Genomic DNA, 56,488 nt, shown 5'->3' on the forward strand with positions numbered 1-56,488 from the left:
CCGTTCCGCGACCCTGGGTAGGGCGATACCGCGCGGTGCGCGAGAACGGTGCACCACCACTGACCATTGGACGAATCCCGCGAAGAAGCGACTGTCCAAAGGGGGTAGTTGCCCCAGTGGCGGTTGACATCATGGGTCGGCGGTCATAGCTGAGTTGCAATCCACACCCGCGGCCGGCCGATTCGTTTTCTCGGAAGCGACGCCATCCGGTGTCCTGAGCGGCGCCGGGCGGAGCGGACACCCAGAGTTTGTGCAGTATCGAAGGGGAAGTGCCATGAAACGACGTGGCCGGGAAAAGAAGGAAGGCCTGAACGATGTCGATGTCTTCGTCGGCCAGCGCCTGCGGGAATTGCGCATGCTGGCCGGTCTGAGCCAGAGTGACGTCGCGTCGGCGCTGGGCCTGACCTTCCAGCAATTGCAAAAGTACGAGCGTGGCTTCAACCGTGTCTCGTCCAGCCGGCTGTTCAAGCTTGGCCAGTTCTTCCGGGTTCCGGTGTCCGTCTTCTTCGAAGGCCTGGAGAACCGCCAGCCCGCCGTCGAGGGCGAGGCGCCGGCCGCCGGGGCCGAGGAGACGGAGAACACGCTGCAGTCGCGCGAGGCGCTGATGCTGGCGCGCTATTTCCAGAGCATCCGCGACCCGCATGTGCGCGCCGCCATCCGCGAGCTGGCCGAACGCTGCGCCGAGCAGGCGCCGGCCCCCGCCGACTCCGCGCCGGCCGCCGCCAAGCGTGGCCGTGGCCGCCGCAGCGGCGTCGCCGAGCAGGGCGGGCACGCCTGAGGCCAAGCGTCAGGACGTTGGCCGCAGCCGCTGATAGTGGGCGAGGAAGTCGGCCAGCGCCTCTTCCGGACCCAGCGGCTGGATGGTGGCCTCGTCGGGCGCCGGCAGGTCGCGCCAGTTGACGCGGTGCGGCGCGCAGAGGTCGCGCAGCTCGGTCGCCAGCGCCCGCTGGTCGGCCAGCTTGACCGCCTTCGGCTCCGGGTGGCGGAAGCCGAAGCGTTCGGCCAGCGCGCGCTTGATCGGCTCCACCGCCTGGCGGATCACCTCGCGGCCGATGCGCGCCTTCCACGGCGTCGGCCAGTCGCCGGTGAAGGCCTCCTCGCTGTCGTGCATCAGCGCGTCGTAGGCGTAGCCCTCGGGCGCGAGGCGGCTGGCCAGGACGCAGTGCTGGGCGACGCTGAAGAAGGTCCGCGTGTTGCCGACGAATCGGCATTGGTAGGCCAGCGGGCGGGCGATGTCCTCGATGTCGAACGGGGCGAAGTCCGGCTCCTCCAGATCCACGGTGCGGCCGGAGTAGGTGATCATGACCGCCGTCGGCTCGGGCACGTCGAGCAGGTCGAACTGGTCGGGGTGCGAAACACGGGGCGACGCGCTGCGCCGCCGTGGCGTGGGTTTCGGCGTGGCTTTCTTCAACATCGGCATCCTGTAGCAAATTCGCCGGCCCGCCCTCAATGGCCGGCCCTCAACCCTCTCCGGCCGTGGGTTCGCACACCAGGCGGTTGGTGGCGGCGACCGTGGTTTCCAGCAGCGGCAGCAGGGCGGCGACCTTGTCGGTGTCGGCCGGCTGGTCGTTGATGGCGCGGGCGATGGCGGCCATGCGCGGCGCCCCGAAATTGGCGGCCAGCCCGACCAGCGTGTGGGCCGCCTGCTTCAACTCCTGCGGCCGGCCGGCCTGGAGCGCCGAGCGGATGGCCGTCAGCTCGCGCAATGCCGTTTCCGGCAGGAGCTGCAGCATGCCGTCCACCGCCTCGCCGCCCAGCGCCAGCCGCAGTTCCGCCTGCTTCACCCGGTCGATCAACGGCAGGCCGGCGAAGCGGTTGCCGTCGGGGACCGGCCGGGTCGGCATCGGCACCACGCGCCCCTCGCTCGGCCGGGTCGCCAGGTCGACCAGCACGGCGTTCAACTGCTCCCAGTCGATCGGCTTGGTCAGGTAGGCGTCGAGCCCGGCGGCCATGTGGCCGTCGCGGTGTTCGGGCAGGGCGTCGGCGGACAGGCCGACGATGGGGATGCGCGCCACCGGCCCGGTCATCCGCCGCAGCGCCCGCGCGGTCGACCGCCCGTCCATCACCGGCATCTCCATGTCGAGCAGCAGCGCGTCGTAGTCGGCCGTCTGCACGGCGTCCAGCACCGCCCGGCCGTCGTTCACCGCGTCGATGCGGTGGCCGATGCGCGTCATCATGGCGGTGATCAGCATGCGGTTGATGTCGTTGTCCTCCGCCAGCAGCAGGCGCAGGGCCACCGGCGTGGTCACCGGCTCGCCGCCGGAGGCGGGCAGCGCCGACTGCGCCGCCAGATCGCCCAACGGCGCCGCGTCGGCCGTCCGCGACCGGATCGAGAAGCGGAAGGTCGTGCCGCGGCCGGGCGTGCTCGACACGGTGATCTCGCCCCCCATCGCCTCCACCAGCCGCTTGCAGATCGCCAGCCCCAGCCCGGTCCCGCCGTATTTCCGGCTGGTCGAGACGTCGGCCTGGACGAAGGCGTCGAACAGCCGCGTCCGCTGGGACGGCGTCAGGCCGATGCCGCTGTCCTGCACCTCGAAGCGCAGCGTGATCGGCGCCGGCCGCGCCGCGCCCTCCGCCGCCCCGACGCCGGGCGGGCCGGCGGGATCGGGAGCAGGGCAATCGGGGGGCGGATCGGGCGACCACACCGCGATCTCGATGGCGCCGCGGTCGGTGAACTTGATGGCGTTGGACACCAGGTTGAACAGCACCTGCCGCAGCCGGGTGGGATCGCCGCGGATGTGGCGCGGCGTGTCGTCGGCGATGGAGGCGGACAGCGTCAGCCCCTTGGCCGCGGCGCGCACCAGGAACAGCTGGACCACGTCCTCGACCAGCCGGGGCAGCGAAAAATCGATCTCCTCCAGCGTCAGTTGCCCGGCCTCGATCTTCGAGAAGTCGAGCACGTCGTTCAGGATGGTCATCAGCGTGTCGGCCGACGAGCGCAGCGTCCGCACGAAGGCCTTCTGCTGGTCGGTCAGCCCGCTGCCCATCAGCAGGTCGCCCATGCCGATCACCGCGGTCATCGGCGTGCGCAGCTCGTGGCTCATCATCGCCAGGAAGCGCGACTTGGCGCGGCTGGCGTTCTCGGCGGCGATGCGGGCCTCCTCCGCCTCCTCGCGGGCGCGGTCCAGATCCTCGGCCAGGGCGAAGGTCTCCGCCGCCAGCCGGGTCAACTGGTCCCGGGCGTCGCGCAGCTCCTGCTCCGACCGGTGGCTGCGGGTGACGTCGGTGTTGGACCCGACGATCCAGCGCGGGCGGCCGTCGGGGCCGGGGAGCGGGCGCAGCGTCAGCGCGTTCCAGAAGCTGGAGCCGTCCTTGCGGTAGTTCAGCACCTCGACCGAAATCGCGCGCCCGTCGTCCAGGGCGGCGCGGATGTCGGCGACGGTGGCGGGATCGGTGTCGGGCCCCTGGAGGAACGACGGGTTGCGGCCGATCACCTCCGCGGCCTCGTACCCCACCATGTCGAGGAAGGCCCGGTTGCAATGGACCACCGGATGATCGGGCCGCGTCGCGTCGGTCACCACCAGCCCGGCGCCGCTGGCCTCCATCACGGCGGCCAGCATCGTGGCGTCCGGCGGTACGCCGGAACCGGAAGGCTGGGCGCCGGGGGCGGCGGGCGGCGGTGCGGTCACGGAACGGGCCGTCCTTTTGCGTGGGTGGGCGATCCGGGGTGGACCGTCTTCACGTCAGGATAGGACGTTGCCGGGCCGATTGCCACGCCGCCGCGGGCGTTGGGGCCGGGCGAAAGAGGTGGGACTACCGTTCGTGCAGGCGTTTTTATAGAGTCTGAACCGCGGGCGTGTTGTTTTGTTAACGACTGTGCAAGGATGCATTGCCAAGACTGTGGCATCCGATGGAAGGACGATCGTCGGGCGAACTCAGCCAGAGTGGAGAGCGTCATGGTGGCCGAGACTGGCACTGGAACCCGTCGCATCCGGACCATTCACGACCTGGGCGTGCTGCTTATCGAGGACGACGACTTCACGCGCAAGCTGATCGCGCGGCTCCTGCAGGACATCCGGGTGCGGGTGGTGTTCGAGGCGGCGGACGGCGTGCAGGCGCTCGACATCCTGCGCAAGAACGGCGACGACGTCGATCTGGCGATCTGCGACCTGGAAATGCCGCGGATGAGCGGGCTCGACCTGCTGCACGCGCTGCGCACCGCCACCGGCAACCCGCTGGCCGACCTGCCGGTCGTGGTGCTGACCGGCCACCGCGAGGCCGACATGGTGAAGCGGGCCATCGCCTACGGCATCTCCGGCTATCTGGTGAAGCCGGTGTCCAAGGCCGACCTGATGAAGCGCCTGACCTTCGCCATGCAGAAACGGCAATAGGACGGGGTCGGGGCAGGCCGGGGTTCCCCCCGCATGCGCCCTTCAACCCGCGCTGGCGCTCGGGCCGCCCTTCCTGTAGAAGGGAGATCACCGCCGTTGCGCTGCGAAAGGTCCATGGGTTTCAGCCATCCTTCGCCCGGCCCGCTCCGATCCCGTTTCCGGCATCGGGGAGAGCCGTGAGCAAAGATCGACCTCCCGGGTCGTCCGACGCCCCTCCTTCCGGTGCGGACCGGTCCTGCGCGCGCGTTTCGGACCTGCTGGACGACTTCCTGCTGCGTGGCCCTGGCGCCGGCGACCGCATTTCCCTGGCCGAGGTGATGGACGCGCTGGGCGACCGTGCCTTCGGCGCCCTGCTGCTGATCCTGTCGATTCCCAACGTCCTGCCGGTGCCCGGCCTGTCCACCGCGACCGGCGTGCCGATGATCCTGATCGGGGCCCAGATGGCGCTGGGCCGGCACGGCCCCTGGCTGCCGCGCCGCATCCTCGCCACCAGCTTCGACCGCGGCGCCTTCCTGGGGGTGATCCGCCGGGCCAAACCCTGGGCCGACCGGGTGGAACGCCATCTGCGCCCGCGCCTGCCGGCGCTGGCCGGGCCGTCGGCCGAACGGGTCCTCGGGGTGGCGGTGATGGTTCTGGCCATCGTGCTGTCCCTGCCCATCGTCTTCGGCAACCAGCCGCCGGCCCTGGCGATCGCGCTGATCGCGCTGGGGCTGATGGAATCGGACGGTGCCTTCGTGGCCGCCGGCCTGGTCGCCGGCGTGCTGTCCATCGCCATCGTCGCCGCCGTCCTGCTCGGTCTCGGGCAGGCGGCGGTCGCCGTGGCGCAACAATTGATCGGTTGAGGGAGCGCCCGCGCGGGCATATCGCCATGGTTTGGGAACTGTTGGTCATCGTCCTGCTGATCCTGCTCAACGCCTTTTTCGCAATGTCGGAAATGGCGCTGGTGTCGGCGCGACGCGCCCGGCTTCAGCAGATGGCCGAGGAAAAGGGCGGCGACGGCGCCCGCATCGCGCTGGAGCTGTCGGAGGACCCGAGCCGCTTCCTGTCGACCGTCCAGGTCGGCATCAGCGTGACCGGCATCGTCGCCGGCGCCTATGGCGGCTCCACCCTGGCGGAGCGGCTGGGCGAGGTGCTGGACCGCGACGTCGCCTGGATCGCCCCCTACGGCCACACCGTCGCCTTCGTGCTGGTGGTGGCCGCCATCACCTACTTCTCGCTGATCATCGGCGAGCTGGTGCCCAAGCGGATGGCGCTGGTGTCGGCGGAACGCATCGCCACGCTGGTGGCGGGGCCGATGCGCACCGTGTCGCGGCTGGCCGCCCCGGTGGTCTGGCTGCTCGGCGCGTCGAGCGACGCGGTGCTGAAGCTGCTGCGCCTGCCGACCTCGCGCGAGCAGACGGTGACGGAAGAGGAGGTCAAGACCCTGATCGCCGAAGGCACGCAGAGCGGCGTCTTCGAGCCGGCCGAACGCCAGATGATCGAGGGGGTGCTGCACCTGTCGGACCGCACCGTGCGGTCGATCATGACGCCGCGGCCGGACCTGATCTGGCTGGACATCAACGACCCGCCGGAGATCGTCGGGCGCGAGATCTGCGACAGCGGCTATTCCCGCTTCCCGGTCTGCCACGGCGACGTCGACGAGGTGCAGGGCATCGTCTCGGCCAAGGCGCTGCTCGACCAGTCGCTGAACGGCATCGCCTTCGACCTGAAGGCGGCGATGACCCGGCCGCTGGTGGTCCATGACGGCACGCCGGTGCTGCGGCTGCTCGACCTGTTCAAGCAAGCCAGCATCCACATGGCGGTGGTGGTCGACGAATACGGCAGTGTCGAGGGCATCGCCACCATGACCGACATCCTGGAGGCCATCGCCGGCGACCTGCCCGAGGACGGGCAGGAGGGCGACGCCGCCGCCGTCCAGCGCGAGGACGGCAGCTGGCTGGTCGACGGCATGACCCCGGTCGAGGAGATCGAGGCGCTGGTCGGCGTCAAGAACATGAAGGGTGAGGGCGATTTCCACACCATCGCCGGCTTCCTGCTCGACCGCTTCGGCCACGTCCCGACCGCCGCCGAGCATTTCCACTGGAACGGCATCCGCTTCGAGGTGGTCGACATGGACGGCCGCCGCATCGACAAGGTGCTGATCCAGCTGAACCCCGAGGTGTCGGAGGGCTGACGCCGGCCGCGCGGGGACGCCAACGAAGCAAAACAGGGAGAGAGACGATGCCCGGCCGCCATTTCGAGGATTTCCGCGTCGGCGACGTGATCCTGTCGGAGGGGGCGACCCTGACCGAGAGCCAGATCCTGGATTTCGCCCTGCGCTACGACCCGCAACCCTTCCACATCGACGTGGTGGCGGCGGCCGACGGGCCGTTCCAGGGGTTGATCGCCAGCGGTTTCCACACCCTGTCGCTGACCTTCCGCCTGCTGCGCGACACCGGCATCATCACCGGCACCAGCCTGGGCGGCTCCGGCCTGGACGAGCTGCGCTGGCTGAAGCCGGTCCGCCCCGGCGACACCATCCGCGTCCAGGTCGAGGTGGCGGAGACCAAGCCGTCGCGCCGCGGCGACCGCGGCACGGTGCGTCTGGCCTACACCACGCTGAACCAGCACGGCGAGACGGTGATGACCTGCTTCATGACCCACATCATCGCAACCCGGTCGGTTGCGGTCTGACACTCCCCGTCGACCGGACCGGGCGCCCCGGCTATGATGGCGCCCTCAGGATGCGGGGAAACCGGGATGCTGCCGAACGCGAACGTCGTCGACACGGAGATCGGCCGCTTCCTGCTGTTCGATTCGGTGGATTCGATCTCCCAGCACCTGCGCCGGCGCGGCACGTGGGAGCCGGTGACGCTGATGATCGCCAAGGCCCTGGTGGCGATGGGCGGGCGGAACGGGACCGTCATCGACGGCGGCGCCAATGTCGGCGCCTTCACCATTCCCATCGCCAGCGCGTTCCGCGACCGCTGCCGCGTCGTCAGTTTCGAGGTGCAGCGACCGGTCTACCACCTGCTCTGCGGGGCGATCGCGCTGAACGGGCTGGACAATGTGCTGGCCCACAATCTGGCGCTGGGCAGCGCGATGGGGCTGGTCGACATCCCCGTTCCCGATTACCGCACCGACGCCAACCTGGGCGCGCTCAGCCTCGACCCGGCGGTGCGCCGCATCCGCCGCGAGGCCGGGCAGGGCTGCCACACCGACACCGAGGGCGTGCGGGTGGAGCAGGCCAGCATGGTGCGGATCGACGATTTCGCCATCGACGACCTCTGCCTGCTCAAGCTCGACGTCGAGGGCATGGAGCTGGCCGTCCTGCAGGGCGCCGGCGAGACGCTGCGGCGCTGCGGCTACCCGCCGCTGCTGCTGGAGCTGTGGGATCCGGACATGATGCCGGCGATCCGCGACTCCCAGCAGGCGCTGCTGTCGCACCTCGGCAGCCTCGGCTACAACCTGACCGCCATCGGCGAAACCGCCGTCGCCCAGCACATCGGCCAGCGCTCCGTCCTGACCTTCCATGTGGAGGACGACGGCCACCGCATCGCCATCCGCGAGGTCGTGCGCTGACGCTCAGGCCCGCGCCGCCGCCTAAGCCCGCGCTGCCAGCGTGCGGATCGCCAGCGCCGCCGCCGAGGCGCGGTTCTCGACGCCCAGCTTGGCGAAGACCTGCTCCAAGTGCTTGTTCACCGTGCGCGGGCTGATCCCCAGGATCTCGCCGATGTCGCGGTTCGGCTTGCCGTTGGCGGTCCACAGCAGCACCTCCGCCTCGCGCGCGGTCAGGCCCAGCGCGTCGCGCAGGATCGCTTCCTGCCGGCCGGCGGTCGGCTCGCTCAGCCGGAACAGATACTCGTCCGGGTTGGCCGGGCTGAGGTAGGTGAATTCCAGCCGCCGCACCGCATCGCCGTCCGGCAGCTCCAGCGCGAAGGGCTCGGCGGACCCGGCCGGGGCCTGGCGCAGCCGGGTCAGTCCCTGCGCCAGCGTCGCGGCCAGCGGCGGGCGGCAGCCGTCCGCGCCGGGCATCAGGCCGGCCAGCAGCCGCTCGGCCTGCGGCGTGCACCACAGCAGCCGGCCCTCGCCGTCGGTCGCCAGCAGGAAGCGGCCGGTGGCGTCCAGCGCGGCGCGGGCGCCGTAGGCGACGCGGGCGTTGGTCAGGTGGACGCGGATGCGGGCGATCAGCTCGTCGACGACGATCGGCTTGGTGACGTAATCGACGCCGCCGGCCTCCAGCCCCTTCACCACATGCTCGGTTTCGCTGAGGCCGGTCATGAAGATCACCGGCAGGTGCGACAGATGCGGGATCTGCTTCAGCCGCCGGCAGGTCTCGAAGCCGTCCAGGCCGGGCATCACCGCGTCCATCAGGATCAGGTCGGGGGTGATCTGGTCGAGCAGCTCCAGCGCGCTTTCGCCGTCGATGGCGACCAGCACGGTCAGGTCGGCCTGTTCGATGGCCTCCGTCAGGAATCCCAGCGTGTCGGGGGTGTCGTCCACCACCAGGATCATGTCGCGGCGTTTCATCGTGTCACGGTCCTGTCCCTTGCCCCGTTTGCGGCACCGTTGGCCGGGCCGCCGTCTGATCCAGCGCCCGCATGTAGCCCTTCAGGTCGAAGGCGCGCACCAGGGCGCGCAGCCGCTCGACGAAGAGCAGGGCGCCGGCGTCTTCCGCCTCGATCTCGCGCAGCTTGGCCTCGATCCCGCGAATGTAACCGATCCGGCCGAGCTGGCGCAGGTCGTCGATGTGACGCAGCGCCGATTCCGGCGGATGGCACTCCGGTCGATGATCAGCGGACGCACCGGCATCCGCCACCGCGCCCCCGGTTTTTTCCGCCGGGCGGTCGCCGTCCACCGCCATCACCGGCTGGGCCGCCGGCTCCGGCGCCGGCTCGACCGCGTGGATCCATTCCAGCCCGGTCAGCGCCTGGATGCGGTCGAGCAGGGCGTGGATCTCGATCGGCTTGGCGACGAAGGCGTCGTGCGGCGCCCGGCCGTCGCCCGGCCCCTGCATTTCATAGGCGTTGGCCGACACCATGATGATGCGGATGGCGTCGGCGCAGCGCCGGCGCAGCGCCTCGGCGATGTCCCAGCCGCTTTCCCCGGGCATCGAGATGTCGAGCATGGCGAGGTCCGGCTTGCACTGCGCCGCCAGCTCCAGGCAGCCCGCCGCGTCCGAGGCGATGAACAGCACGAAGCCCAGCGGCCGCAGGATGTCGGTCATCAGCGCCAGATGGTCGCGGTCGTCGTCGGCCAGCAGCACCTTGATCGGCGGCCCGGCATAGCCGGTGATGGCGCGGCGCTCCACCTCCTCGCCCGGCTTGTGCATCGCCTCCGACAGCAGCAGGCGCACGGTGAAGACGCTGCCCTCGCCCGGCCGGCTGCGCAGCGCGATGTCGCCGCCCATGATCCGGGTCAGCACCCGCGTGATGGTCAGCCCCAGCCCGGTGCCGGCCACCGCCCGCACCGCGGCACCCCGCCCGCGCTCGAACGGTTCGAACACGCGGTCCTGATCCTCCTCGCGGATGCCGATGCCGGTGTCGACGATCTCGAACTCGGCGATCTGGCTGCGGTAGCGGACGTTCAGCGCGACATGGCCGGATTCGGTGTATTTCACCGCGTTGGACAGCAGGTTGATCAGGATCTGGCGCAGGATCTTGCTGTCGGTGTGGACGTAGGCCGGCAGGTGCGGCACCCGGGCGTAGCGGAACTCCAGCCCCTTGGCGCTGGCCTGGATGCGGAACATGTCGGCCAACTGGTCGAGGAACTCGATCAGCTTGACCTTGTCGCGGCTGAGCCGGCGCAGCCCCGATTCGATCTTGGAGATGTCCAGCAGCCCGTCGATCAGGTTCGACAGATGGTCGGCGCTGCGGCGGATGACGCGCACCGCGTCCTGCGGCCGTTCGGTCCGGTTGCTCTCCAGCAGCTGGGCATAGCCGGAAATCGCGTTCAGCGGCGCCCGGATCTCGTGGCTGACGCCGATGATGTAGCGGCTCTTGGCGGCGTTCGCGGCCTCCGCCACCTCCTTGGCCTTCTGCAGGGCGGCGTCGGTGCGCTCGTGCGCGGCGATCTCGTCCATCAGCATGGCGGTCTGGCGGGCGGTCTCCTGCTCCGCCTTGTGGCGGCTCTCATGGGCCAGCACCAGCAGCCAGGCGGCGACGCCGGACAGGATGAACAGGCAGACGAAGACGGCGAACAGCGCGGTGTGGATGGCGGCGCGCTCGGCGGCGTCGGCGTTGGTGTACTGGAAGCCGATCACCAGCAGCACGCCGCCGATCACCAGCGAGAACAGCGTCATCACGCCGACGAAATGACCGGCGCGGGTGTGGACGCCGACCGCCATCCGTTTCGGCAGCACCCCTTGCAGGAAGCGGGCGATCTGGTCGGCGAAGCGGCTGTCGGTCTTGCACAGATCGTGGCAGCGCGCCTCCAGCGTGCAGCACAGCGAGCAGATCGGCCCGTCATAGGCCGGGCAGAAGGCCATGTCCGGACGCTCGAACCGGTTCTCGCAGATCGAGCAGCGGATCTCGGCGGCGTCCGCCGGCAGGCCCGGCGACTGGCGGGCGAGGTAATAGCGCCCCCCGGTCTTCCAGGCGATCAGCGGCGCCGCGGTGAAGGCGACCACCAGCCCGACGAAGGGCGCCAGCGCCTGGGCCACCGGCCCGAGCAGCCCGAAGAAGGCGGAGGTGGAGCACAGCACCGACAGCCCCATCGCCCCGACGCCGACCGGGTTGATGTCGTAGAGGTGGGCGCGCTTGAACTCGATCGGCCGCGGGCTGAGCCCCAGCGGCTTGTTGATGGCGAGGTCGGCGGCAACCGCCCCCAGCCAGCCGACCGCGACGTTGGCGTAGAGGCCGAGGATGCTCTCGATGACACCGAGGATGCCGATCTCCATCAGCAGCAGCGCCAGCAGCACGTTGAACACCAGCCAGACGACGCGGCCGGGGTGGCTGCGGGTCAGGCGCGAGAAGAAGTTCGACCAGGCGATCGAGCCGGCGTAGGCGTTGGTGACGTTGATCTTGATCTGGCAGACCACGACGAAGACGCCGGTCAGCGCCAGCGCCACCCCCGGCGAGCCGAAGACGTCGAGGAAGGCCATGTGGTACATCCGCGTCGGCTCCGCCGCCTCCGCCGCCGACAGCCCGTGCTTGATGGCGAGAAAGGCGAGCAGCGAGCCGGCGACCAGCTTCAGGCTGCCGATCAGCACCCAGCCCGGCCCGCCCGCCAGCATTGCCGCCCACCAGCGCGTCCGGCCGATGCGGGCCGCCGGCGGCAGGAAGCGCAGATAGTCGACCTGCTCGCCGATCTGCGGCAACAGCGACAGCAGCACCGACGCCGCCATGCCGAAGGGCAGCAGCGCCAGTCCGCCGCCGGAGTTTCCATAGGCGCCCGGCAGCGCCATCCACTCCGCCACCGTCCCGCCGTCGAGCAGCCAGAGATAGGCCAGCGGCACGCACTGCAGCAGGATCCACACCGGCTGGGTCGCCCACTGCATGCGGCTGATGACGCGGATGCCGTAGACCGCGATCGGGATCACCGCCAGCGAGCTGACGACATGGGCGAGCCAGGCCGGGATGCCCAGCACCATGGTCAGCCCGGCCGACATGATGCTGGCCTCGATCGAGAACAGGATGAAGGTGAAGGAGGCGTAGACCAGCGAGGTGATGGTGGACCCGAGATAGCCGAAGCCGGCGCCGCGGGCGAGCAGGTCGATGTCCACCCCGGCCTTGGCCGCGTGGTAGGTGATCGGCAGCCCGACCAGGATGCTGAGCACCGCCACCGCCAGGATCGCCGCCATGGCGTTCTCGAAGCCGTAGGCCAGCGTCACCGCCGCGCCGATCGCCTCGCAGGCCAGGAAGGAGATGGCGCCGAGCGCCGTGTTGGCGACCCGCCACGCCGTCCAGCGCCGCGCCCGCTCGGCGGTGTAGCGCAGCGCGTAGTCCTCCAGCGTCTGGTTGGCGGCGAGCTGGTTGTACTGCCGGCGTTCACGGACGATCCGTTGCCTCGCGCTCATCCCCGTCCGCCACTCCGACCCATCGTCATTCCCCCGTCACCGCCACCGCCCCGCATCGTCGGAAGTTTGCCCGCCCTTGGCAAGCCGCATCCCCCGGAAAAGGCGCCGGTTGACAGCACCCCGCCCCGCCGTTAGCTCTCCGGCGGGCCGGCCCGTCGCCGTCCACGCCTCCTGATCGTTGCGAAAGCGGTTCCATGCCCACCGACCATGACTCCGTCGAGCTTGTCGTCTGCGAAACCTGCCGCCGTCCCGACGATCCGCCCGACGCCGTCCGGCCGGGTGCGGAGCTGCTGGCGCTGATGGAGCGGGCGTTGGCGGCCGACCCGGCGCTGGCGCGGTCGGTGCGGCTGCGGCCGATGCGCTGCCTGATGAGCTGCCGCCGCCCCTGCGCCGTCGCGGTGCGCTCGGCCCGGCGGATGAGCTATGTCCTGGGCGACCTGCCGCCGGACGACGACGGGGTGGAAACGCTGGCCGCCTATCTGCGCGCCTACGCGGCGACGCCGGATGGGATCGTTCCGTTCAAGCAATGGCCGCAGGGCGTCAAGGGTCGTTTCGTTTCCCGCATGCCGCCGCTCGACGTGCCGGCCGCCGAGGACGGCGCCGTCTGACCGCCCCCCTCTGAGAGCGCTGCCCTCAGCGATCGCGCGTCTGCATCCACGCCGCTTCGCGCCGGAACAGCCGCCGCGTGTCCTCGCGCAGGCTTTCCCAGGCCAGACCGTGCCAGCGCGGCGACTGCCGGCTGTATTGGGTGAACAACGACTGCGCCGCCCGTTCCAGGGCGCTGTCCGCCGGTTCCGAAGATCTGTCGCTCCTGGCCATCGCTGCTCCCAAACCGAACGCTTGTCATGCTGCGACGCAACGACTTTGAGCGCGGGCGTCTTTCCAAATGGTTACTTTTTCATGACGTGTGAAACTCTGCGCTTCACTGCGTGAGGTTGCGCGATCGTTGCGGTTCCACGCCCGATCGGCCGGGGAATCGCCGGCATAGAGCCTAGGGCGTAGGACTTTGGCGTAGTTCGCATTCCGGCGGCGATGGGGCATGTTCCCGGTCGGACTCCACACCATTGACGGACGGATGTCGCCCCAACCCACGCCTGCCTCTTCCCCGCCCCATCGCTGCGTCGTGTTTTCGGTTGCCGCTCAAGCGCTGGCGCTGCCGGTCGAAGCCGTGCGGCGCTTCTTGCCGTTGCCGCGGCTGGACCGCCTGCCGACCGCGCCACAGCCGATCGAGGGGGTGTTCCGCTACCAGGGGGAAATCGTGCCGGTCCTGCGGCTGGGCATGCTGCTCGACCTGCCGACGGCGCCGGCGGGGCTCTACACGCCGCTGATCCTGATCACCTGGCAGGGGCGGCCGACGGCGCTGCTGGTCGACCGGGTGCATGGCGACGTCGCGGTCGCGCCGGACGAACGGGTGCCGTCCGAACCGGGGCTGTCGTTCAACGGCTGCGCCATGGGCGGCTTTCCCGACCGCGTCACCGGGCGCGGCGGCACCGTGACGCTGCTCGACCCCCGCCGGCTGCTGAGCGAGGCCGAATCGCGGCTGCTCGACGCCTTTCACGCGGCGGAGGAGCGGCGGCTCGCCCAGTGGCAGGAGGCCGCGCCATGATGATCGCCTCCACCGCCGCGATCGAGGCGATCCGCCGCGACCCGTCCTTCCCGCGCCTGAAGGCGATGGTGATCGACGCCACCGGGCTGGCCTATTACGCCGACAAGGACGCCGCCTTCGCCGAGCGCATCCACCGCCGCCTGCCCTTCGGCGCGGTGACGACGGTCGGCGCCTACCTCGCGGCGCTGGAGGCGCAGGGGCCGGGCGGTGCCGAATACCAGGGGCTGATCAACGAGCTGACGGTCGGCGAGACCTTCTTCTTCCGCTACATCGAGCAGTTCGACGCGCTGCGCGCCGTCGCCATCCCGGAATGCCTGCGCCGCAACCAGGCGACGCGCCTGCTGCGGATCTGGAGCGCCGGCTGTTCCATCGGGCCCGAGGCCTACACGATGGAAATCCTGCTGAAGCAGCATTTCGCCAGCCAGCTCGACGGCTGGCAGGTCCACATCGTCGGCACCGACATCAACGCCGCCTTCCTGGAACAGGCGCGGCGCGGCGTCTATGGCGAGTGGGCGGTGCGCGGCCTGTCGCCGGACACGCTGGACGCCTGCTTCGACCGCCAGGACAAGCTGTGGTCGGTCAAGCCGATGTACCGGCAATGGACCAGCTTCATGCCGTTCAACCTGGTGGACGGGGCGATCCCGTCCTACCCCCACGGCATCGGGCATTTCGACATCATCCTGTGCCGCAACGTCATGATCTATTTCGACGAGGCGACGCGGCACCGGCTGCTGCAGAACCTGCACGACGCGCTGGCCGACGGTGGCTGGCTGGTGGTCGGCCATGCGGAGGCCGGGCCGCAGATGAACGAGCTGTTCATCCCGGTGTCGGTGCCCGGCGCCACCCTCTACCGCCGGCAGCTCGAACGGCCGGCACCGGCCGCCCCGCCGGTTGCCCTGCCGGTTTTCGCGCCGGTCCGGCCGGCGGCGCCGGTCCGCCCAAGGCGCCCGGCCGCCGCGCCGCAACCCGCCGCCGCTCCGGCGGCCCCGCCGGCGGTGTCGGGCCCGCCGGATTCGGCGGACACCAACGACCGCTCCGCCGTGCTGGAAAACTGCCTCGCCCGTGTCGAGGCCAACCGGCTCGACCCCGGCGTCCATTACCAGCTCGGGCTGGTGGAGGAGGAGCTGGGCGTCGGCGACCCGGTGGCCGCCTTCAAGCGGGCGCTGTACCTGGACCCCCGCTTCGTGCTCGCCGACTACCATCTGGCGCTGGCCTACTGGCGGCGCGGCCGGCTGGTCCCGGCGCAACGCCACTTCCGCAACGCGCGGGAAGCGCTGGAGGGCCGCCCCGACGACGAGGCGGTGACCGACGGCGGCGGCCTGACCGTGCAGGAGCTGCGCGGCATGCTCGACCTCTGGCTGTCGGGTGAGGAGGGGTGATGGACGAGACGCCGCCGACCAGGCCCGACGGCCGCATCCGCGCCCGCGCCCCCGCGCGCCGCGCCACCGTCGACTGGGACACGGTGCACGGGCAGTTGGCCGACCGCAACGCGGCGCTGGCGGAAACCTTCGCCGGGCGCGGCCCGTGGGCCGACGCCGTGCTGGGCCGTCGCGCCGAGGAGCTGGCCGCCCCGCCGGTCGGCTTCGACCCCGACCGCGCCGGCGTGCCGATGCTGGTCGCCCGCGGGGCGGCGACGCTCTACGGGCTGGAGCTGCGCCATCTCGGCCAGATCGTGCCGATGCCGCGGCTGGCCCGCGTGCCCGGCGCCCCGCCGGCGATGCTGGGGGTGATCGCCGTCGCCGGCCGGGTGCTGCGGCTGTTCGACCTCGACCGGCTGTGCGGCGGCGCCGTGGGGCTCGGCACGGGGGAGGGCGGGGACGCCGGCTACGCGGTGGTCCTGCGCACCGGCAGCGGCCGGCCGGCGGCGCTGCGGCTGGATTCGGTCGACCACGTCGTCGCCATCGACCCGCCGCGGGCGTCCGCCCCGGCGGAGGCCGGTCAATTCGTCAAGGCCATCACCGCGGACCGCATGGCGGTGCTCGACATGGCCGCCCTGCTCGATTTCCTGAAGACCTGACACCCGGACAGCCGGGGCTGGAGTCCAAGAATGAACATCAAAGTCGCGCACAAGCTGGTCCTGGGATTCGGGGTGGTCTGTGTCCTGACGGCGCTGCTGGCGCTGTACCAGATGGCCCGCTTCTCCGACGCGCTGACGGTGATCATGGCGGTGTCCAGCTACGACACCGAGGCGGCCGACATGGTGACGGAGGTCGGCAACCTCCAGGCGGAGCTGCGCAGCACGCGGGAGAACGCGCTGAACGCGGTGTCGATCGCCAACGTCGAAGGGCGGGTGGCCGACATCCCGACCCTGCTGCTGCCGGTGCACCGCCATTACGACGAGGTCGGCGTCAAGCTGCGCGACACGCTGGGCCGCCTGCGGGCGATGGTGGCGGAGCGGTCGTCCTCCAGCGTGACCGACGGCCGCCGCAAGGGCTGGGTCGAGCTGGACACCGCGGTCAACGAGATGTCGCGCGCCATCACCATGGTCGGCGACGAGGCGCGGACGATCTACACCATGCTGGAGAGCAACCAGATCGCCGACGCCCTGCAGCGCCGCGACCGGGTGGACGAGCTGCGCAAGAACATGGAGGCGCGCATCGCCGCCGCCCAGACGGCGATCGACCATCTGACCGAGACCGGCCGGACCGACATCCGGGCGATCTACAATTCGGCGATCCAGTCGTCGCTGATCGCGCTGGTCGCCGTGTTCCTGATCGCCGTCGCGGTCGCCTACCTGATCGGCAGCTCGATCACCAGGCGGCTGGGCCGCGCCATCGACTTCGTCACCCGGGTCGGCCACGGCGACCTGACGCAGGAGATCGCCATCTCCGGCAGGGATGAGCTGGCCATCCTGGGCGAGCACCTGAACGAGATGGCCGGGCGGCTGAAGCTGATGGCGACCACCACCCGCGAGACGGCCGAGAGCGTCCACGCCGCCACCGCCCAGATCCGCGCCTCCACCCAGCAGCAGTCGGCCAGCGTCACCGAACAGCTGGCGGCGGTGGAGCAGACCACGGCGACCCTGTCGGAGATCACCGAGTCCGGCGCCCAGATCAACCGCCGCGCCCAGGACGTCGCCCACGGCGCCCAGACGGTGGCGTCCTCCAGCCATTCCGGCATGAAGGCGGTCGACGACACCATCCAGGCGATGGACGCCATCCGCGAGCAGGCGGAGGCGGTGGCCGAGAACATCGTCATGCTGTCCGAGCGCACCCAGGCGATCGGCGAGATCATCGTGACGGTGAACGACATCGCCGAGCGCTGCCACCTGCTGGCACTGAACGCCGCGATCGAGGCGGCGGCGGCGGGCGAGCATGGCCGCACCTTCTCGATCGTCGCCGGCGAGATCAAGAGCCTCGCCGACCAGTCGAAGGAGGCGACCGCCCAGGTCCGCTCCAACCTGTCGGAGATCCAGCACGGCATCAACGCCTCGGTCATGCTGACGGAGGAGGCGGTGAAGCGCGTCGCCGCCGGCAAGCGCCAGACCGACGCCACCCAGTCGACCATCCGCACCATGGCGGAGAACATCCAGGAGAGCGTGCTGGCCTTCCAGCAGATCGTCGCCGGCACCAACCAGCAGCAGATCGGCCTGGAGCAGGTGATCCAGGCGTTGCAGAACATCCGCGAAGCCAGCAGCCAGACCGCCGCCGGCACCCGCCAGCTGGAAGGCGCCGCCGCCAACCTGAACAACCTGGGCCAGGGCCTGGTCGAAGCGGTGCGGAACTACCGGGTGTGACGATGCCTTGCCGAAACCAGCCTGGATCCCCCTCTCCCCGGGGGGAGAGGGGACCAAGTATCGCCACGGTGGAGCGTCGCTGATGGACATCCGCCAACGCCTGCTCGCCGCCTTCGAGATCGAGCACAAGGACCATCTCTCGGCGATCCGCGCCGCCCTGCGCGGCGTGGAGGCCAGCGGGGAGGCGCCCGACCTCGTCGACGTGCATCGGCGCGCCCACAGCCTGAAGGGGGCCGCCCGCGCCGTCGACCTGCCGGAGGTCGAGGCGATCTCGCACCGGCTGGAGGCCGCCTTCATCGCGGTGCAGCGCGGCGAGGCGGTGCTGGACGGCGCGTCGATCTCGGTGGTCCGCCGCGCGCTCGACGCGATCGAGGATGTGGTCGCCTGGTCGTTGCAGGGCGGCGGCGAGGTGGAGATCGCCGGCGTGCTCGCCGACCTCGACCGGTTGGCCGGCGACCGCGCCGCCGCGACCGCCCCGCCGCCCCGTCCGGCGCCCCGTCCTCCGGCCGACGCGCGCCCCCCGGTGCCCGGCCCGTCCACCGCCACCCCCACCGCCACCCGCGCCGACCCGCGCCCGGCCCGCGGGCGGCCGGTCGACGCCGACACCGCCTCGCTGGTCCGCATCGCGGCGCAGGGGCTGGAGCGCCTGTCGGAAACCGCCTCCGCCCTGCTGCCGGAGGTGGAGGCGCAGGCCGGGCTCGGCGAGCAGTTGCGGGCGATGCGCCAGGAATGGCGCGCGCTCGACCGGGCGTGGCGGCACCTGCGGCTCCAGGTCGGCCGGGGCACCGGGCGGGGCGGGGTGGCGGAGAGTGTGGAGGGACGTGGCCCGCTGCCGGCGGTCCTGGCGTTCGAGCGGCGGTTCCGCGCGCTGGGCGGGGCGCTCGATTCGGCGCACCGCAGCCACGACCGCCTGCTGTGGTCGATGCGGCGCTGGGGCGGCGGCTTCCAACAGGACATGCGCCGCCTGCGCATGCTGCCGGCGGAGAACCAGTTGAGCGGTCTCGGCCGCATGGTCCGCGACATCAGCCGGAGCGAGGGCAAGGAGGTCGAGGTCGACGTCCGCGGCCTGGAGGTGGAGGCCGACCGCAACGTCCTGCAACGGCTGAAGGATCCCATCCTGCACATCGCCCGCAACGCGATCAGCCACGGCATCGAGCTGCCGGCCGAGCGGCTGGCGCTGGGCAAGCCGCCGGCGGCGCGGGTCGTCATCGCTGCGTCGGTGCATGGTGCCCGGCTGCGGCTGCGCGTCGAGGATGACGGGCGCGGGCTGGACCGCGCGGCGATCCGCCGCCAGGCGCTGGACCGCGGCCTGCTCGACCCGGCGGAGGCCGACGACGTCCCGCTCGAACGGTTGACCGAGTTCCTGTTCCATCCCGGCTTCTCCACCGCGTCGCGCACCACCGAGCTGGCCGGGCGCGGCATGGGCCTCGCCATCGCCCGGGCCGAGGTGGAGCGGCTGCAGGGCAACCTGACCATCGCCGAGCGGGAGGGCGGCGGCACCACCGTCACCATCGACGTGCCGCTCAGCCTGCTCAGCCAGCGGCTGGTCTTCGTCGCGGTGCAGGACCAGACGCTGGCGATCCCGTCGGCCGACGTGGTCCGGCTGCGCACCACCGCCGCCGACAGCCTGTTCTCCGGCGTCGGCACGCCGATGATCCGCATCGACGAGGAGGAGACCCCCGTCACCGCGCTGGCCGCGCTGCTCGGCATGGAGGCGCCGGTGCTCTCCGCCGCCGAGCGGTCGCTGGCGCTGGTGGTGGTGCGGGCGGCGGACCGGCGGCTGGCGCTGGTGGTCGACCGCTTCGTCGCAACGCGCGAGGCGGTGGTGACGGCGGCCGAGGAAACCGGGCTCGACCCCGGGCGCTACCTCGGCACCGTGCTGCTCGACGATGGCGGGCCGGCGCTGGTGCTGAACATCGCCGGGCTGATGCCGCTGCCCGGCAGCGTCCTGCCGCCCCCCGCCCGCCCGGCGGAGGAGGCGCCGCCGGTCCGCGCCCACATCCTGGTCGTCGACGACAGCATCACCACCCGCACGCTGGAAAAGAGCATCCTCGAAGCCCATGGTTATCGGGTGACGCTGTGCGTGGACGGGCGCGAGGCCCTGGAGCGCCTGTCGGAAGGGATGGAGGTTGGCCTGATCATCAGCGACGTCGAAATGCCCCGGATGGACGGGTTCGCCCTGCTCCAGGCGGTGAAGGCCGACCCGCGGACGGCGGAAACCCCGGTGATCCTCGTCACCTCGCGCGCCAGCGACGAGGACCGGGAACGCGGCCTGCGGCTCGGCGCCGACGCCTACATCGTCAAGACCCGCTTCGACCAGAACGAGCTTCTGGCCGGCATCCGGCGCCTGCTGTGACGCCGCCCCGCCGCATCCGCGTGCTGGTGGTCGAGGACAGCCCGGTCATCCAGCAGCTTCTCAGCCACGTCATCGGCTCCGACCCGCGGCTGGAGGTGGCCGGCGTCGCCTCGTCCGGGGAACAGGCGCTGCGGATGATCGAACGGTCGCCGCCCGACGTGGTGTCGCTCGACATCCGGCTGCCGGGCATCGACGGCTTCGAGGTGACCAGCCGCATCATGCGCCACCACCCGCTGCCGATCGTCGTGGTGGCGTCGGGCGTGCGCGACCTCGACATTCCCATGCGGGCGCTGCAGGCCGGCGCGCTGGCGGTGGTGGAAAAGCCGGGCAGCGTGGCGCGCGCCGACTACCAGACGGTGGCGCACCATCTCTGCACCCAGCTCGTCATCATGAGCCAGGTCAAGGTGATCCGGCACCGCATCGGCACGCGCGCCAGCCGGCCGGATCCCAAGCCTGACGGCAAGACCGAATCCCGGCCCGATCCCAAGCCCGATCCCCGCCCCGCCGACGCCCGGCTGCCCGACGAGGCGGTGACGGCGGACGGGCGCCGGCGGCGCTTCCGGGCGCTCGGCATCGTCACCTCGACCGGCGGCCCTGCGGCGCTGGCCAAGCTGCTGAAGGAACTGCCGGCCGGCCTGCCCCTGCCGGTCTTCGTCGTCCAGCACATGGGGGCGCCCTTCATGGCCGGCTTCGCCGACTGGCTGGGCACCGTCTGCCCGCTGCCGGTGCGGCTCGGCGAACACGGCCTCGCCCCGCGTCCCGGCACCGTCTATGTGGCGCCCGGCGACCGCCACATGCGGGTGGATGCCGGCACCATCCAGCTGACCGACGACCCGATGGTCTGCGGCCAGCGGCCGTCCGGCGAGGTGCTGTTCCAGTCGATGGCGCGCGGCTACGGCGCCGCGGCGATCGGCGTCCTGCTGACCGGCATGGGCGAGGACGGCGCGCGCGGGCTGGTCGAGATGCGCCAGGCCGGCGCCTACACCATCGCCGAGCACGCCTCGACCGCGGTGATCCACAGCATGCCGGGAACCGCGGTGCGGCTGGGCGGCGTGGTGGAGGAACTGCCTCTGGATCGGGTGGCCGGCCGGCTGCTGCAACTGACCTCCGACGATAAGATGCTGTCATGAACGGACTCCGCGCGCTCGTTGTCATGTCCTCCCAGACCCAGGGGCTTCTGCTGAAGCTCCTGCTGGAGGAGCGCGGCGTCGAGACCGCCTGCGTGGACGGTGTCGGGCCGGCGCTGGCCGAGATCGAACGGGCGCCGCATGACCTGCTGATCGTCGAGGGCGACCTTGCCGGGGCGGACGGGCTGGCGCTGCTGCGCGCGCGGACCAACGCCGCCGTCATGGTCCTCGGGCACGGCCCCGGCGAGCATGACGCGTCGGAGCCGCAGCGGGTGGTGGACGACGCCGCGGCGCTGATGGAACGGCGCAACGCCGGGCCCAGCCCGGCCGACATCTTCCACCGCGCCCACATCCTGATCGTCGACGACAGCGCCACCTACCGCGAGTTCCTGCGCGCCGAGCTGGAGCAGGAGGGCTGCACCGTCACCGCCGCCCGCAACGCCGACGAGGCGGTCGCCGCCCTGTCCGGCGGTGGGCTGGACTGCGTCATCCTCGATCTGGTGATGCCCGGCACCAGCGGCACCCAGCTCTGCCAGCGCTTCGACCGCTTCCGCCGCCGCCGCGGGCTGTTCTTCCAGATCGTCATCCTGACCAGCCAGGACGACGAGGAGCAATTGATGATCAGCCTGAATGCCGGCGCCGACGACTTTGTTGGAAAAGCGCAGACGATGGATGTACTGAAGGTCCGTTTGATGGCGCTGCTGCGTCGGAAATACTTCGTCGAGGACCATCTGATGGGGTTGCCGCGGCCTGCACCTTCCGCATAGGAGGGAGTAGAGCCATCGTGCGATTTCGCAAGCCCGGGGGTCCGTTTATTCTCTGGGGACATTCAGGACCGTCCGACGCTTGACCCGGTGCCATGGCGATCAGCCTCCAGCCCATCCACGAGCCCCCGATCCCAAGAGACACCGCCGCGATGCCCCGATCTTCGGTTTCCCCGACGTCCCCGACCGATCTGCATTACCGCGAGTGTCTCGACAACGCCCGGCGGGTCTGTGCCGCCGGTACCGTGCCGATGATGCTGGTGGTCGGCGCGCCGGAGATCGCCGCCGTCCGCTGCAACGAGGCGCTGGCCCTGCTGCTCGACCGTCCGCGCGCCGCCAGCCGCGATGAAAGCGGCCAAGTCCTGCTGCCGGACCACTGGCCGGCGGTGGCCGAGGCGCTGCGGCCGCTCTACGCCGACAGCGCCGCCGACGGAACCGGCGGCGACCGGCCGGAGAGCGCCGTGCTGACCCTGCCGCTGACCCCGCCGCTGACGCTGCGGGCCGCCCCGCTGCTGGTCGACGGGCGGGTGGTGGCGGTGCTGGCGACGGCGACGCTCGACCACGCCATCGCCCACATGACCGAGACCATGCGGGCGGAGGTGGCGCGCACCACCGCGGCGCGCTCGCGCTTCCTGGCCTCGGCCAGCCACGATCTGCGCCAGCCCTTCCAGGCGATGCGGCTGTTCCTCGACGCGCTGACCACCCAGGTCGACGGCAACGCGCGGGCGACGCGCACCGCCGGCATGCTGGCCAACGCGATGACGGCGGGCGAGCGGCTGCTGAACGCCCTGCTCGACATCTCGACGCTGGACGCCGGCACGGTGGCCGCCGACCTGCAGACGGTGTCGCTCGACGGGCTGCTGCACTCGCTGGCCGACGAGTTCCGCCCCCAGGCGGAGGAGAAGGGGCTGCGCCTGCGCGTCCGGGTGCCGGCCGACGCGGTGACGCGCAGCGACCCGGTGCTGCTGGGCCGCATCGTGCGCAACCTGCTGTCCAACGCCATCCGCTACACCCAGCGCGGCGGCATCCTGCTGGGCCTGCGCCATCGCGACGGCCATTGGCGGATCGAGGTGTGGGACACCGGATTCGGCATTCCGCGCGACAAGCTGGACGTCATCTTCGACGAGTTCCACCAGTTGACCAACCCCAGCCGCGACCCGACGCGCGGCCTCGGCCTCGGCCTTGCCATCGTGCGGCGGCTGTCGGTGTTGCTGAACGCGCCGATCGACGTGCAGTCGCGCACCGGCCGCGGCTCCGTCTTCGCCCTGACGGTGGAGCGGCTGGAGGGGGAGGCGGCGGTGGAGCCGCCGCCGCCGCCGCCGTCCGCCGGCACCATCGGCGTGCCGCTCGACGGCATGCGGGTGCTGGTGGTCGACGACGACAGCATGGTGCTGTCCGGCCTGCTGCTGACCCTGGAATCCTGGGGCTGCGCCTTCGTCTCGGCCTCCAACATGCGCGAGGTGTTCGCCGCGGTCGACGGGCTGGAGGGGCCGCCCGACGCGATCCTGACCGACCTGCGCCTGCCGGGAAAGGTGTCCGGCTTCGACGTCATCGACCGCGTGCGCAAGCTGTTCAAGGCCGACATCCCGGCGGTGGTGCTGACCGGCGAGACGGCGCCCGAATCCCTGCTGGAGGGCCAGCGCCGCGGCTGCGCCTTCCTGCACAAGCCGCTGCACCCCGGCGACCTCCGCCGCGTCCTGGAAGAGGTGCGCCGCGGATCGGCACCGCCGCCGGCCTAATTTTGTCTCATCGCCGGCCTCCGGCGCGGTAGCATGATGCCGTCGGGGGAGCCATCCGTCTTCCGAGGGAGCGGTGATGAACGCAACCCTGTCGCGTGCCGTCTTGAACCGGCTGTCGTTCGGCCCCCGCCCCGGCGATGCCGAGGCGCTGCAGCGGGAGGGGCTGGCGCGCTGGCTCGACCGGCAGCTCGCCCCCGACGACCATCAGGACGAGGCGGCGGCCCGGGCGCTCGACGCCTGCCGGCTGTCGATCAAGTATGACGGCGGCCAGGACTGGAGCGCCGTCGACGAGGAGCGCCCGCTGGCCGCGCTCGACCAGCCGGTCGAGGCGCTGTGGCCGCTGGCCGACGGCAAGCGCAGCCTGCCCGGGCCGGAGCGGCAGTTCCCCCGCCAGCAGACCGTCGCTGCCACCCTGGTCCGCGCCGTGCACAGCCGCTGGCAGTTGCGCGAGGTGCTGGCCGATTTCTGGCACAACCACTTCAACGTCTTCGCCGGCGAGCAGTCGGTGGCGGTGGCGCTGCCGTCCTACGACCGCGACGTGATCCGCCGCCACGCGCTCGGCAACTTCCGGGAGTTCCTGGAGGCGGTGGCGACCAGCACCGCCATGCTGGTCTATCTGAACAACCGCTCGTCCCGCGCCGGCAGCGCCAACGAGAACTACGCCCGCGAGCTGTTCGAACTGCACAGCCTGGGCCGCGACGCCTACCTGAACGCGCTCTACGACAAATGGCGCGCGGTGCCGGGGGCGGCGCAGGGGGCGCCGCGCGGCTACATCGACCAGGACGTCTACGAGGCGGCCCGCGCCTTCACCGGCTGGACGATCGAGGACGGCGCCGGGCTCGGCGGTGGCCAGCGCCTGCCGGAAACCGGGCGCTTCACCTTCGTCGAGGGCTGGCACGACGGCTATCAGAAACGGGTGCTGGCGCAGGAGTTCGACCCCTTCCAGGCGCCGATGGCCGACGGCCGGCGGGTGCTCGATCTGGTCGCCGACCATCCGGCGACGGCGCTGCACCTCGGCCGCAAGCTGTGCGTCCGGCTGGTGGCCGACCGGCCGCCGGACCGGCTGGTGGCGATGGCGGCGGCGGTGTGGCACGACAACCGCCGCAAGCCCGACCAGATCGCCCGCGTCGTCCGCGCCATCGCCCTGTCGCCCGACTTCGCCGCCCCCGGCAGCGGCAAGATCAAGCGCCCGCTGGAACTGGCGGCCTCCTTACTGCGGGCCGGCGGCGTCGGCTTCACCGCGACCAGCGCGATGATCCGCGACCTCGACGCCAGCGGGCAGCGGCTGTTCGGGGCGCCGGCCCCGACCGGCCATCCCGACCAGGACGAGCATTGGCTCGGCAGTTCGGCGCTGCGCCGGCGCTGGGATCTGGTGCTCGCCCTGGCGGAGAATCGCTGGAAGACCGGCGCCCTCGACCTCGCCGGGCTGTTCCCCGAACCGGTGCCAGCGGCGGCGGCGGTCGAGCGCTGGCAGCAGCGCCTGACCGGGCTCGACGCGGAGCCGGCGACGACCCGGGCGATCCTCGACGGCATGGGGCTGAAGCCCGACCGGCCGCTGGCGCCGGGCAAGGACGGCGACGCGCCGCTGAAGCGGATCGCCGCCTACGTGGCGATGGCGCCGCGCTTTCAGACGCGCTGACCGGCACTGGGACGGGCATTGGGAGGTTTCGCGATGGATGGGCACGCACTTCACCTCTCGCGGCGCCGGCTTCTGCGCGGCGGGTTGGCCACCGGGTTGGCGGTGGGATTTGGCGGCGGGCTGTGCGGGGTTCCCGGCCAGCCGAACGTCGCCTGGGCCGCCGGCGATCCGGTGGCGGGCATGCGGACCGGGACGCTGGTGGTGGTCTTCCTGCGCGGCGGGGCCGACACGCTCAGCCTGATGGCGCCGGCCGACGATCCCGACTACCGCGCCGCCCGCGCGCCGGAGCTGCGGGTGCAGACCGACGGCGAGGCCGCCGGCCTGCCGCTGGCGCAGACGCTGGCCGCCGGCATCGACTTCCGCCTGCACCCGGAGGCGGCGCCGCTGGCCGAGCTGTACCGCGACCGCAGCCTCGCCATCGTCCACGCCGCCGGCCTGACCGACGGCACCCGCAGCCATTTCGTGGCGCAGGACCTGATCGAGCGCGGCGTCGGCGACGAGGCGGCGTTGACCCGGACCGGCGCCGGCTGGGCCGCCCGCTGGCTCGGCGACGGCGCCGCTGACGGGATGGCCGGCGACAGGATGACGCTGTCGGCGATGGCGGCCGGCACCGGCGTCCCGGCGGCGCTGGCCGGGCATGGCGGCACGCTGGCGGTGGGCGATCTCGACCGCGGGCTGGCGCCGCCGGGCGGCAAGGCGACGGCGGCGGTGCTCGACGGGCTGTTCCGCGGCGACGACGGACCCTACGCCCGCGCCGGCCGCGACGCGCTGGCCGGTCTGGCCGGCATCGACGCCCGGCTGCCGCGCGGGGCCGACGGCAAGATCGCCCCCTACGCCGCCGAGGGCGGCGCGGCCTATGAGACCGGCGAGGCGGCGCGCGGGCTGCAGACCGTGGCCCGCCTGGTGAAGATGGAGATCGGCCTTCGTCTGGCCTGGGTCGATGTCGGCGGCTGGGACACCCACGAGAACCAGCCCGGCCGCTTCGCCAACGCCGTCCGCGGGCTGTCGCGCGCCCTGGCGGCCTTCCACGCCGACACCAACCGCTTCCACGACCGCGTCACCCTGGTGGTGCTGAGCGAGTTCGGCCGCCGCCTGCGCAGCAACCGCAGCCAGGGCACCGACCACGGCCATGGCGGCGCCATGCTGGCGCTGGGCGGCCGGGTCGCCGGCGGCCGGATGCTGGGCCGATGGCCGGGTCTGGCGAGCCACCAGTTGGACCGCGGCGTCGATCTGGCGGTGACCACCGACTACCGGGCGGTGCTGGCCGGGCTGGTCGGCCCGGCGGTGTTCCCCGGCTATGCCGGGCCGGGGCTCGGGCTGCTCACAGCTTGAAGAAGCCGCGCAGCCGGGCCAGCAGGTCCTGCGACGCCACCGGCGGCGGGGCGGCGCCGGCACGCCCCTGGCGGACGCGTTCCTCCTCGTTGCGGGTCTGGCGCTGGGCCATCAGCTCGGCCAGCAGCCGGGCCAGTTCGGGCCGGCGGCGCAGCACCGGGTCGACATGGTCCTTGTCCAGCTCGTAGACGACGGCGTCGGTGCCGGCGATGACCGAGGCGCTGCGCGGCTGGCCGGTCAGCAGCGACATTTCGCCGAACAGGTCGCCGGGGCTCAGCCGGTTCAGCCGCACCGGCACGGCGCCCTGGTCGAGCTGCACGTCGAAGACGCCCTCGGCGATGACGAACAGCGACTGGCCGGGCTCGCCCTGGCGCACCGCGGCGGTGCCGGCGGGGATGCGGCGCTTGCGCAGCGCCAGCGCCAGTTCGGCGATTTCCGCCTCGTCGAAGGCGGCGAACAGGTCGAGCTGCTGCAGCAGGCGGCGGCGCAGCGTGCCCGGCGGGTTGGTGGCGCTGCGGCGCGGCCGGAACTCCCGCTTCTGGTGGGCCAGCTCGATCCCGGCGCGGGCGAGGTTGCCGAGGATGGCGGTCAGCACGCCGTCGCGCACGATCGCCACGCGGGCGCCGTCCTCCATCCAGAAGCGGGCCTGATAGGCGACGCCGTTGGCGGTCGCCTCCACCACCACCACGTCGGGCCGGGGGCTGGCGAGCACGCCGTCGGCGCACATCAACCCGGACAGCAGGACGCGCTTGGCCCGCTCCACCGGCACCTCCTGGTCGAGCAGGACCGGCACCGCGACCCGGAAGGCCGGGGTGGGGCGGCTGACGTTGGTGAAGCGGCTGCCGGCGACGATGCCGTTCGGCACGATGATGGCGGTGCCCTCGGTGGTGATCAGGCGGGTGGCGCGCCAGTTGATCTCGTCCACCCGCCCGGCGACGCCGGGCGACAGCTCGATCCAGTCGCCGATGCGGTAGGGGTGTTCGATGTTCAGCGCGATGCCGGCGAAGATGTCGGCGATCATGTTGCGCAGCGCGAAGCCCAGCACGGCGATGGCGACGCCGGAGGTCGCCAGCAGCCCGGTCACCGGCTGGTCCAGCACAAAGGCCAGGATCGCCAGCACGGCGAAGCCGTACAGGAAGAAGCGCAGCAGGTCGCTGAGCAGCCGGGGGATGCGCGCCGGCCGCTCCGCCGTGCCGGTCGCCAGCGCGTCGACGATTCGCGACCCGCCCCAGGCGGCGACCAGCCACGCCGCCGACGCGACGACGGTGTCGAAGCCGTCGCTCAGCACCGGGCCGACGACGTGGAGCAGATGCGCGTGCAGCCACGGCTTGTACGCGACGGCGGTGGCCAGCAGCGCCAGCGCGGCGGCGGGAGGGAAAAGACGCCGCAAGGCGCTCATCGGGCAACGGTCTCCTCGGCATCCGGCCACCGCGGCCGGGCGAGGTGCGACCATGGCACGGACGCGCGCGCCGTCAAGCCGGCAATGAGGGCTGCGGCAACGGCGCCCAGCCCGTCATCACTCGCCCGTCGCCCGGCCCGTCAGACGCCGCCCATCATGAAATCGCCGATCACCGGGTTGGTGACGGCGACCTTGCGGGCGAAGGCGTAGGCGCGGGTCAGCACGGCCAGCGCGGTGTCGGCGTCGGCGATGCCGCGTCGGAACGCGGCGGCGTCGCGCAGCGGCTCCAGGCTGCCGGACAGCAGGGACGGGTTGTCGAGCGGCCCGACATTCATCGCCCAGAAGCCGAACAGCCGGCCCGGCCCGCCGACCTTGCGGTCGATGACGGTGACGTTGCAATGGCGCGGGTCGACGGCGATGCGGGCGAACAGCGGCTCCACCACGCCCGCCTCGCCTTCCAGCACCTGAAGGAAGACCCCGTCACGCTCCACCAGGAAACCGGTGATGCCCAGCCGCCGGTTGGCCCGGGCGCTCGTGACGCAGATGTCCGCCAATGCCGAGAAAGGCAGCAGGGCGACCGCGTCGCTGCGATACAGAAGAGTCATCATCGGCGATCTCCCTCATCTTTCCAAAAATGAGGTAGGGACCGGGCCAAAGTAACCCTTTCTTTCGTATGGCCCGCGCCGCGGCCACCGGATATATCCCGGAAGGCGGTCCGGCCGGCCACCTTTTCAACTCTTTCATACAGGCCGTCAGATTATTTCACGGGCGCGATCTTTGAAGACGGTCGCCGCAATTTTCAGTGCGTCCGGGGTGCCGCGGGCCAGCGCTTCGGCGAAATGGGCGGCCTGCTTGGCCTTGACCTTCGGCGGCATCGGCGGCTCGTTGGCGTCGACCAGGCAATCGACCAGCACCGGGCCGGGATGGGCGAGCGCGGCGTCGAGGATCGCCCCGCACTCCTTGGGATCGCGGATGGTGAAGCCCTTGCCGCCGCAGGCCTCCGCCACCTTGGCGAAGTCGATCGGGTGCAGGTCGCAAACATACTCGGGGTTGCCGAGCATCACCATCTGCTCCCACTTGATCTGGCCGAGCGAGCTGTTGTTGTTGATGATGACCTTGATCGGCAGCCCGTACTTCACCGCCGTGACGAAATCGGCCATCAGCATCGAAAAGCCGCCGTCGCCGACATAGGCGACCACCTGCCGGTCCGGGTGGGCGATCTGCGCGGCGATGGCGTAGGGCAGGCCGGGCGCCATGCTGGCGAGGTTGCCGGACAGCGTGTGCAACTGCCCGCGCTTCACCGGGATCTGCCGCGCCCACCACGTCGCGATGGTGCCGCTGTCGCAGGCGACGATGGCGGTGTCGGACAGCCGCTTGCCCAGCTCCCACGCCGCGACCTGCGGCTTCATCGGCGTGTCGGTGCGGCTGCCGCGCTCTTCCATCAGCCGCATCCAGTCGGCCTTGCCGCGTTGCGCCTCCTCCAGGAAGCGGCGGTCGTCGTGGCGCCGCACCCGCTCGATCAGGATGTCGAGCGCGATGCGGCAGTCGCCGACCAGCCCGGCCTCCACCGGATAGCGCAGGCCGATGCGGGCGGCGTCGATGTCGATCTGGATGCCGCGCGCCTGCTCCGGCTTCGGGTAATACTCGATGTAGGGGAAGGTGGAGCCGGCGATCAGCAGCGTGTCGCAGCCCTCCAGCGCGGTCTGCGACGGCTCGGTCCCCAAGAGCCCGATCTGGCCGGTGGTGTAGGGGCTGTCGTCCGGCACCGCCGCCTTGCCCAGCAGCGCCTTGACGATCACCGCCCCGGTCTTCTCGGCCAGCCGCTCCAGTTGGTCGGTGGCGGCCAGCGCCCCCTGGCCGGCCATGATGACGATGCGCTGGCCGGCGTCGAGGATGTCCACCGCCCGCCGCATCTCCGATTCCGCCGGGACCGGCAGCTCGGGCGCGAACAGCGCGGTGTTGTGGCCCTTGACGTTGCGGGGCGCCCGCAGGTCGTCGCCGGCCGGCTGGTCCTGCAAATCGACCGGGATGGTGACGTGGGCGACGCCGCGGTGGGCCAGCGCGGTGCGGCAGGCCAGCGTCGCGATGTTGCGGACATGCGCCGCGCCCATGATGCGCTGGTTGTAGACGGCGACGTCCTGGAACACCTTGTCCAGCTCGACGTCCTGCTGGGTGTGGGTGCCGACGAGGTCGTGGTATTGCAGCCCGGTGATCGCCAGCACCGGCTGGTGGTCCAGCTTGGCGTCGTACAGCCCGTTCAGCAGGTGCAGCCCGCCGGGACCGGAGGTGGCGATGCAGACGCCCAGCCGGCCGGTGAACTTGGCGTAGCCGCAGGCGGCGAAGGCGGCGGCCTCCTCATGGCGGACCTGGATGAAGCGGATCTCGTCCTTGCGGCGGCGCAGCGCCTCGATGATGCCGTTGATGCCGTCGCCGGGGATGCCGAAGATGGTGTCCACCCCCCAGTCCACCAGGACGTCGACCAGGATGTCGGCTGCCGTGCGTGCCATCGATGCTCTCCATGCCGCTTTGCGAAGGACCGGAACGCCTTTGCTGCGTCGCCGTTCTAACGCCAAGCAACAGGACGCCCGCGGGCCGGTTCCGTCACCGCCGGGGATGGGAGCCCCGCCTCCGCCGCCGGCTCAGCGGTCGAGCAGCCCGTGGCGGCGGTGCCAGTCCTCCAGCGATTCGTCGGGGTAGCCGGGGAAATGCCGGTCGTTCGGCCCGGCCGGCACCTCCACCCACGGCGCCTTGAAGTCCAGCATGATGTGGACCCGCTCCGGCGGGACCGGCAGGGCGGTGTCGATGGCGGAGGCGAAGGGGTGCACCAGCTCCGGCCAGGCCGGGTCCTCCGCCCACAGCGCGGTGCCGCAGTGCTTGCAGAAATGCCGGTGCGACGGGCCGGGGTGGGTCTGGCCGGGATGGTCGGGATCGTCGATCGGCGCGCGCCAGGTCGCCACCGCCTCGCGGCCCTCGACCTCCAGCGTGTCGGCGTCGCCGCCCAGGTTGATGGCGTAGCCGCCGCCCCCGGCGCTCTTGCGGCAGATCGTGCAGTAGCAGCGCATGTAGGGGACCGGCGTCGGCGAGTTCAGCGTGAACCGCACGGCGCCGCAGCGGCAGGAACCGGAAAGCTTCATGGCAGGGTCTCCGATCAGGTCGGCGTGAACCACGCCCCGCATCAGATGGGGCCGCGTCCCGGAACCGCCAGGGCTCAGGACAGGCCGATCAGGCGGATCAGGCCCAGGCTGATTCCGCCGAGCACCAGCAGCGACAGCACGACGGCGGCGGTGACCCGCCCGCCGGCGCGGGCGACGGTGCGGACGTCGACGCCCAGCCCCAGGGCGGCCATCGACACCACCGTCAGCAGCGTCGCCGCCTGCTCCATCGGCGCCAGCGCGGCCTGGGGGATCAGGTCGAACGACCGCAGCGCGATCATGGCGAGGAAGCCCTGGATGAACCAGGGAACGAGCTGGTGGAGCGGCGGATGGCCCGGACGGGGGCGGTCGCCGGCGGTGATGTGCGGCGGCTGTTCGTCCGTCTCCTCGCGCAGGTGCCGGGCCAGCACCGACAGCAGCAGGCACACCGGCCCCAGCATGAGGACGCGGACCAGCTTGACCAGCGTGCCGACCTGCACGGCGGTGGCACCGAGCGGCGCCGTCGCGGCGATGACCTGGGGCACGGCATAGACCGTCATCCCGGCCAGCGCGCCATACTGCACGCCGCTCAGATGCAGGCCAAGGCCGAGCAGCGGCAGGCCGAGCACGACGACGACGCCCAGCACCGCGGTGAAGGCGATCGATGCCGCCACGTCGTCGCCATCGGCGCCGATCACCGGGGCCACCGCGGCGATGGCCGAATTGCCGCAGATCGCGTTGCCGCAGGCGACCAGCGTCGCCATCCGCGCCGGCAGCCCCAGCAGCCGCCCGATGCCGTAGCCCGCCGCCAGCGCCAGCGCCACCACGGCGGTGATGCCCAGCAGCAGCGCCGGCCCGGCCGACAGGATGGTGGCGGCGCTGACCGAGCCGCCGAGCAGCACCACCGCGACCTCCAGCAGGGTCTTGGCCGAGAAGTGGATGCCGGCGAACCAGCGCGGCGACGGCCTCCAGGCGCTGCGCAGCGCCGTTCCGATCAGGATCGCCAGCACCAGCGCCTCGACCCAGGCCTGACCGAACAGCCGGGCCTCGCCCCAGGCGGCGGCGAAGGCGGCCAGCGTGACCGCGACGCAGAGCGCAAGCCCCGGAACGACCGGCACAATGCGGTGGCGAAGGCTCCACCCCGGAATCGCCGTTGCGGGGGGCACGAGGTTGCGGGTCACGGATCGGGCTCCTGCGAAAATCCGGCCACGGACCGCCGGTTGGAGCCGCGGGCAGGGCCACGCGGCCCGCCACGCGGCCCGATGCCGGGGTCGGATAAGGACGGGGCCGGGAAGGACGGGGGGAAGGGCGTCGAACGGTCCCCCGACTGGGGCGGTCCGTCCGCGTCCGATGCACGGACTATGACGACGGACGCCGCCCGCATCCAACGCAAACTCCTGATGCGTTCGATCACCTGTCCTTATCGATCGGAGCCTTTCGATGGCCGCTCAGTGACTGAAGCCGCCGCGTGCCATGGCGAGGTGGTGCACCGGGTGATGGTTGCCCTGCGCCATGATGCCGATGAAGCCCAGGCCGCGGATGCGCGCCGTCTGGGCCGGATCGGCGGCGGTGACGGTCAGGGTGACGCCGGTGGCCGACGGCTCCGCCCGGACGGACCAGCCGTTGATGCCGTCGATCTCGTGGGCGTGCGCCGGGACCATCCGCCGGATCGCCTCCCCGGTGCGCCCCGCGCCGCTGACCTCGTAGCGCGCGCCGCCCTCCACCGGCGTGGCCGCCGCCCGGGCGTTCAGCGTCACCTCGTTCATGTCGATCAGGTGCTGGCGCAGTGCCTCGATGTCGACCTTGGACCAGTCGGTGGCGGGGTCGGCCTCCAGGATGCGGACGATCTCCTGGATCGTGCCGAAGGCGTCCTGCCCCGGCATGGTCGGCACCGCGCCGGCCGTGGCCGGCGTCGCCGCACCGCCATGGTGGGCGGCGTGATCGGCGTGGGACATTGGCATGGCGGTCGGGGGCATCGCCGTCGGGGGCATGGCGGTTGGGGGCGTGGCCGTCTGCGCCGCGGCGCTTCCCAGCCCAAGCGCGGCGGCCAGGGCCAGCGAGGCGGCGAGGGCGGCGGCGGTGCTGCGGATCGGCATCGGGTCCTCCTGTCGGATGGTCTGGTCTCGGGGGCGCTCGGGTCCCCTCGGAACCTCGGGCGCTGCCGCGTGTTCATTAGAGAGGCGTGATGTTGGTCGGTCGCGTCAAGCCCGACCACAGAGTGCCCCAAATCCAGAGAAGGAGCACAGCGTGATCGCTCACCCAATCCGCCGCGTCATCGCCCCGCTGGCCATGGCGACGGCCCTGCTCGCCGGAACCGCGGCGGCCCAGCAGTCCCAGCCCCAGCCGACCCCGCAGAGCCAGAGCACGGCGCCGATGGGTGGCCCGATGGGCGGTCCCGGCATGGGGCAGAACCAGGGCATGCAGCCGGGCATGCACCGGGGCGCCCAGGGCGCACAGACCGTGCCGACCGATCCGGCCTCGCGCGGTTACATGCAGAGCATGCGCAAGATGAACCGCGACATGCGCAAGCCGATGGCCGGCAACGCCGACCAGGACTTCGCCCGGATGATGGCGGCCCATCACCAGGGCGCCATCGACATGGCCCGCGTCGAGCTGGAGCACGGCAAGGACCCCGAACTCAAGGCGATGGCCCAGAAGATCGTCGATGACCAGACCAAGGAAATCCAGCAGCTTCAGGACTGGCTGAAACAGCACCCGGCCAAGTCGGCCGCCAAGTGAGGCGAGGGGGGCGGACCCTCGCGGCCCACCCCCTTCCGCTCCCGCCCCTCAACCCCGGCGGGCCGTCCAGCCGGCGGCGGCCAGCACCGCGGCGAGCAGCAGGAACAGCGCCGCCCCGCCGCCCCAGACGCGGACATAGCCCGGCATGCCCAGGCTGGGGACCAGGGCGTAGACCGCGGCCAGCGCCGCCCACACGGCGGCGATGGCGACGACCAGCCAGAGTTCTTCGGTCATCTTCATGGTGGTTCTCCCGCGCTCAGTGGCCATGGCCGCCGCCGATGGCGACGATCGGCAGCGACTGGATGATCTCGAACGCGACGATGGTGGCGACATACATGGTGGCGATCAGCACCGCGACCGACAGCGGCCCGGTCCAGGCCGGCACGGCGCCGACGCCGCGCTGCCCATCCGTCCAGTCGACCCGGCGTGACTCCGCCGTGGCCGGCGCCCGGCGCGACAGCAGCGTGCGGACAACGCCGTAGACGCTGACCGACAGGGCGACGGCGAACAGGGTGGCGCCGACGCCGACCAGCGCCATCAGCACCGGCCACGCCGCCGGGGCCATGCCGCCATAGCCGACGTCGAACACCCGGCGCGGCACGCCCATGACTCCGGCGGCGATGCCCGCCGTACCGAAGATCAGCAGGCCAAGGGTGACGAGCGCCGGCATCCGCCGCAGCAGGTCGGGACGCCACAGCGCGCCGCCGCCCAGCGCCGGCAGGATCACCATCAGCGCCGCCAGGAAGGTCTGGGTCAGCACGCCGACGGCGAAGAAGTGGAAATAGCCCGGCACGAAGAAGGTGTCCGACAGCATCGGCGCCAGCTTCTCCTGGATCAGGACGAAGGCGAAGGTGATGCCGACCAGCATGTTCACCACCGCCCAGCCCATGTTGGCCATTGCCGGGTTCCGCCACGGCAGTCCCTTCATCCAGCCGAACAGGCCGGTGGCGCCGCGCGCCCGGGCGCTGGCTTCCAGCGACGAGACGATGATGGCGAAGGCCGCCAGCGTCGGCACCGACACGAACAGCGACAGCAGCGAGCCGACGACCCGCACGCTCTCCGACAGGTTGGGCTCCAGGAACATGTGGTAGAGGCTGGTCGGCGGCACGAAGACCAGATAGGCGGCGAAGACGATCTTCGACAGCCGTGCCCCGTGGATCGAGGTGACGCCGGTCAGGTGCTGGGTCAGCACGTACCACACCAGCACGGTGGCCATCAGCGGCAGATAGTGCAGGTTGTGGAACAGGATGTGCCATTCGGTGCCGTGGTCGGCCGGGAACGGCCCGGCGCCCAGCGCCCACAGCAGGCCGGGCAGGAAGGCGTTGGTGGCGGCGATGGCGCTGACGATCAGGAACCCCGCCCAGGCGAACAGGGCGAAGCCGATGGCGCTGAACGCCTCGGCCTCCCCCCGCCGCCGCGGCTGGAGCAGCGTGGCGATGCCGCTGACCGCCGCCGCCGCCAGCCCGGCCGACAGCAGCAGGTAGCCGAGCGCGAACACCCCGACCGAGCGCGGGTCGTCGACCGCCAGCTCCGGGCTGCCGTCATAGAGCAGCGGCGTGCCGATGGCCGAGATCCACTCGCTGGCGGCGAAGCCCGCCAACATCAGGGCGGCGCCGAGCCACGCCAGCGGGCGCAGGGCGAGGCCCCGGCCATTCTCCGCCGCTGCCAGCACCAGCAGCAGCGCCGCCTGGATCAGGTACAGCCAGTAGAAGAAGACCGAGACGCCGTGCAGCGTCAGCACGCGGTAGGCGTCGTCGCCGAACAGGTTCAGCGCGCGGGCGCGGGCGAGCGCGGTGACGAAGCCTCCGGCCAGGCCCAGCGCCAGCGCCAGCAGCGCGGCGCCGAACAGCAGCCGGAACAGCGATGCGTCGCCCCTCGGCAGGGCGGCGAGGCGGGCGGTCAGGCGCGGGCGCGTGTCGGCCGTGGCGACCGGTGTCGAAATGCAATCCATGATGGAAATCCTTCCCCGCTCAGCCGACGACGATGCGGCCCTGCATGGCGTCGTGCGCCGGACCGCAATAGACGGTGCAGTACACGAGGTACGCGCCCGGCTTGGTGAAGGTGATCGTCTGCTCGGTCACGACGTTCGGCCGCAGGCGGATGATGCGGCTGGCCGACCCCAACTGGATCGACGCGCCGTGGGTGATGTCGTCCGCCATCATGCGGAACCGGTAGGGCTGCCCGGCCTTCAGCCGCAGCACATCCGGGCTGTAGGCGAACTTCTGCGCCATCAGGTAGACGTCGACCGGCTCGGCCGCCGCCACCATCGCCGCTCCCATCGACGCATGGTCGTGCCCGGCGCCGGCGTGACCATGCCCGCCATGCGCGTGCGCCTCCACGGCGGCGTGCGGGTCCGCGCTGCCGTCCTTCTGCGTGAAGCGTTCGACGAAGGCGTCGTGCGCGCTGCGGAACTCTTCCGGCGTCATGCCGGCCGCCGCGCCGTGGCCGGCGTGACCGGCGGGCTCCGCCGGGGCTTCCGCCGCGCCATGGCCGCCGTGACCGCCACCATGGCCGTCATGCGCGTCGGGTTCGGAGGCGGCGGCGCCCTTGTGGCCGCCGAAGGGAAGGGGGGCGGCGCCATAGGCCGCCCAGGCGCCGTACAGGGAAACGGCGCTGAACCCCAGCGCGGCGATGAAGCCGCGACGGGTCGTGACATGTCTCTCGGACATCGTGAGAGTCCTCTGATCGCGTATCGGAATCGTGTGCGAACACGGCCGGGCCCGACGCGGGCGTTCAGCCGATCAGAGGACGGTCTTCGGAGGGGGTGTGTCCGGCGTGATGGCGCGGGCCGGCGGGGCGTCGCCGGGGTGCGGATGCCAGGAGGTTTCGGTCGCCGTCCGCAAGACGCCCACGCCGTGCGTCGCCGGAGCCTCGGCCGCCGGGCAGCAGGTCGACGCGGCCGCCAGGGCGGCCTTGTGATGGTCGTTCTGGGATGGCTCCGACGGCGGAGCGTGGTGGGAGCCGCCATGGCCCATCCCATGGTCCATCGCGCCGTTCATCGTGCCGGCCGGCATCTCCGCATGCGCCACGGCGCCGCCCGCCGCGCTCACCAGGAGCGCGAGGACGAACGCCAGAACGGCGAAGAGGGAAAACAACCGCGTCATGCCAGCCGTCGAAACCAACGACCCGGATCGTCCGGGATAGCGCTACCATAGCCGCAGCGACGGTCCGGGTATTTGATCGACATCAATCGGCAGCGAACATTGGCGAAGGTACGCCCCCCTCACGCCGGGCCGCTGCCCAGCACCGCGGCCGGGCGGCGCAGCACCGGGTCGAAGGGGTTCAACTGGCGGCAGATGCTCGCCGCCTCCCGCTTCAGGATGTCGACCACCACCGGCAGCCGTTCCTCGTTCAGCCGCTCGCTGATGGTGCCGACGCTCAGCGCCGCCACCGCGTAGCCGTCGCGGTCCAGCACCGGCACCGCCACGCCGGACATGCCCGGCAGCAGCCCGGTGGAGCGGCTGGCGTAGCCCAGCTCGCGCACCCGGGCGATCTCTGTGCGCAGATAGACCTCGTCCAGGATGCCGACGCCCTGCATGCGCGGCAGGTTGAAGCGGATGACCTCCTCCCGCTCCTCCTCGTGCAGGAAGGCGAGGATGGCGAGGCTGCCCTGGCCGACGCCCAGCGTCACCCGGCCGCCGATGTCGCCGGTGAAGGAGCGGATGGGGAAGGGCCCCTCGCTGCGGTCGAGGCAGACCGCGTCGAAGCCGCTGCGCACCAGCAGGAAGATGGTGTCGCGCAGCGTCGCCGACAGGCGCAGCAGGATCGGCCGGCACAGGTCGCGCAGGTTGTTCGGGTTGCCGGCCCGCGCCGCCAGCGCGAACAGGTCGATGCCCAGCCGGTAGCGCTTGGTCGCCTTGTCGGCCTCGACCATGCCGTCCTCGACCAGCGTCTTCAGCAGCCGGTGCACGGTGGGCGGGGTCAGGTCCAGCGCGCGGGCGATGTCGGTCAGCCGCGCCCCCGCCTCGTTGGTGTCGGCCAGCAGCCGCAGGATCGACAGCCCGCGCTGCAGACTGGATTTCGCACCCGCGTCATCGGCGCTCATGGTTTGGCTCCCCTCGAAATCCAGTGGCGAATGCAGCGCCATCTATTCCGTATATCGGAAGCTTTTGCAAAATCTTTTCTACTGACGGAAAAGCCCGTTGACGCAGGCGGGGCTGCGGCGGAACCATCGGGGTCATACAGGTGAGGCATTGCGTCGCAAGAGGGAGAAACCCCCCGTGTCGTTCCTCGAGTTGAAGAACATCACCAAACGCTACGGTCCGATGACCGCGGTCGGCGACATCTCGCTGTCGGTGGAAAAGGGGGAGTTCGTGTCGCTGCTGGGTCCGTCCGGCTGCGGCAAGACGACCACCCTCCAGATGATCGCCGGCTTCGTCGAGCCGTCGGCCGGCACCATCCGGCTGGACGGGCGCGACATCACCCGGGCCAAGGCCAACAGCCGCGGGCTCGGCATCGTCTTCCAGAGCTACGCCCTGTTCCCCCACATGACGGTGTTCGACAACGTCAGCTTCGGGCTGGAGATGCAGCGCGTTCCGAAGGGCGAGCGCAAGCCGCGGGTGGAGGAGGCGCTGGCGCTGGTGCACCTGTCGCCCTACGCCGGCCGCTACCCGCGCGAGCTGTCGGGCGGCCAGCGGCAGCGCGTGGCGCTGGCCCGCGCCCTGGTCATCCGCCCGCCGGTGCTGCTGCTGGACGAGCCGCTGTCGAACCTCGACGCCAAGCTGCGCGAGGCGATGCAGTTCGAGCTGCGCGACATCCAGCGCAAGGTCGGCACCACCACCGTCATGGTCACCCACGACCAGTCGGAAGCCTTTTCGATCAGCGACCGCGTCGTGGTGATGGAGGCCGGGCGCATCACCCAGATCGACCAGCCCTATCGCATCTACGAACACCCGCAGACGGAGTTCATCTCCCGCTTCGTCGGCAAGACCAACCTGCTGCCGGGCACGGTGACCGCGGCGACGGCCGGCGGCGCCAGCGTGTCGCTGGCCGGCATCCGCGTCGATGTCGAGACCGCCGGCCTGTCGGCGGGCGAGACGGTGACGCTGTGCATCCGGCCGGAGAAGCTGCGGCTGACCGCGCCCACCCAAGGGCTGCTGACCGGCCGGGTCGCCGACCGCTATTTCCTGGGCAGCCAGTGGCTCTATCACATCGACGGGCCGCTCGGCACGCTGATGGCGGTGACGCCGAACGACGGCTCCACCCCGGTGGAGACCGGCGCGCCGGTCGGGCTGGACTGGTCCCCCGCCGTCGTGCGCATCCATCGCGGCACCCTGGCCGAGGCGCCGGACCCGGCGCTGGAGGTGGCGGGATGACCGCCCAGCCCTCTGCCGCGCCCTCCGCCACCCCCGCCACCGCGCCCGACGACGACGCGCCGGCCGCCCGCGTCCGCTCCGCGCCGCTGATCCTGTCGGCCCCGGCGGCGCTGCTGTTCGCCGCGCTGGTGCTGACCCCGCTGTTCCTGACCGCGCTGCTGTCCTTCAACGAGTTCGACCACATGACCGGCCGCACCGGCGGCTTCACGCTGGAGCATTACCGGTCGGTGCTGACCGACAGCTATTACCTGGAAATCTTCCTGCGCACCTTCCGGGTGTCGGCGCTGGCCACCGCGATCTGCGTGGTGATCGGCGTGCCGGAGGCCTACATCCTCAGCCGGATGGGCAACCCCTGGCGCTCGGTGTTCCTGCTGGTGGTGCTGGCGCCCTTGCTGGTGTCGGTGGTGGTGCGCGCCTTCGGCTGGAGCATGCTGCTGGGGCCGGAGGGGCCGATCAACGCGGCGCTGGTGGCGCTGGGCGTCGGCCGCGTCCGCATGTTGTACGGCGAGGGAACGGTGATCGTGGCGCTGGTCCACGTCATGCTGCCCTTCATGGTCATCCCGGTGTGGACCTCGCTGCAGAAGCTCGACCCGGCGGTGGAGCAGGCGGCGCTGTCCTTCGGCGCCTCGCGCGCCACGGCGATCGTCCGGGTGGTGGCGCCGCAGATCCTGCCCGGCATCCTGTCGGGAAGCCTGATCGTCTTCGGCCTCAGCGCCAGCGCCTTCGCCATCCCCGGCCTGCTGGGCGGGCGGCGGCTGAAGATGGTCGCGACCGTCGTGTACGACCAGTATCTCAGCGACCTCAACTGGCCGATGGGCGCCGCGGTCGCCGTGCTGCTGCTCACCGCCAACCTGATCATCATGCTGACCTACCACCGCGTGGTGGAAGGCCATTACCGCCGCCGGCTGGGGTGAGGCACGCCATGACCCGCAACGGACCCGTCGCCCTGATCTTCCACACCCTGGTCGTCCTGTTCATGCTGGCGCCGCTGGCCATCGTCTGCCTCGTCGCCTTCACCCCGGAAAACACGCTGTCGCTGCCGACCCACGGCTTCTCGCTGCGCTGGTTCGAGGCGGTGTTCCATCACCCCGACTTCGTCCAGTCCTTCTGGAACAGCCTGTGGCTGGCGCTCTTGTCGGCGACGCTGGCGGTCGGGCTCGCGGTGCCGGCGGCGCTGGCGATCACCCGGTTCGAGTTTCCCGGCCGCGGCTTCCTCAACGCGCTGTTCCTGTCCCCGCTGATCATCCCGCACCTGGTGCTGGGCGTCGCCATGCTGCGGCTGTTCGCCATCGTCGGCGCGACCGGCAGCTTCGGCTGGCTGGTGGCGGCGCACATGGTGATCGTCACCCCCTATGTGATGCGCCTGCTGATCGCCGCCATCTCCGGCTTCGACCGCAGCGTCGAGCAGGCGGCCCTGTCGCTCGGCGCCAGCGAGGCCACGGTGTTCCGCCGCGTCACCCTGCCGATGATCCTGCCCGGCGTCACCGGCGGCTGGCTGATCGCCTTCATCAACAGCTTCGACGAGCTGACCATGTCCATCTTCATCACCTCGCCGTCCACCGTGACGCTGCCGGTGCGGATGTACATGTACGCCACCGAATCCATCGACCCGATGATGGCGGCGGTGTCGGCGCTGATCATCGGGATCACCGCGGTCGCGGTCCTGCTGCTCGACCGCGTCTATGGCCTGGACCGCATCCTGGTCGGCCAGCACTGAGTTCGCCGCTGGCCGCCCCCTCTCGGAGACCCCTGATCATGGCTTTGCTGCAGCGTGTGGCCGAGAACGGCCGGCGCGTGGTCCGCTTCACCCTCGACGGCCGCCCGGTGGAGGCGCTGGAGGGCGACACCGTCATGACCGCCATGCTGACCAACGGCGACCGCCTGCGCCGGTCGGAGTTCGCCGATGCCCCGCGCGCCGGATTCTGCATGATGGGCGCCTGCCAGGATTGCTGGGTGCGGACGGAGACGGGCGAGCGCCTGCGCGCCTGCGGCACCTTCATCGCCGACGGCATGCGCCTGCTCAGCGACGGGGAGTGGACGTCGTGAACGCCCCCGTTCCGCCGGTCATCGTTCCGCGGCTCGCCCCGCTGCCGCCGGTCATCGTCGGCGCCGGCCCGGCCGGCATCCGCGCCGCCGAACGGCTGGTCGCCGCCGGCCTGCGCCCGGTGGTGATCGACGAGGCGGCGCGCTGGGGCGGCCAGATCTACCGCCAGCCGCCGGAGGGCGGCCCCTTCACCCGGCCGAAATCGGCGCTCTATGGGCTGGAGGCCGGCAAGGCCGACGCCGTCCACCGCGCCATGGCGGCGATCCGCGACCACGTTGATTACCGGCCGCGCACGCTGGCGTGGAACTGCGAGGCCGGCGCGCTCGACCTGCTGAGCGACGGCGCGGTGGAGACGCTGCCCTTCTCCCACCTGATCCTGGCGACCGGGGCGACCGACCGGGTGCTGCCCTTCCCGGGCTGGACGCTGCCCGGCGTGTTCACGCTGGGCGGGTCGCAGGTGGCGTTGAAGTTCCAGGGCTGCGCCGTCGGCCGCCGGGTGGCCTTCCTCGGCACCGGGCCGCTGCTGCTGCTGGTTGCCTACCAGTATCTGAAGGCCGGGGTCGAGGTGGCGGGCATCTTCGACACCACGCCCTTCCTCACCCAGGCCCGCGCCGGCGTCGGCATGCTGCGCGACCCGGTGACCTTCGCCAAGGGCATGCTCTATCTCGGCTGGCTGCGCGCCCGCGGCGTGCCGATCCACTACAACGTCCGCCCGGTCCGCGCCGAGGGGACGGAGCGGGTCGCCGCGCTGGTCTGGCGCGACGCCAAGGGCCGGGAGACCCGCACCGAGTGCGACGCCGTGGCCGTCGGGCTGGGGCTGCGCTCCGAAACCCAGCTCGCCGATCTTGCCGGCTGCCGCTTCCGCTTCGACGCCGCCGACCGCGCCTGGCTGCCGGAACGCGACGCCGCCGGGCGCAGCTCGGTCCCCGGCGTCTATCTGGCCGGTGACGGCAGCGGCATCGCCGGGGCCGACGCGGCCGAACTGGCGGGCGAGCGCGCGGCGCTGGCGCTGCTGGAGGACCTTGCCCGGGACCATGGCGGCCGCCCGGTCGACGCGGCCCGCGTTGCCGAGCTGGACCGCCGGCTCACCGGCATCGCCGCCTTCCGCCGCGCCCTGAACGCCGCCTTTCCCTTCCCGGCGGACTGGGCCGACGCCATCGCCGACGACACCATGATCTGCCGCTGCGAGGGCGTCACCGCCGGCACCCTGCGCGCCGTCGGCCGCAGCGGCCAGGCGCGCGAGATCAACCGGGCCAAGGCGCTGACCCGCGTCGGCATGGGCCGCTGCCAGGGCCGCATGTGCGGCGCCACCGCGACGGAACTGCTGGCGCGCGCGCTCGGCACCGGCCCCGACGGCGTCGGCCGCCTGCGCGCGCAGCCGCCGATCAAACCGCTTCCCATTGCAACCACCATCCCCTCTCCCGCCCCGGGGGAGGGAGTTAAATGCGATCGCTCTCCCCCCAGAGAGAGAGCAACCCCCCAGGCCGGGAGGTCGCATGATGCGTGAACGGATCGACTGCGACGTCGCCATCGTCGGCGGCGGCATCGTCGGTGGCTCGGCCGCCCTGTTCCTGCGCCAGTCCGGCCTTTCGGTCACGCTGCTGGAGCGCGACTGGTGCGGCGCCAAGGCGAGCGGCGTCAACTTCGGCGGGGTGCGCCGCCAGGGCCGCCCGCTGGAGCAGTTGCCGCTGTCCCAGCGCGCCCACGCCATCTGGGGCCGCCTGCCGGAGCTGCTGGGCACCGACGCCGAATACATCCGCTCCGGCCACCTCAAGCTGGCGCGCAGCGAGGCCGACCTCGACTCCCTGATCGCCTACCGCGAGCGCAGCCAGGGCTTCGGCCTCGACCTGGAGATCATCGCCGGCGAGGCGTTCCGCCGCCGCTGGCCGGCGCTGGGCGACAGCGCGGTCGGCGGCTCGCTTTGCCCGCAGGACGGCCACGCCAACCCGCGGCTCGTCTCCCCCGCCTTCGCCCGCGCCGCGGCGGCGCTGGGCGCGGTGGTGCGCGAACAGACACCGGTCGACCGGGTCGAGAAGGACGGCGACCGCTTCGTCCTGCTGAGCGGCGAGGCGCTGGAGGTGCGGGCGCGGGTCCTGCTGAACACCGCCGGCGCCTGGTCGCTGCGCGTCGCCGAGGCGTTCGGCGAGCCGGTGCCGCTGGAATCGCTGCACCCCAACATGGCGGTGACCGAACCGCTGCCCCGCTTCCTCGACGTCAACATCGGGGTGGAGGGCGGCGGCGTCTATGGCCGGCAGGTGCCGCGCGGCAACATGGTGGTCGGCGGCGGCCGCGGCTTCGCGCTCGACGCCGACCGCGCCCGGCCGGAGCGCAACGCCGTGCTGGGGCTGATGCGCGACGCCGCCGAGCTGTTCCCGCAGCTGCGCCACGCCCACGTCATCCGCTGCTGGACCGGGGTGGAGGGCTACACGCCCGACCGCAACCCGGTCATCGGCCCCAGCCGCACCACGCCCAACCTGTTCCACGCCTTCGGCTTCTCCGGCGCCGGCTTCCAGATCGGGCCGGCGGTGGGGCAGACGCTGGCCGAGCTGGTCCGCGACGGCGGCACGGCCATGCCGCTGGAGCCATTCCGCATCGACCGTTTCACGCCGACCCCGTAACATCCACCCCGACCCCCCTGGAGGACGAGCATGCCCACCCTTCGTTCGTTGTCGCTCACCGGACTCGCCACGGTCGCCCTCGCTGCGGCGGCCGCCATCGCCACCCCCGCCGCCGCGCAGACCAAGACGGTCTACATCGGCATGAACGGCGGCACGATGGAGAAGACCTACACCGAGCATGTCTTCCCCGCCTTCGAGAAGGCGACCGGCATCAAGGTGGTGGTGGTCCCCGGCACCTCGTCCGACATCCTCGCCAAGCTGCAGGCGCAGAAGGACAACCCGCAGATGCACGTCGTCTTCCTCGACGACGGGCTGATGTACCGCGCCATCGGCATGGGGCTGTGCCAGAAGATCGCGCCGTCGCCGGTGCTGGACGAGGTCTACCCGGCCTCGCGCATGAAGGGCGACATGGCGGTCGGCGTCAACATGGGCATGACCGGCCTGGCCTACAACAAGAAGATGTTCGACGAAAACGGCTGGGCCGCCCCGACCTCGTGGATGGATTTGGCCGACGCCAAGTACAAGGGCAAGGTGGTGGTGCAGTCGGCCTCCAGCAGCTCCTTCGGCCTGCACGCCTTCCTGATGTACAACCGCATCAAGGGCGGCACCGAGGCCAACGTCGATCCGGGCTTCACCACCTGGCGCAAGACCATCGGCCCCAACGTGCTGGAATACATCCCCAGCTCCGCCAAGATCGCCGAGATGGTGCAGACCGGCGAGGCCGCCATCTTCCCGCTGACCCCGACCGGCGTCGGCAGCCTGAAGGCCAAGGGCATCCCGGTGGAATACGCCCAGCCCAAGGAAGGCTCGGTCGTGCTGATGGTCGGCGAATGCGTCGTCGCCAACACCCCCGACAACGAGGCCGCGCAGAAGCTCGCCGCCTATCTGCTGGGTCAGGAGGCGCAGTTGGCCGCGCTGCAATACGGCGCCCAGATCCCGTCGAACACCAAGGTCACCGCCCCGGCCGACGTCGCCGACGAGATGAACCGGTTCCAGGGCTACATGAAGAACGCCGTCACGGTGGACTGGGACGTCATCAACGAGAAGCGCCCGGACTGGAACCAGCGCTGGAACAAGGAAATCGAACGGTAAGGTCCGGTTTCAGGCGAAAGCTGAACCCGGCACTATCCCCCTCTCCCCCCCGGGGAGAGGGGGACCCCCCCCCGCTACTCCGCCGCCTGGCTCCAGGTCTCCTCGATTGCCCGTTTCAGCTCCGGCGGCAGGATCGGCTTGTGCAGCAGGCGGAGCCGGCGGGCGTGCGCGCTGCGCAGCACGGCCGGTGCGGTGTCGCCGGTCAGCAGGATCGCCGGGACCTCCCAGCCGGCATGGCCCCACACCCGGTCGATGGCGGCCAGTCCGGTCTCGCCGGCCTGCAGGCGATAGTCGGCGAGGATCAGGTCGGGCACCACGCCGCTCGACTCCATCTGGTCGACGGCGTCGTTGCACGAGGTCGCCGCCAGCGTCCGCTGCCCCCAGTTCGCCATCATCGCGACGAGGCCGGTCAGCACGATCGGGTCGTCGTCGATGATCAGCACGGTCCGCGCCCCGTCCGGCGCGTCGGCCCGCTCCGTCGCCACCGGCGCCGCGTCGCCCGCGCCGGCCGCCGGGCGGACCAGCGGCACCTCCAGCGTGAAGGTCGCCCCGCGCCCCAGGATCGAGCGCACCGCGACCGGATGCCCCAGCAGCCCCGACAGCCGCCGCACGATGGCCAGCCCGAGGCCGAGGCCCTTCTCGCGGTCGCGCTCGCTGTTGCCGACCTGGACGAACTCCTCGAAGATCTCCTGCTGCTTGTCGTCGGCGATGCCGATGCCGGTGTCGGAGACCTGCACGACGAGGCGGTCGCCGCGGCGCCGGCAGCCGACCAGGATGCGGCCGCGGTCGGTGTAGCGCAGGGCGTTCTCCACCAGATTGCGCAGGATGCGCCCGAACAGCGCCGGGTCGGTGCGGACCACCGCGTCGCACGACACCACCCGGAAGCCGAGCCGCCGCTCGGCGGCGCGCCCGGCATACTCCGCCTCGATGTGCTCCAGCATCTCGCGCACCGAGACGTCGTGCAGCGAAACCGTGGTGATGCCGGCGTCCAGCTTGGAGATGTCGAGGATGGCGTCCAGCAGCATCTTCAGGGCGCCGAGCGCCCGCTCGATGCTGGCCATGGTGCGGCGCTCGCGGTCGCCCAGCGTGCCGGCCGACAGCACCTCGGCGAACAGCAGCAGGCTTTGCAGCGGCTGGCGCAGGTCGTGGCTGGCGGCGGCCAGGAAGCGCGACTTGGATTGCGCCGCCTGCTCCGCCGCGCGCCGCGCCGCCTCCGCCTCGTCGCGGGCGAGGTGCAGTTCCTGCAGCAGGGCGCGCGCCTCGTACTGCCGGTGGCGCCCGCGCAGCGCGGTGCGGACGATGGCGGCCATCGTGGTGGGGTGGAACGGCCGCTCCAGGAACGTCACGTTGCCCAGCAGCTCCATCAGGCGCAACGCCGTCGGGTTGCGCTCCGGCCCGCCGCCCTGCCGGGTCAGCAGCACGAACGGAAAGTCGGACCAGGCCGGCTGCGCCGCGATCCAATGCGCCAACGCGCCGATGCCGGAGGCGTGGAGCACCTCTTCCGTCAGCATGGCCACCCCGGCGCCGGCGTGGAGTTCCGCGACCAGCGCGTCGAGATCGGCGCAGATGTGGCCGGTCAGCCCGGCCTCGCGCAGGATCGTGGACGCCACCGCCGCGTCCCGCCCGCCCGGGGCCAGGACCAGCACGCGATCGTTCCCCGGCAGCCCGGCGATGGCGCCGCTCACCCGGCGTTGTCCTCGAGCAGGACGGGGCCCAGGCTGCCGCCGGCCGGGTCGTATTCCGGCACGCCGCGCAGCACGCCCTGGAACGCGACCAGCGGCTCGCCGACCTGGAAGCCGGTGCGGCTGATCCGGTATTCGCGGATGGTGTCCTCGTGCAGGCCCATGCGCTTCTTGATCACCGAAATGGCGCGGCGGACCCGGCCCTGCGCCTCGAAATAGCGCAGCAGCACGACGGTGTCGGCCAGATAGGTCACGTCGACCGGCGCCTGCATGTCGCCGACCAGCCCGTGCTGCGCCACGGTCAGGAAGGTCGACGCCCCCTGGCGGTTCAGGTAGGTCAGCAGCTCGTGCAGGTGCAGGATCAGGAACTGCTCCTCCGGCATCGCCGCCTGATAGCCGTTCAGGCTGTCGATCACCACGGTGTGCGCGCCGAACTCCTCGGCGCAGTGCCGGACCCGGTGGGCGAATTCGCCCGGCGACAGCTCCGCCGCGTCGACCGTCTCCAGGATCAGCTGGCCGCCGGCCTGCAACGCCTCCAGATCGATGCCCAGCCCCTTGGCGCGGGTGATCAGCACGCCGATCTCCTCGTCGAAGACGAACATCGCTGCCCGCTCGCCGCGCTCGATGGCGGCGGTGATGAAGCGCAGCGTCAGCAGCGACTTGCCGGTGCCGGCCGGGCCCAGGATCAGCGTGCTGGTGCCCTGCTCGACGCCGCCGCCCAGCAGCGCGTCGATCTCGGCGATGCCGCAGCTCGACTGGGTGCGGGCGAAGCCGCTGTGGTGCTCCGCCGCGACCAGCCGCGGGAAGACCCGCACGCCGCCATCCGCGATGGTGAAGTCGTGGTAGCCGCCGCGGAACGCCTGCCCGCGGTATTTGACCACCCGCAGCCGCCGCCGCTCGGCCCCGTACAGCGGCATCATTCCCTCCAGGCGCAGCACGCCGTGAGCGACGCTGTGCACGGTCTTGTCCTGCGCCTCCGACGTCAGGTCGTCGAGCAGCAGCACCGTGGCCCCATGGCGGGAAAAGTAATGCTTCAGCGCCAGGATCTGCCGGCGGTAGCGCAGCGAACTCTGCGCCAGCAGGCGGATTTCCGACAGGCTGTCCAGCACGACGCGCGAGGGCTTGGCCCGTTCGATCGCCTCGAACATCAGCCGGATGGTCTCGCCCAGCTCCAGGTCGGACGAGTAGAGCAGGCTCTGCTGCTGCGCGGAGTCGAGCAGCGTTTCCGGCGGCACCAGCTCGAAGACCTCGATCTCCGGCGGCAGGGTCCAGCCGTGCGACAGCGCGCCCTCGCGCAGTTCCTCGTCGCTCTCCGACAGGGTGATGTACAGGCACTTCTCACCGGCCGCCGCGCCTTCCAGCAGGAACTGGAGCGCCAGCGTGGTCTTGCCGGTGCCGGGATGCCCCTCCAGCAGATACAGGCGTTTGCGGGTCAGGCCGCCGGCCAGGACATCGTCCAACCCCGGTGCGCCGACGCGGGCTTTGTTGGTGCCGGGTGGTGCTGACATCGGTGGTCCTTCAAGGCCTTGGCATCGTATCGGGGTGTCCCCGCAGGGTGTCCTGACCAGAGATTGGGGTGCGGATGGACCCCTGACAAGTTACGGCTTTCGGACCACCCCCTCGGGCGAGGCCATGACAAAGGGCGGCTTCCGGAGGGAAGCCGCCCGTGGTCGTCGGCGCGGGGCGCCGGTCAGCGCTTGCCGGCCCGTGCCTGTCGGTCAGCGCCTGTCGGTCAGTGCTTGTGCGCCGGCGCGGCCGTCATATCCTCCGGGGCCATGCCGGCCCTCACCGCGACCAGTGCCAGCTGGGTGCGATTGCGGGCGCCCAGCCGTTGCATGATCGAGCGCAGATGCACCTTGATGGTGCCTTCCAGCACGCCGAGCGCGCGGGCGATCTCCTTGTTCGACCGGCCCTCCAGAAGAAGCCGCAGCACGGACTGCTGGCGTTCGGTCAGCGTCGCGACCGGGGCGGCGGTAACGCTCGGCGCGGCCGGGTCGGCGATCACGATCGGTTGCCCACCGCGCGCCGACGATGGCGGGGCGGGCGCGTAGATGCCGCCGCCCAGCACGACCGGCAGGGCCTGGTCCAGCGCCGTCGCCTCGCAGCCCTTGGAAACGAAGCCGCGGGCGCCGGCCCGGATGCAGCCGGCGATGACGCCGCGGTCGTCGGTCCCCGACACGACGATCAGCGGAACTTGGCCGTTCGCCTCCAGCATCGCCTCCACGCCGGGCAGCCCGTCGCTGTCCTCCAGTTGCAGGTCAAAGAGGACGGCGGTCAGGCCGGGCAGCGCGCGGACCTTGTCCAGGGCGTCGGACAGCGTCCCCGCCTCGTAGACATCGGCGTCGGTGAAGCGCTGCCGGATCATCAGGGACAGGCCGTGGCGCACCAGGGCATGGTCGTCGACGATCAGGAAACGACGACCGCTCCGGCCGTCTGGTTCCCGGTCCCGATCCTGCGACGCCGCATCCGGCGTGGTGGGCTCGTCGTTGCACAGGTCGTGAGCCATGGATCGGCACTCCGTTCTTGTCGTGAGGGTGGGCGGGTCCGGGGGGATGGATTGCCCGCCGTCCCGACGCGGCGTGCGTTTCCTCGAACTATGTCTGATGAGGGTAGGCGTCCGGTGGGGTCCCAACGGTACGCTGCCGTACACACTGATCGGAAGGGTCGGATCTTTCGGCCAATTACCCGAAAATGCGGTGAGTCTGCTCCGCCACGGGCCGGGTAACGGGCGCAGGACGCGACCTCCGCGGCATGGCGGTTCAGGATGGTGATGTCGCCCTGGACGCAGGACCGGACGCCCGCCGTCTGACGATTGCCCCCCGTGGGCATCCGTTCATCGACGGCGCAATGCGCAAAACCTTCCACCGCCGTTATGAACAGGCAATCCCTTCGGTGCCGAACTCCCTAGCATTCGGCCGCAAGCCACCCCGGTTCTCACAAAGCCGCAACAACAGAGATCCCAGAACGGCGCGGGTCCCGATGGAACCCGGCAAGGTCTCGGACCGGTTCCGCGGTGCGGCACCATGGCCGTGTGCTTCCGCCGACTGGAGCGGGGGGCGTCTTGATACCGATACAGGGAAAGGCGACGATGATGAACGGCAGCTATGTCACCACCAGCGATGATGTCCGGATTTACGTGAAGGAATGGGGGCCGCGCACCGGGCAGCCGGTCGTGTTCAGCCACGGCTGGCCGTTGAACGGCGACGCCTTCGAGGACCAGATGCTCTATCTGGCCCAGCGCGGCTACCGCACGATCGCCCACGACCGCCGCGGCCACGGCCGGTCGTCGCAGCCGGGCTTCGGCCACGACATGGACCATTACGCCGACGACCTCGCCGCGGTCACCGAGGCGCTGGACCTGAAGAACGCCGTGCATGTCGGCCACTCCACCGGCGGCGGCGAGGTGGCCCGCTACATCGGCCGGCACGGCGTCGCCCGCGTCGCCAAGGCGGTGCTGATCGGCGCCGTCACCCCGATCATGGCGCAGACCGACTGGAACCCCGACGGCGTGCCGATGGCGGTGTTCGACGGCATCCGCGCCGGCGTCCAGGGCAACCGCGCCCAGATGTTCAAGGACTTCGCGCCGGTCTTCTACGGCTACAACCGTCCGGGGGCGACGCCGTCGCAGGGCGTGATCGACACCTTCTGGCTCCAGGGCATGCAGGCTGGCCTGCTGCCGCTGTACGACTGCGTCAAGGCCTTCTCCGAGACCGACCTGCGCGAGGATCTGAAGAAGATGATCGTGCCGACGCTGGTCCTGCACGGCGACGACGATCAGGTCGTGCCGCTGGGCACCACCGGCAAGGCCGCCGCCGCGATGCTGCCGAAGGGCACGCTGACGATCATCCCCGGCGCGCCGCACGGCCTGTGCACCACGCACAAGGACATCATCAACGAGGAACTCCTCGCCTTCCTGCGGAGCTGACGGCCATGACCTACACCTCCCGACTGGACCTCGGCGAGCATGTCCGCAAGCAGGCGGTGGCGCTGCTCCAGGCCCGCCTGTCCGACGCCCTCGACCTCGAGGCGCAGTGCAAGCAGGCGCATTGGAACGTCAAGGGGCCGCAGTTCCTGCAACTGCACCAGCTCTTCGACGGCGTCCACACCGTGGTGGAGGAGTTCGTCGACCTGCTCGCCGAACGCATCACCACGCTGGGGCACATCGCCGACGGCCGCGTCCAGACCACGGCGGGCCGCTCGTCGCTCTATGAATACCCGCTGCAGGCGTCGGGCGGGGTCGAGCATCTGAAGGCGCTGGCCGCGACGCTCGGCCAGTTCGGCACGCTGGTGCGCGGCAACATCGACGAGGCCGCCGGCGCCGGCGACGCCGACAGCGCCGACCTGTTCACCCAGCTCTCCCGCGAGACCGACAAGCAGCTCTGGTTCGTCGAGGCGCATCTGGTGTCGGACGGCACCGCGTAAGCCACCCCGTTTCAAAACAACCATTCCCCCATCCGGCGGCCCGCGACGCGCGGCCCCGATCCCACGGAGTTCATGATGTCCTACCGCACCAACAAGCTGCTCAACGCCGACGACACCTGCTTCATCTTCATCGACCACCAGCCGCAGATGGCGTTCGGCGTCGCCAGCATCGACCGCCAGCAGTTGAAGAACAACACCGTCGCCCTGGCGAAGACCGCCAAGCTGTTCGGCGCCCCGATCATCCTGACCGCCGTCGAGACCGCGAGCTTTTCCGGCTACATCTGGCCGGAGCTGATGGACGTCGTCCAGCAGACCCCGATCGAGCGCACCTCGATGAACAGCTGGGATTCGGAGGAGCTGGTCGCCGCGGTGAAGGCCACCGGCAAGAAGAAGCTGGTCATCGCCGCGCTGTGGACCGAAGCCTGCCTGCTGTTCCCGACGCTGTGCGCGCTGGAGGAGGGCTTCGAGGTCTTCATCATCACCGACGCGTCCGGCGGCACCTCGGTGGAATCGCATGAGGCCGCGGTGCGCCGCATGGAGCAGGCCGGCGCCAAGTCGCTGACCTCGGTCACCGCCCTGCTGGAACTGCAGCGCGACTGGGCCAAGCGCGAGAGCTACGACGGCGTCATGGCGATCGTCCGCGAGCATTTCGGCGCCTACGGCATGGGCGTCGACTACGCCTACACCATGGTCCACAAGGCCCCGCAGCGCGGCGCCTTCCCGCACACCGTGGCCAACGTCCCCGAACACGCCTGACGGTCCGCCGGGGGCCGGCCCTCATCAGGCCGGCCCTTTCGCGCCATCTTTTCCAGGGGGAACGGACCCGTGAAACCCTATCTGCTGTCGCTCGGCGCCGGTCTGCTGGTGGGCATCGTCTACAGCCTGCTGAACGTCCGTTCGCCCGCGCCGCCGACCATCGCCCTGATCGGCCTGCTCGGCATCCTGCTGGGCGAGCAGGTGCTGCCGGTCGCCAAGCGCCTGTTCGGCGGCGAGGCGGTCGCCGCCTTCCTGTGCACCGAATGCGCCGACCATGTGCTCGGCGAAATGCCGGGCCACCAGACCGCCAACCGCGACCGGACGCCGGGCTGACCCCGGCCGCCGTACCCGCATCCAGTCCAGCGCAACCGAGACGAGGCCGACCATGGCAAGCACCGACCTGATCCTGACGAACGCGAAGGTCACGACGCTCGACCGCGAAAACCCTCTGGCGTCCTCCATCGCCATCCGGGACGGGCGGTTCCTCGCCGTCGGCACCGAGGCGGAGACGCGGGCCGCGGCGGCGCCCGATGCCCGGGTGATCGACGCCAAGGGGCGCCGGGTCATCCCCGGCCTGATCGACAGCCACATGCACATCATCCGCGGCGGCCTGAACTACAACATGGAGCTGCGCTGGGACGGCGTGCCGAGCCTGGCCGACGCCATGGCGATGCTGAAGCGGCAGGCGGAGAACACGCCGCCGCCGCAGTGGGTGCGGGTGGTCGGCGGCTTCACCGAGCACCAGTTCGCCGAAAAGCGCCTGCCGACCATCGAGGAGCTGAACGCCGCCGCCCCCGACACCCCGGTGTTCATCCTGCACCTCTACGACCGGGCGCTGCTGAACGCCGCCGCACTCCGCGCCGTCGGCTACACCCGGGACACGCCGAACCCGCCGGGCGGCGAGATCGTGCGCGACACCGCCGGCAACCCGACCGGCCTGCTGCTGGCCCAGCCCAACGCGACGATCCTCTACGCGACGCTGGCCAAGGGGCCGAAGCTGCCGCCGGAATACCAGCTCAACTCCACCCGCCATTTCATGCGCGAGATGAATCGGCTGGGCGTCACCGGGGTGATCGACGCCGGCGGCGGCTTCCAGAACTACCCCGACGACTACGCCATCATCGACAAGCTCCACCAGGACGGCGAGCTGACCCTGCGGATCAGCTACAACCTGTTCACCCAGAAGCCGAAGGAGGAGCTGGCCGACTTCGCCAGCTGGTCGACGCAGGTCAAGCCGGGCGACGGCGACGACCGCTACCGCCACAACGGCGCCGGCGAGATGCTGGTCTACTCCGCCGCCGACTTCGAGGATTTCCGCGTCGCCCGCCCCGACATGCCGCCGACCATGGAAGCCGACCTGGAGCCGGTGATCCGCCTGCTGGTCGAGAACCGCTGGCCCTGGCGCCTGCACGCCACCTACGACCAGACGATTTCCCGCGCGCTCGACGTCTACGAGAAGGTCAACCGCGACACGCCCTTCGACGGGCTGCACTGGTTCTTCGACCACGCCGAGACGATCAGCGACCGCAACATCGACCGCATCGCCGCGCTCGGCGGCGGCATCGCGGTGCAGCACCGGATGGCCTACCAGGGCGAGTATTTCGTCGAGCGCTACGGCGCCAAGGCCGCCGAGCGGACGCCGCCGATATCCCGGATGATGGCGGCCGGCCTGCCGGTCGGCGCCGGCACCGACGCCACCCGCGTTGCCAGCTACAACCCCTGGGTTTCTCTGTCCTGGCTGGTCACCGGGCGGACGGTCGGCGGGCTCGGCCTCTACCCGATGGCCAACCGGCTGGACCGCGAGACGGCGCTGCGGCTGTGGACCGAGGCCAACACCTGGTTCTCGAACGAGCAGGGCAAGAAGGGCCAGATCAAGGCCGGCCAGCTCGCCGACCTGGCGGTGCTGTCCGACGACTATTTCGCCGTGCCGGAGGACCGCATCGCCCATCTCGGTTCGGTGCTGACCCTGCTCGGCGGCGTGGTCGTCCATGGCGAAGGCGACTACGGCCCGCTGGCGCCGGCCTTGCCCAAGCCGATGCCCGACTGGTCGCCGGTCGCCACCTTCGGCGGCTACCACCGCGGGGCGGAGCCGCGGGCGGTCCTCGCCTCGGCCTGCGGCTGCGCCCACACCTGCACCGTCCACGGCCACGACCACGCCGCCGCGCTCGGCGCCGACGTGCCGACCGCCGACGTCCAGACCTTCTGGGGTGCGCTCGGCTGCGGCTGCTGGGCGGTGTGAGCCTGTGACTCCCTCTCCCGGGGCGGGAGAGGGCGTTTATCGCCAAATGCCCCCATCCCTCCCTTCACCCGCCAGCCGGACCCTCACCATGAAGCGGACCTTCGACCCCGACACGCTGATCGACCGGATCCTCGGCTGGCCGGGGGCGTGGTTCCTCGCCCGGCTGGCGCTGGTCGGCGCCTATCTGCTGGGCGGCCTCGTCAAGCTGGGCGACTGGCCCGGCGCGGTGGCGGAGCAGGCCCATTTCGGCCTGCACCCGCCGGCGCTGTGGGCGGCGCTGACCATCCTGGTGGAGCTGCTGGGCGCCCTGCTGATCCTGCTCGACCGCGCGGTCTGGCTGGGGGCGGGGATGCTCGGTGTCTTCACCATGCTGGCCGCGGTCATCGCCAACGGCTTCTGGGCGATGGAGGGGCCGGAGCGCTTCATGGCGACCAACGCCTTCTTCGAGCATCTCGGGCTGGCCGGCGGCTTCGTGCTGGCGGCGATGCTGTCGCGCCAGCGCCGCCGCGCCCGCGTCCGCTTCCAGCCCGCCTGACCCTGGCATCGGCAAGAGAAGGAGCCCCCACGGTGTCCCAGCCCTCCGAACCCCCGGCGTCGCCCCTGCCGTGGCTCCTGTTGCTGCTGTCGGTGACCACCGGTCTGGTCGACGCCATCAGCGTGCTCGGCCTCGACAAGGTGTTCACCGCCAACATGACCGGCAACATCGTCTTCATGGGCTTCGCCCTGGTCGGCACGCCCGGCTTCCAGGGTGGCCCCTACGTCGCGGCGATCCTCGCCTTCCTGGTCGGCGCGCTGGTCGCCGGGCGCACCGGCAAGGCGCACGCCGACCGGCCGCTGCGGCGCTGGCTGATGGTCGCCGCCCTGATCGAGGCCGGCCTGCTGTGGACCGCGGCGCTGGTCGCGCATGGCCGCGACCTCGGGCTGGCGCCGCCGGAGGTTGGCCTCTACGGCATCATCCTGCTGACCGCGCTCGCCATGGGGTTCCGCAACGCGACGATCCGGCAGTTGAAGATCCCCGACCTGACGACGACGGTGCTGACCCTGACGCTCACCGGGCTGGCCGCCGATTCACGCCTCGCCGGCGGCTCCAACCCCAATTGGGCGCGCCGCGTCGGCGGGGTCGTCGCCATCCTCATCGGCGCCGCCATCGGTGCCTGGCTGGTCCGGCACAACGGCCTGGCGACGCCCCTGCTGCTGGCCGGCGCCCTGGTGCTGGCCGGAACGGTCGCCTGCGCCTTTCACCCGGCCTCGGCGAAGGCGGCAACCGCGTAGTCCGGGGCCGCGTTATCAGCGTGGCGGGTCGGGACAATGGTCTCCGACCCGTTGTGACGCCGCCACGCCCCGGGCGAGATGCCGGTCAGCCGGCTGAAGGTCCGCGTGAAATGGCTCTGGTCGGCAAAGCCGCAATCCAGCGCGATGTCGGCCAGCGACCGCTCGGCCGCCCGCATCAGCGTCTTCGCGTGCTCGACCCGCTGCTGGAGCAGCCACTGGTGCGGCGTGGTGTTGGTCGTCCGCCGGAACGCCCGCACGAAATGGCCGACCGACAGCCGGCATTCCGCCGCGAGGTCGGCCAGCCGGACGTCGCCCTCCAGCCGGGCGGCGATCATCTCCTTGACGCGCCGCTCCTGCCAGGGCGCCAGATTGCCCGGTCCCTTGACCGGCGCCAGCGTGCCGTAGGCGGCGACGATGTGCGTGGCGAGCGCGCAGGCGACATGGTCCAGGAACAGCAGGCTGATCTGCTCCGACCGCTCGATGGCCGGCAGGATGGCCCGCGCCATCGCCGCGATCGTCGGGTCGTCCAGGCAGGCGCTCGGCCGGATCCGGAGATCCTCCAACTGCTCCTTCTGCGATTCCGGAAACACGGTTTCCAGCACCACCCGCGGCATGTGGAAGACCAGCGTGTCGAACGCCGTGTGCATGCGGCAGCCGATCCGGTGGCGGAAGTCGTGGATCGTCGTCAGGCCGCCGATCTGGCCGGGCTTGCCCACCCGCTTGCCGTCGACCCAGATGTCGGAATGGAAGTTCGACAGATGGTGGCTCAGCAGATAGGCGTCCTCGATCGCCGGCTCGTCGAGCATGCCCAGCTCGTCCAGCTCGTAGCGGACGCGCGCGATGCCGACCATCCCCTTGCCGATGCTGCGCGTCAGGACGCAGGGGCGGTCGGGGGTGGGAATGAACCCGAGATCGGCGTTGCTCGACGCGGCCGTTGCCATGTCTTCCCTCCTGTTGGTCCGGCCCCCAACGGGGAAAGCCGCTTCCTTTACGAAAGGGTAGCGATGGTGAAGACCGTGAACCACTAGGCAGCGATCCGGTTTTGCTGCGACTTGGTGGAGCGAACCTAGACCAAGGTCCAGGTCGGCGAGGGCAGGGGCCGTCCGCCCAACAAAAAACCCCGGCTTCCCTCGTCGGGAAGCCGGGGCCGGGA

At 71.3% G+C, this 56,488-nt stretch carries 52 protein-coding genes; 32 read left to right on the forward strand and 20 right to left on the reverse strand.

The genetic code is table 11. The annotated features are described in order from the left end of the window. Positions 1–274 precede the first annotated feature (274 nt). Positions 275–778, forward strand: coding sequence for a helix-turn-helix transcriptional regulator (locus TSO352_RS31070; protein ID WP_109111142.1), 504 nt, complete (start codon positions 275–277; stop codon positions 776–778). Positions 779–787: 9 nt separating this feature from the next. Here the strand turns inward: TSO352_RS31070 and TSO352_RS31075 are convergent, their stop codons facing one another. Together TSO352_RS31075 and TSO352_RS31080 are read right to left on the reverse strand one after the other, a co-directional pair. Next, positions 788–1,414 carry a transcriptional regulator gene (locus TSO352_RS31075; protein ID WP_109111143.1) on the reverse strand — a complete coding sequence of 209 codons (627 nt, stop codon included), beginning with the start codon at positions 1,412–1,414 and terminating at the stop codon, positions 788–790. A 46-nt stretch (positions 1,415–1,460) separates the two neighbouring features. Next, positions 1,461–3,629 (reverse strand): ATP-binding protein, encoded by a 2,169-nt coding sequence (locus tag TSO352_RS31080; protein ID WP_247872558.1) that lies wholly within the window; start codon positions 3,627–3,629, stop codon positions 1,461–1,463. A 267-nt stretch (positions 3,630–3,896) separates the two neighbouring features. Here TSO352_RS31080 and TSO352_RS31085 point away from each other — a divergent pair, with 267 nt between their 5' ends. From TSO352_RS31085 to TSO352_RS31105, 5 genes are all read left to right on the forward strand, one after another. After that, positions 3,897–4,331 (forward strand): response regulator, encoded by a 435-nt coding sequence (locus TSO352_RS31085; protein ID WP_109111145.1) that lies wholly within the window; start codon positions 3,897–3,899, stop codon positions 4,329–4,331. A gap of 176 nt (positions 4,332–4,507) precedes the next feature. Next, on the forward strand, positions 4,508–5,173 hold the full coding sequence (locus TSO352_RS31090) for an exopolysaccharide biosynthesis protein (protein ID WP_109111146.1): 666 nt from the start codon (positions 4,508–4,510) through the stop codon (positions 5,171–5,173). Between the two features lie 26 nt (positions 5,174–5,199). Beyond that, positions 5,200–6,504, forward strand: coding sequence for a hemolysin family protein (locus TSO352_RS31095; RefSeq protein WP_109111147.1), 1,305 nt, complete (start codon positions 5,200–5,202; stop codon positions 6,502–6,504). A 47-nt stretch (positions 6,505–6,551) separates the two neighbouring features. After that, complete coding sequence (locus TSO352_RS31100) at positions 6,552–7,004, forward strand: MaoC family dehydratase (RefSeq protein WP_109111148.1); 453 nt, start codon at positions 6,552–6,554, stop codon at positions 7,002–7,004. 66 nt (positions 7,005–7,070) lie between these two features. Beyond that, positions 7,071–7,892 (forward strand): FkbM family methyltransferase, encoded by an 822-nt coding sequence (locus TSO352_RS31105; protein WP_109111149.1) that lies wholly within the window; start codon positions 7,071–7,073, stop codon positions 7,890–7,892. 21 nt (positions 7,893–7,913) lie between these two features. On the opposite strand, the gene TSO352_RS31110 is transcribed toward TSO352_RS31105, so the two are convergent. Together TSO352_RS31110 and TSO352_RS31115 are read right to left on the reverse strand one after the other, a co-directional pair. Further along, the gene (locus TSO352_RS31110) at positions 7,914–8,840 is read right to left on the reverse strand and encodes a response regulator (protein ID WP_109111150.1); all 927 of its coding nucleotides are present in this window, start codon (positions 8,838–8,840) and stop codon (positions 7,914–7,916) included. Positions 8,841–8,844: 4 nt separating this feature from the next. Further along, the gene (locus tag TSO352_RS31115; protein WP_109111151.1) at positions 8,845–12,327 is read right to left on the reverse strand and encodes an ATP-binding protein; all 3,483 of its coding nucleotides are present in this window, start codon (positions 12,325–12,327) and stop codon (positions 8,845–8,847) included. 194 nt (positions 12,328–12,521) lie between these two features. Between TSO352_RS31115 and TSO352_RS31120 the strand changes: the two genes are divergently transcribed. Then, complete coding sequence (locus TSO352_RS31120; protein WP_109111152.1) at positions 12,522–12,935, forward strand: DUF1636 domain-containing protein; 414 nt, start codon at positions 12,522–12,524, stop codon at positions 12,933–12,935. Positions 12,936–12,960: 25 nt separating this feature from the next. Here TSO352_RS31120 and TSO352_RS33050 read toward each other — a convergent pair whose 3' ends face one another. Further along, positions 12,961–13,146 carry a hypothetical protein gene (locus TSO352_RS33050; protein ID WP_146210822.1) on the reverse strand — a complete coding sequence of 62 codons (186 nt, stop codon included), beginning with the start codon at positions 13,144–13,146 and terminating at the stop codon, positions 12,961–12,963. Positions 13,147–13,402: 256 nt separating this feature from the next. Between TSO352_RS33050 and TSO352_RS31125 the strand changes: the two genes are divergently transcribed. The 10 genes from TSO352_RS31125 (at position 13,403) to TSO352_RS31170 (ending at position 26,626) form a co-directional block, all read left to right on the forward strand. Then, a complete protein-coding gene (locus TSO352_RS31125; RefSeq protein WP_282183911.1) occupies positions 13,403–13,933 on the forward strand; it encodes a chemotaxis protein CheW in 531 nt (176 codons plus the stop codon). Then, the gene (locus TSO352_RS31130) at positions 13,930–15,312 is read left to right on the forward strand and encodes a protein-glutamate O-methyltransferase CheR (RefSeq protein WP_109111154.1); all 1,383 of its coding nucleotides are present in this window, start codon (positions 13,930–13,932) and stop codon (positions 15,310–15,312) included. Before TSO352_RS31125 ends, TSO352_RS31130 begins: the two co-directional genes overlap by 4 nt. After that, positions 15,312–15,950: a chemotaxis protein CheW gene (locus TSO352_RS31135; protein WP_109111155.1), complete on the forward strand. Its 639-nt coding sequence runs from the start codon at positions 15,312–15,314 to the stop codon at positions 15,948–15,950. The genes TSO352_RS31130 and TSO352_RS31135 overlap by 1 nt, the downstream gene beginning before the upstream one ends. A gap of 30 nt (positions 15,951–15,980) precedes the next feature. After that, the gene (locus TSO352_RS31140) at positions 15,981–17,669 is read left to right on the forward strand and encodes a methyl-accepting chemotaxis protein (protein WP_109111156.1); all 1,689 of its coding nucleotides are present in this window, start codon (positions 15,981–15,983) and stop codon (positions 17,667–17,669) included. A gap of 82 nt (positions 17,670–17,751) precedes the next feature. Continuing rightward, positions 17,752–20,025: a response regulator gene (locus tag TSO352_RS31145; RefSeq protein ID WP_109111157.1), complete on the forward strand. Its 2,274-nt coding sequence runs from the start codon at positions 17,752–17,754 to the stop codon at positions 20,023–20,025. Further along, the gene (gene cheB / locus TSO352_RS31150) at positions 20,022–21,155 is read left to right on the forward strand and encodes a chemotaxis-specific protein-glutamate methyltransferase CheB (protein ID WP_109111158.1); all 1,134 of its coding nucleotides are present in this window, start codon (positions 20,022–20,024) and stop codon (positions 21,153–21,155) included. The genes TSO352_RS31145 and cheB overlap by 4 nt, the downstream gene beginning before the upstream one ends. Next, positions 21,152–21,919: a response regulator gene (locus tag TSO352_RS31155; protein ID WP_109111159.1), complete on the forward strand. Its 768-nt coding sequence runs from the start codon at positions 21,152–21,154 to the stop codon at positions 21,917–21,919. The genes cheB and TSO352_RS31155 overlap by 4 nt, the downstream gene beginning before the upstream one ends. A gap of 149 nt (positions 21,920–22,068) precedes the next feature. Next, positions 22,069–23,655, forward strand: coding sequence for a hybrid sensor histidine kinase/response regulator (locus tag TSO352_RS31160; RefSeq protein ID WP_247872560.1), 1,587 nt, complete (start codon positions 22,069–22,071; stop codon positions 23,653–23,655). A 76-nt stretch (positions 23,656–23,731) separates the two neighbouring features. Then, on the forward strand, positions 23,732–25,294 hold the full coding sequence (locus tag TSO352_RS31165; RefSeq protein WP_109111161.1) for a DUF1800 domain-containing protein: 1,563 nt from the start codon (positions 23,732–23,734) through the stop codon (positions 25,292–25,294). Positions 25,295–25,327: 33 nt separating this feature from the next. Then, complete coding sequence (locus tag TSO352_RS31170; protein ID WP_109111162.1) at positions 25,328–26,626, forward strand: DUF1501 domain-containing protein; 1,299 nt, start codon at positions 25,328–25,330, stop codon at positions 26,624–26,626. On the opposite strand, the gene TSO352_RS31175 is transcribed toward TSO352_RS31170, so the two are convergent. From TSO352_RS31175 to TSO352_RS31200, 6 genes are all read right to left on the reverse strand, one after another. Continuing rightward, complete coding sequence (locus TSO352_RS31175) at positions 26,616–28,025, reverse strand: mechanosensitive ion channel family protein (RefSeq protein WP_109111163.1); 1,410 nt, start codon at positions 28,023–28,025, stop codon at positions 26,616–26,618. The two genes, TSO352_RS31170 and TSO352_RS31175, sit on opposite strands and share 11 nt — an antisense overlap. Positions 28,026–28,165: 140 nt before the next feature. Beyond that, positions 28,166–28,633: a BLUF domain-containing protein gene (locus tag TSO352_RS31180; protein WP_109111164.1), complete on the reverse strand. Its 468-nt coding sequence runs from the start codon at positions 28,631–28,633 to the stop codon at positions 28,166–28,168. Positions 28,634–28,777: 144 nt separating this feature from the next. Beyond that, positions 28,778–30,532, reverse strand: a complete 1,755-nt coding sequence (locus TSO352_RS31185; RefSeq protein ID WP_109111165.1) for a thiamine pyrophosphate-dependent enzyme — start codon at positions 30,530–30,532, stop codon at positions 28,778–28,780. 132 nt (positions 30,533–30,664) lie between these two features. Further along, positions 30,665–31,159 carry a GFA family protein gene (locus TSO352_RS31190; RefSeq protein ID WP_109111166.1) on the reverse strand — a complete coding sequence of 165 codons (495 nt, stop codon included), beginning with the start codon at positions 31,157–31,159 and terminating at the stop codon, positions 30,665–30,667. 74 nt (positions 31,160–31,233) lie between these two features. Beyond that, on the reverse strand, positions 31,234–32,304 hold the full coding sequence (locus tag TSO352_RS31195) for a putative sulfate exporter family transporter (protein ID WP_109111461.1): 1,071 nt from the start codon (positions 32,302–32,304) through the stop codon (positions 31,234–31,236). 300 nt (positions 32,305–32,604) lie between these two features. Beyond that, complete coding sequence (locus TSO352_RS31200) at positions 32,605–33,252, reverse strand: hypothetical protein (RefSeq protein ID WP_109111167.1); 648 nt, start codon at positions 33,250–33,252, stop codon at positions 32,605–32,607. A gap of 151 nt (positions 33,253–33,403) precedes the next feature. Between TSO352_RS31200 and TSO352_RS31205 the strand changes: the two genes are divergently transcribed. Continuing rightward, positions 33,404–33,895: a DUF305 domain-containing protein gene (locus tag TSO352_RS31205; RefSeq protein WP_247872561.1), complete on the forward strand. Its 492-nt coding sequence runs from the start codon at positions 33,404–33,406 to the stop codon at positions 33,893–33,895. A gap of 48 nt (positions 33,896–33,943) precedes the next feature. On the opposite strand, the gene TSO352_RS31210 is transcribed toward TSO352_RS31205, so the two are convergent. From TSO352_RS31210 to TSO352_RS31230, 5 genes are all read right to left on the reverse strand, one after another. Further along, entirely contained in the window at positions 33,944–34,135 is a 192-nt protein-coding gene (locus TSO352_RS31210) for a hypothetical protein (protein WP_109111168.1), read from the reverse strand. Between the two features lie 16 nt (positions 34,136–34,151). Further along, positions 34,152–35,846, reverse strand: coding sequence for a cbb3-type cytochrome c oxidase subunit I (locus TSO352_RS31215; protein ID WP_109111169.1), 1,695 nt, complete (start codon positions 35,844–35,846; stop codon positions 34,152–34,154). 19 nt (positions 35,847–35,865) lie between these two features. Continuing rightward, on the reverse strand, positions 35,866–36,564 hold the full coding sequence (locus TSO352_RS31220) for a cupredoxin domain-containing protein (RefSeq protein WP_109111170.1): 699 nt from the start codon (positions 36,562–36,564) through the stop codon (positions 35,866–35,868). A 72-nt stretch (positions 36,565–36,636) separates the two neighbouring features. Continuing rightward, the gene (locus TSO352_RS31225; RefSeq protein WP_109111171.1) at positions 36,637–36,999 is read right to left on the reverse strand and encodes a hypothetical protein; all 363 of its coding nucleotides are present in this window, start codon (positions 36,997–36,999) and stop codon (positions 36,637–36,639) included. A 119-nt stretch (positions 37,000–37,118) separates the two neighbouring features. Further along, positions 37,119–37,940, reverse strand: a complete 822-nt coding sequence (locus tag TSO352_RS31230) for an IclR family transcriptional regulator (RefSeq protein ID WP_109111463.1) — start codon at positions 37,938–37,940, stop codon at positions 37,119–37,121. A 175-nt stretch (positions 37,941–38,115) separates the two neighbouring features. Here TSO352_RS31230 and TSO352_RS31235 point away from each other — a divergent pair, with 175 nt between their 5' ends. The 7 genes from TSO352_RS31235 to TSO352_RS31265 are packed head-to-tail and all read left to right on the forward strand — an operon-like array spanning position 38,116 to position 44,964. Beyond that, complete coding sequence (locus TSO352_RS31235) at positions 38,116–39,210, forward strand: ABC transporter ATP-binding protein (RefSeq protein WP_109111172.1); 1,095 nt, start codon at positions 38,116–38,118, stop codon at positions 39,208–39,210. Then, positions 39,207–40,124, forward strand: coding sequence for an ABC transporter permease (locus TSO352_RS31240; protein ID WP_109111173.1), 918 nt, complete (start codon positions 39,207–39,209; stop codon positions 40,122–40,124). Before TSO352_RS31235 ends, TSO352_RS31240 begins: the two co-directional genes overlap by 4 nt. Before the next feature lie 8 nt (positions 40,125–40,132). After that, entirely contained in the window at positions 40,133–40,927 is a 795-nt protein-coding gene (locus TSO352_RS31245; RefSeq protein ID WP_109111174.1) for an ABC transporter permease, read from the forward strand. A gap of 38 nt (positions 40,928–40,965) precedes the next feature. Next, a complete protein-coding gene (locus TSO352_RS31250; protein WP_109111175.1) occupies positions 40,966–41,256 on the forward strand; it encodes a (2Fe-2S)-binding protein in 291 nt (96 codons plus the stop codon). After that, complete coding sequence (locus TSO352_RS31255; RefSeq protein ID WP_247872562.1) at positions 41,253–42,761, forward strand: NAD(P)/FAD-dependent oxidoreductase; 1,509 nt, start codon at positions 41,253–41,255, stop codon at positions 42,759–42,761. The genes TSO352_RS31250 and TSO352_RS31255 overlap by 4 nt, the downstream gene beginning before the upstream one ends. After that, the gene (locus TSO352_RS31260) at positions 42,751–43,872 is read left to right on the forward strand and encodes an FAD-binding oxidoreductase (protein ID WP_199231794.1); all 1,122 of its coding nucleotides are present in this window, start codon (positions 42,751–42,753) and stop codon (positions 43,870–43,872) included. The genes TSO352_RS31255 and TSO352_RS31260 overlap by 11 nt, the downstream gene beginning before the upstream one ends. 30 nt (positions 43,873–43,902) lie before the next feature. After that, the gene (locus TSO352_RS31265; protein WP_109111177.1) at positions 43,903–44,964 is read left to right on the forward strand and encodes an ABC transporter substrate-binding protein; all 1,062 of its coding nucleotides are present in this window, start codon (positions 43,903–43,905) and stop codon (positions 44,962–44,964) included. A 74-nt stretch (positions 44,965–45,038) separates the two neighbouring features. On the opposite strand, the gene TSO352_RS31270 is transcribed toward TSO352_RS31265, so the two are convergent. From TSO352_RS31270 to TSO352_RS31280, 3 genes are all read right to left on the reverse strand, one after another. Beyond that, the gene (locus TSO352_RS31270; RefSeq protein ID WP_109111178.1) at positions 45,039–46,649 is read right to left on the reverse strand and encodes a hybrid sensor histidine kinase/response regulator; all 1,611 of its coding nucleotides are present in this window, start codon (positions 46,647–46,649) and stop codon (positions 45,039–45,041) included. Continuing rightward, a complete protein-coding gene (locus TSO352_RS31275; protein WP_109111179.1) occupies positions 46,646–48,154 on the reverse strand; it encodes an ATPase domain-containing protein in 1,509 nt (502 codons plus the stop codon). Before TSO352_RS31275 ends, TSO352_RS31270 begins: the two co-directional genes overlap by 4 nt. 224 nt (positions 48,155–48,378) lie before the next feature. Further along, positions 48,379–49,152, reverse strand: a complete 774-nt coding sequence (locus TSO352_RS31280) for a response regulator transcription factor (protein ID WP_109111180.1) — start codon at positions 49,150–49,152, stop codon at positions 48,379–48,381. Between the two features lie 582 nt (positions 49,153–49,734). Here TSO352_RS31280 and TSO352_RS31285 point away from each other — a divergent pair. The 7 genes from TSO352_RS31285 to TSO352_RS31315 all read left to right on the forward strand — a co-directional run bounded on the left by TSO352_RS31285 (position 49,735) and on the right by TSO352_RS31315 (position 55,335). Further along, positions 49,735–50,571, forward strand: a complete 837-nt coding sequence (locus tag TSO352_RS31285) for an alpha/beta hydrolase (protein WP_109111181.1) — start codon at positions 49,735–49,737, stop codon at positions 50,569–50,571. Between the two features lie 5 nt (positions 50,572–50,576). Next, positions 50,577–51,068: a DNA starvation/stationary phase protection protein Dps gene (gene dps / locus TSO352_RS31290; protein ID WP_109111182.1), complete on the forward strand. Its 492-nt coding sequence runs from the start codon at positions 50,577–50,579 to the stop codon at positions 51,066–51,068. 72 nt (positions 51,069–51,140) lie between these two features. Beyond that, positions 51,141–51,824, forward strand: coding sequence for a hydrolase (locus TSO352_RS31295; protein ID WP_247872563.1), 684 nt, complete (start codon positions 51,141–51,143; stop codon positions 51,822–51,824). A 69-nt stretch (positions 51,825–51,893) separates the two neighbouring features. Continuing rightward, the gene (locus tag TSO352_RS31300) at positions 51,894–52,157 is read left to right on the forward strand and encodes a XapX domain-containing protein (protein ID WP_109111183.1); all 264 of its coding nucleotides are present in this window, start codon (positions 51,894–51,896) and stop codon (positions 52,155–52,157) included. A gap of 52 nt (positions 52,158–52,209) precedes the next feature. Then, positions 52,210–54,063, forward strand: coding sequence for an amidohydrolase (locus tag TSO352_RS31305; RefSeq protein WP_109111184.1), 1,854 nt, complete (start codon positions 52,210–52,212; stop codon positions 54,061–54,063). 88 nt (positions 54,064–54,151) lie between these two features. After that, positions 54,152–54,598: a DoxX family protein gene (locus tag TSO352_RS31310; protein ID WP_109111185.1), complete on the forward strand. Its 447-nt coding sequence runs from the start codon at positions 54,152–54,154 to the stop codon at positions 54,596–54,598. A 32-nt stretch (positions 54,599–54,630) separates the two neighbouring features. Further along, positions 54,631–55,335 (forward strand): YoaK family protein, encoded by a 705-nt coding sequence (locus TSO352_RS31315; RefSeq protein ID WP_109111186.1) that lies wholly within the window; start codon positions 54,631–54,633, stop codon positions 55,333–55,335. On the opposite strand, the gene TSO352_RS31320 is transcribed toward TSO352_RS31315, so the two are convergent. Further along, on the reverse strand, positions 55,302–56,276 hold the full coding sequence (locus TSO352_RS31320) for an AraC family transcriptional regulator (RefSeq protein ID WP_109111187.1): 975 nt from the start codon (positions 56,274–56,276) through the stop codon (positions 55,302–55,304). The two genes, TSO352_RS31315 and TSO352_RS31320, sit on opposite strands and share 34 nt — an antisense overlap. Between the last annotated feature and the right edge of the window lie 212 nt (positions 56,277–56,488).

Origin of the sequence: Azospirillum sp. TSO35-2 (assembly GCF_003116095.1) — a bacterium.
Taxonomy (GTDB): domain Bacteria; phylum Pseudomonadota; class Alphaproteobacteria; order Azospirillales; family Azospirillaceae; genus Azospirillum.

Bases quoted from the DNA above. Each gene is read 5' to 3' on its own strand.
- TSO352_RS31070 (WP_109111142.1), top strand. From the start codon at position 275: ATGAAACGACGTGGCCGGGAAAAGAAGGAAGGCCTGAACGATGTCGAT.
- TSO352_RS31075 (WP_109111143.1), bottom strand. From the start codon at position 1,414: ATGTTGAAGAAAGCCACGCCGAAACCCACGCCACGGCGGCGCAGCGCG.
- TSO352_RS31085 (WP_109111145.1), top strand. From the start codon at position 3,897: ATGGTGGCCGAGACTGGCACTGGAACCCGTCGCATCCGGACCATTCAC.
- TSO352_RS31095 (WP_109111147.1), top strand. From the start codon at position 5,200: ATGGTTTGGGAACTGTTGGTCATCGTCCTGCTGATCCTGCTCAACGCC.
- TSO352_RS31100 (WP_109111148.1), top strand. From the start codon at position 6,552: ATGCCCGGCCGCCATTTCGAGGATTTCCGCGTCGGCGACGTGATCCTG.
- TSO352_RS31105 (WP_109111149.1), top strand. From the start codon at position 7,071: ATGCTGCCGAACGCGAACGTCGTCGACACGGAGATCGGCCGCTTCCTG.
- TSO352_RS31110 (WP_109111150.1), bottom strand. From the start codon at position 8,840: ATGAAACGCCGCGACATGATCCTGGTGGTGGACGACACCCCCGACACG.
- TSO352_RS31115 (WP_109111151.1), bottom strand. From the start codon at position 12,327: ATGAGCGCGAGGCAACGGATCGTCCGTGAACGCCGGCAGTACAACCAG.
- TSO352_RS31120 (WP_109111152.1), top strand. From the start codon at position 12,522: ATGCCCACCGACCATGACTCCGTCGAGCTTGTCGTCTGCGAAACCTGC.
- TSO352_RS33050 (WP_146210822.1), bottom strand. From the start codon at position 13,146: ATGGCCAGGAGCGACAGATCTTCGGAACCGGCGGACAGCGCCCTGGAA.
- TSO352_RS31125 (WP_282183911.1), top strand. From the start codon at position 13,403: ATGTCGCCCCAACCCACGCCTGCCTCTTCCCCGCCCCATCGCTGCGTC.
- TSO352_RS31130 (WP_109111154.1), top strand. From the start codon at position 13,930: ATGATGATCGCCTCCACCGCCGCGATCGAGGCGATCCGCCGCGACCCG.
- TSO352_RS31135 (WP_109111155.1), top strand. From the start codon at position 15,312: ATGGACGAGACGCCGCCGACCAGGCCCGACGGCCGCATCCGCGCCCGC.
- TSO352_RS31140 (WP_109111156.1), top strand. From the start codon at position 15,981: ATGAACATCAAAGTCGCGCACAAGCTGGTCCTGGGATTCGGGGTGGTC.
- TSO352_RS31145 (WP_109111157.1), top strand. From the start codon at position 17,752: ATGGACATCCGCCAACGCCTGCTCGCCGCCTTCGAGATCGAGCACAAG.
- TSO352_RS31155 (WP_109111159.1), top strand. From the start codon at position 21,152: ATGAACGGACTCCGCGCGCTCGTTGTCATGTCCTCCCAGACCCAGGGG.
- TSO352_RS31160 (WP_247872560.1), top strand. From the start codon at position 22,069: ATGCCCCGATCTTCGGTTTCCCCGACGTCCCCGACCGATCTGCATTAC.
- TSO352_RS31165 (WP_109111161.1), top strand. From the start codon at position 23,732: ATGAACGCAACCCTGTCGCGTGCCGTCTTGAACCGGCTGTCGTTCGGC.
- TSO352_RS31170 (WP_109111162.1), top strand. From the start codon at position 25,328: ATGGATGGGCACGCACTTCACCTCTCGCGGCGCCGGCTTCTGCGCGGC.
- TSO352_RS31175 (WP_109111163.1), bottom strand. From the start codon at position 28,025: ATGAGCGCCTTGCGGCGTCTTTTCCCTCCCGCCGCCGCGCTGGCGCTG.
- TSO352_RS31180 (WP_109111164.1), bottom strand. From the start codon at position 28,633: ATGATGACTCTTCTGTATCGCAGCGACGCGGTCGCCCTGCTGCCTTTC.
- TSO352_RS31185 (WP_109111165.1), bottom strand. From the start codon at position 30,532: ATGGCACGCACGGCAGCCGACATCCTGGTCGACGTCCTGGTGGACTGG.
- TSO352_RS31190 (WP_109111166.1), bottom strand. From the start codon at position 31,159: ATGAAGCTTTCCGGTTCCTGCCGCTGCGGCGCCGTGCGGTTCACGCTG.
- TSO352_RS31200 (WP_109111167.1), bottom strand. From the start codon at position 33,252: ATGCCGATCCGCAGCACCGCCGCCGCCCTCGCCGCCTCGCTGGCCCTG.
- TSO352_RS31210 (WP_109111168.1), bottom strand. From the start codon at position 34,135: ATGAAGATGACCGAAGAACTCTGGCTGGTCGTCGCCATCGCCGCCGTG.
- TSO352_RS31215 (WP_109111169.1), bottom strand. From the start codon at position 35,846: ATGGATTGCATTTCGACACCGGTCGCCACGGCCGACACGCGCCCGCGC.
- TSO352_RS31220 (WP_109111170.1), bottom strand. From the start codon at position 36,564: ATGTCCGAGAGACATGTCACGACCCGTCGCGGCTTCATCGCCGCGCTG.
- TSO352_RS31225 (WP_109111171.1), bottom strand. From the start codon at position 36,999: ATGACGCGGTTGTTTTCCCTCTTCGCCGTTCTGGCGTTCGTCCTCGCG.
- TSO352_RS31230 (WP_109111463.1), bottom strand. From the start codon at position 37,940: ATGAGCGCCGATGACGCGGGTGCGAAATCCAGTCTGCAGCGCGGGCTG.
- TSO352_RS31240 (WP_109111173.1), top strand. From the start codon at position 39,207: ATGACCGCCCAGCCCTCTGCCGCGCCCTCCGCCACCCCCGCCACCGCG.
- TSO352_RS31245 (WP_109111174.1), top strand. From the start codon at position 40,133: ATGACCCGCAACGGACCCGTCGCCCTGATCTTCCACACCCTGGTCGTC.
- TSO352_RS31250 (WP_109111175.1), top strand. From the start codon at position 40,966: ATGGCTTTGCTGCAGCGTGTGGCCGAGAACGGCCGGCGCGTGGTCCGC.
- TSO352_RS31260 (WP_199231794.1), top strand. From the start codon at position 42,751: ATGATGCGTGAACGGATCGACTGCGACGTCGCCATCGTCGGCGGCGGC.
- TSO352_RS31265 (WP_109111177.1), top strand. From the start codon at position 43,903: ATGCCCACCCTTCGTTCGTTGTCGCTCACCGGACTCGCCACGGTCGCC.
- TSO352_RS31275 (WP_109111179.1), bottom strand. From the start codon at position 48,154: ATGTCAGCACCACCCGGCACCAACAAAGCCCGCGTCGGCGCACCGGGG.
- TSO352_RS31280 (WP_109111180.1), bottom strand. From the start codon at position 49,152: ATGGCTCACGACCTGTGCAACGACGAGCCCACCACGCCGGATGCGGCG.
- TSO352_RS31285 (WP_109111181.1), top strand. From the start codon at position 49,735: ATGATGAACGGCAGCTATGTCACCACCAGCGATGATGTCCGGATTTAC.
- dps (WP_109111182.1), top strand. From the start codon at position 50,577: ATGACCTACACCTCCCGACTGGACCTCGGCGAGCATGTCCGCAAGCAG.
- TSO352_RS31295 (WP_247872563.1), top strand. From the start codon at position 51,141: ATGATGTCCTACCGCACCAACAAGCTGCTCAACGCCGACGACACCTGC.
- TSO352_RS31305 (WP_109111184.1), top strand. From the start codon at position 52,210: ATGGCAAGCACCGACCTGATCCTGACGAACGCGAAGGTCACGACGCTC.
- TSO352_RS31310 (WP_109111185.1), top strand. From the start codon at position 54,152: ATGAAGCGGACCTTCGACCCCGACACGCTGATCGACCGGATCCTCGGC.
- TSO352_RS31320 (WP_109111187.1), bottom strand. From the start codon at position 56,276: ATGGCAACGGCCGCGTCGAGCAACGCCGATCTCGGGTTCATTCCCACC.